This is a genomic window from Rhodococcus sp. NPDC056506 (assembly GCF_042794945.1).
Classification (GTDB): domain Bacteria; phylum Actinomycetota; class Actinomycetes; order Mycobacteriales; family Mycobacteriaceae; genus Rhodococcus_F.
This window is the reverse complement of record NZ_JBHTSW010000045.1, coordinates 1-49622: the sequence shown is the minus strand read 5'-3', so window position 1 is coordinate 49622 and position 49622 is coordinate 1. Positions and strand designations below refer to the sequence as shown.

Genomic DNA, 49622 nt, shown 5'->3' with positions numbered 1-49622 from the left:
CACCCCTTTAACATGGTTGGGGGCGGGTCTTTTTACCCGCCCCGCCACGCCCCATCTTCGTTTGCGGAGACCTTATCCGGCTGCAGGCTCCGCCGGAACAGCGGTAGCTGTCTTGCCGCCGGTGATCTTCACGATCGGCAGAACCAGCGCGGCCGGAGCCGACGCCGGAACCACGGGCGACTTGGGTGCGATCGGAGTCAAACGCTCGTAGCCGCTGCCCTGAGCGGGACGCAGGTCCGTCTCCCCCTTGTTCGGCCACAGCGAGGCCGAGCGCTCAGCCTGAGCGGCAATGGTGAGCGACGGATTCACACCGAGATTGGCCGAGACCGCTGCTCCGTCGACGACGCTGAGCGTCGGGTAGCCGTAGACGCGGTGGTAGGGATCGATGACCCCGTGATCGGAATCCGACGCGATAGCGCAACCGCCGAGGAAGTGCGCCGTCAGCGGCACGTTGAAGATCTCGCCCCACGTACCGCCTGCGACGCCGTCGATCTTCGCGGCAACTCGACGCGTCGCCTCGTTGCCTTCCGGAATCCACGTCGGGTTCGGCTGACCGTGGCCCTGCTTGCTGGTGACCTTGCGTCGACCGAACAGGCCCTTCTTCGTGTACGTGGTGATCGAGTTGTCGAGGTTCTGCATGACCAGGGCAATGATCGTGCGCTCGCTCCAGTCCTTGACCGTCAGCATGCGCAGCATCTGGTACGGGTTCTTCGCGACCACACCGAGGAACTTGATCCACCGCGGTGTCGAGCCACCGCCATCCGTCATCAAGGTCTGCAGCAGTCCCATCGCGTTGGAACCCTTGCCGTAGCGGACCGGCTCGATGTGGGTGTCACTACTCGGGTGGAACGACGACGTGATCGCCACTCCGCGGGTCAGGTCGAGTGCGGGATCGACCTTGTACTTGCCTGCGCCGACAATGGATTCGGAGTTCGTTCGAGTCAGCTCGCCGAGCTTGTCGGAAAGCTTGGGCAGCGCTCCGGTGTCCTTCATGTCGAAGAGCAGATGCTGAGTGCCCCACGTTCCGGCCGCGAGAATGACGTTCGCAGCCGTGTACGTGCGGCGGTTCTTGCGTCCGAATGCACCGGTTCGCTCGGTGAACACGTCCCACGAACCGTCGCGAGCCTCACGAAGTCCGGACACGGTGGTCATCGGAATGATCTCGGCCCCAGCGGTCTCGGCAAGGCCGAGGTAGTTCTTGAGAAGAGTGTTCTTTGCTCCGTGACGGCAGCCTGTCATGCACTCGCCACACTCGATGCAACCGGTGCGCTCGGGTCCGACACCGCCGAAGTACGGGTCCTTCGCCTTCTTGCCCGGTTCACCGAAGTAGACGCCGACGGGCGTCTGGATGAACGTGTCTCCGACGCCCATGTCGTCGGCGACCGACTTCATGATCTCGTCGGCGGGCGTCATGTGCGGATTGCGGACCACACCGAGCATCTTCTGAGCCTGCTCGTAGTACGGCGTGAGTTCACTGCGCCAGTCGGTGATGTGCGCCCACTGCTTGTCCTGGAAGAACGGCTCCGGCGGCTGGTAGAGCGTGTTGGCGTAGTTCAACGAACCGCCGCCGACACCCGCGCCGGCAAGAATGAGGCAGTCGCGCAACAGATGTACGCGCTGAATGCCGAAGCAACCCAGCTTCGGAGCCCAGAGGAACTTCTTGAGATCCCAGCTGGTCTTCGCGAAGTCTTCGTCGGCATACCGTCGGCCGGCTTCGATGACGCCGACCTTGTAGCCCTTCTCCACGAGACGAAGCGCGCTCACGCTTCCGCCGAACCCGGATCCGACGATCAGTACGTCGTAGTCCGTTGCCCGTTGCTTGCCCATCAGGACACCTCCACCGTGAACCGTAGTTACCCGCCAGTATGCACCTATTCCTTGTGACTACCACCACAAGGGGTCTCATAAGCGTAACCGCAAGTATCAGGAACGGACGAAAGTCCTGCACAACGAACTGTGGCCCCGGTTCACGAGGAACCAGGGCCACAGAGAAGTACAAACTACGCGCGGACCGTCAGCCCGACCTTCTGGAACTCCTTGAGGTCGGAGTACCCAGCCTTGGCCATCGACCGACGAAGACCGCCGACGAAGTTCAGCGAACCGTACGGGTCATCCGACGGACCGCTCAGAACCTGGTCGAGACTCGGACGCTCACCGTAGGAAACCGGGAGAAGCGCTCCTCGAGGAACCGAAGGATGAGCCGCAGCGGACGGCCAGTACCAGCCGCCACCGGGCGCCTCGGCCGACACGGCCAGCGGCGTTCCCAGAACTGCAGCGTCCGCACCGCAGGCGATGGCCTTCGCCAGATCGCCCGAGGTTGCTATGTCACCGTCGGCGATGACGTGGACGTAGCGTCCACCCGTCTCGTCGAGGTAGTCGCGCCTGGCTGCTGCAGCATCGGCAATGGCCGTGGCCATCGGAACACCGATACCCAAGACCTCACCGGTGGTGGTTGCGCCCTCGGTGGAGCCGTACCCGACGATGACGCCGGCAGCGCCGGTACGCATCAGGTGCAGGGCGGTGCGGTGGTCACTGACCCCACCCGCGACAACCGGAACGTCGAGTTCCGAGATGAACGTCTTGAGGTTGAGCGGTTCCTGCTCGGTGTGCACGACGTGCTCGGCCGAGATGATCGTGCCGTGGACGACCAACAGGTCGATTCCGGCCTTGATCAGCTCAGGCGTCAGTGCGCGCGCATTCTGCGGGCTGACGCGAACGGCAGTGGTGACCCCCGAATCACGGACCTGCGCGACCGCGGCGGCCAGAAGACCGGCCTGCAACGGTGCCGCGTGCAACTCCTGCAGATAACGGATGGCCGCGTCGACCCCACCGTCCTTCTCGGCGATCTCGACGAGACGCCGGAGCTTCTCCTCGACATCGGGGTGACGGCCCCACAGGCCTTCACCGTTGATGACACCGAGGCCGCCGCGCTTTCCCAGCTCGATCGCGAAGGTCGGTGAGACCAACGCGTCGGTGGGATGTGCGAGGACTGGAATGTCGAACCTGTAAGCGTCGAGCTGCCAAGCAGTCGACACCTCCTTCGACGAACGGGTTCGCCGGGAGGGAACGATGTTCACATCGTCCAACTCATAGGTACGTCGGGCCGTTCGACCCATGCCGATCTCAACGAGGTCGCGCACGCGCGCCCCTTTCTCGTGTACTGGTTGCTAACGAGCGGTGTAGTTGGGTGCTTCGACAGTCATCGTGATGTCGTGCGGATGGCTTTCCTTCAAACCGGCCGCCGTGATCTGGACGAACTGAGCGTTCTGCAGGTGCTCGATCGTCGCCGACCCCGTGTAACCCATGGCAGCGCGCAGACCACCGGTGAGCTGATGCGTCACCTGGGAGAGCGGGCCACGGAACGGAACACGTCCTTCGATGCCTTCCGGAACCAACTTGTCCTCGGAAAGTACGTCATCCTGGAAGTACCGGTCCTTGGAGTACGACTTGGCCTCACCACGCGACTGCATCGCGCCGAGCGAACCCATGCCGCGGTAGCTCTTGAACTGCTTGCCGCCGACCAGGATCAGTTCTCCGGGCGATTCAGCGGTACCGGCCAGGAGCGAGCCCAGCATGGCCGTCGACGCACCCGCGGCGAGAGCCTTCGCGATGTCACCGGAGAACTGGAGTCCACCGTCAGCGATGACGGGCACACCGAGAGGCTTGCACGCGGCAACAGCTTCCAGGATGGCCGTGACCTGAGGGGCACCGACACCGGCGATGACGCGGGTGGTGCAGATGGAACCAGGGCCGACTCCGACCTTGACGGCGTCGACGCCTGCTTCGACGAGAGCCAAGGCACCCGCGCGCGTGGCGACGTTGCCACCGATGATCTGAACCCGCTCGCCCAGTTCACGCTTCAGCTTGGCGATCATGTCGAGAACGTTGGACGAATGCCCGTGTGCACTGTCCACCACCAGTACGTCCACACCGGCATCGGTGAGCGCCATCGCACGCTGGAAAGCGTCGTCGCCTGCACCCACTGCAGCGCCGACGAGCAGCCGACCGTCGCGGTCCTTGGTGGCGTCGGGATGCTGTTCGGTCTTGACGAAGTCCTTGACCGTGATCAGACCGGTGAGCTTGCCGTTGCCGTCGACGATAGGCAGCTTCTCGATCTTGTGCCGACGGAGGAGGCCCAGTGCTACGTCTGCGGTGACGCCTTCCTGAGCGGTGATCAGCGGCATCTTGGTCATGATCTCGACGACCGGGCGGTTCTGGTCGACCTCGAAACGCATGTCACGGTTCGTGACGATGCCGACCAACTGGCCGGCGTCGTCGGTGACCGGCAGACCCGAGATGCGGAAGCGAGCGCACTTCGCGTCGACCTCGCCCATCGTGTCGGTCGGCTTACACGTGACGGGATCCGTCACCATGCCGGCCTCGGAACGCTTGACGGTCTCGACCTGCCCTGCCTGGACGTCGACCGACGAGTTGCGGTGCAGTACACCCATGCCGCCGGCGCGGGCCATCGCAATTGCCATGCGCGACTCGGTGACGGTGTCCATCGCAGAACTGACCAACGGGATCCGCAGACGGATGTCGCGAGTCAGTTGACTGGACGTGTCGACCTGGCTCGGGATGACGTCGGACGCGGCAGGCAACAGCAACACGTCGTCGTATGTCAGTCCCAGCATCGCGACCTTGTTGGGGTCGTCTCCTCCGGTGTGTACATGTCCTGCAGAACTACTCATGCGGTCAGGACCCTCCATGGACCTAGATTCGCCCAGGGCGACCGCTGTAGCAGCCGCCTCGAAACGGATTACGAAAGCTGGATATCGGATAGAAGGCACCTGCACAGAAAGATATTCCTGGCACCTTTTCCCGGCGTTGCACACCATGGTATCGGCTCACTCAAAGGTCCGAACCATCCCACCCACGCTGCGGGTACGCGTAACAAGTGGCGCTGACCCCCCTGACCTGCGTACCGTGGTGCTGTGCGTGATCAACTGCCCCCCGGTCTGCCGCCAGATCCCTTCGCCGGCGACCCAGCTGACCCCTCCGCGGCTCTCGATGCCATCGAGCCGGGCCAACCACTCGACCCCCACGAACGCCAAGCGGTCGAGGAGGATCTCGCTGACCTCGCCGTTTACGAGGCACTCCTCGCTCACCGCGGCATCCGCGGTCTCGTAGTGTGCTGCGAGGACTGCCAACAAGATCACTACCACGACTGGGACATGCTGCGCGCAAACCTGCTGCAGCTCCTCGTAGACGGAACCGTCCGCCCCCACGAGCCTGCCTACGACCCCATGCCTGAGGCATATGTCACGTGGGACTACTGCCGCGGATACGCCGACGCGTCGATGAACGAGGCGATGCACGGCGACGGTTTCGACAGCTGAGCGAAACCCCACCAAGTTCATACGAAAGTGGCCGACAAGCAATTGCTTGTCGGCCACTTTCGTATGACTCGAATCGCAGCGATGCGATCAGGGCGGGGGTGAAGAAGAATCACCCGACGGCGACGAGGCCGGAGCCAGTGACGTCGTTGTCGTGGTTGTCGTCGTCGTCGTCGTGGTCGTTGCCGTGGGCGACGATGACGGTGTCGACGACGCCGCGCTTGGACCAGGCGCCTGCATGATTCCAGGGTTGGGCGTTGTCGTCGTGGTCACGCCGCCAGGCAGCTGAGGGTTGGCCGGATTGACTGAGATCCCCGGAATCGCCGTGGGAGAGGTGGCAATCGAGGACTGCTGGTCGGTCGTCGACGGCGGCACTGCGGGTGACGTTGTCTCCTGGACCTGCGTCATCAACTTGCCCCAGCGCTCGACGAGATCCGTCTTGTCCTGCGAGTCCTTGACCGCATCGGCACGGTGAGCTGCGTTGTCCAACACCATCTTTGCCGCGGGAATGTCCCCAGCAGCCAACAGACGCTCGGCCTTCTCGAGCTCGGAGGTCGTGTCGATTTTCGCCACCGTCGAGTTTGCCTCGTCCGCGAAGACGACCTGCTTGACGCCCCAGAGAGCATCGCCGGGCTGTGCGTCGTACGCCATCGCCGTGGCGCCACCGAAGACCACTGCTGCCACAGCTGCGGCGGCGGCGATCGGGCGGACCACTCGCAATCGGGAACGTGAACGCTGACGATCGGAGAAGCCGGACGGCGTCGCTGTGATCGCAGCGATGACGTCGTCCAACAACGGACCCTCGGGCATCGGAGTCGCAACGACATCGTCACGCCATTGCGAGAGAATCAACGCAAGTTCGTACTGTTCGGTGCTATCGGTTGCTACCGGCCCACCACTCGAAATGGATTCGATCAGCGCATCGTCACGCCGAACCGCAGCCAAATCCACTGGCGTACCGTCGTCGGCGAGATCACCGAGATTCGAAGCGTCACGCTCCTCGTCTCTAGCCAAAGCTCTCACCTGCTTTCGTTACTTCTTTTTTCAGTTTCGCGATCGCCCTGTGCTGAGCGACTCGTACGGCTCCGGCGGTACTACCGACGGCGACGGCCGTTTCCTCGGCCGACATCCCGACCACCAGGCGAAGTATCAAGATTTCTCGATGCTTCTCCGGAAGTGTGCCGAGCAGTTCGTGCATCTGTCTGCTGGATTCCGAATCGAGTGCTCGCTGTTCGGGACCATCATCCAGTGCTATTACATCCGGTACTTCGGAAACGGGCTCCGACTTGTTACGGGCGGAGCTTCGATGTGCGTCCGCAACCTTGTGTGCCGCAATTCCGTACACAAAGGCCATGAACGGGCGTCCCTGGTCTTGATAACGCGGCAGCGCGGTCATCACGGCCAGACACACTTCCTGTGCGACGTCGTCAGCGGACAGGTGTCCTCGCTCGGCCGCACCCACTCGACCGCGGCAGTAGCGCACCACCATCGGTCGGATGTTCTCCAGAACCAAAGCTAGAGCTGTACGGTCGCCCTGCGCAGCAGCGGCGACCGCGGTGTCCAACTCATCGCTCGTATTTGTCATCGTCAGCGAAAATCCTGGCGTTACAGTGGCACCTCCCGAGCGGGTGTGCTCCCGCTCTCAGCGGAACCCTCTAAGAGTAACCATCCGGACCGGCTGGTCTCCGCATGCCCGCCCAGCAGTCGCGATATCGAATCAGCCCTGTCTGGAATGTTCTCCGGACTCTTTCGGCGAAGCGGCTAAGACAAAGGGAGGAGTGATCCACCTCGCATCGCGATCAGATCGCCGATCTCACGGGCACTCGGTGAGGTCCTCCCACCGCTCACACCCTCGATCAACATCGACGACGCCCAGGCCAGGGGCAGCAGGCCGTACTGCTGACACCGTGCGAGCACATCCACTGCCGACTCCACGGCAGCGCTCGGGTCTGTTCCGGTCAGGGCGGCGCTACGCAAGAGACCCGACTTCACGCGGTGCCGGACAGACTCCGATTCCCCTGACAATTCGACGGCGCGTTCTGCGTGTCTGCCGGCGCGCGTGAAGTCACCTCCCGCCAGCGCCAGTTCCGCCGAGACCCATTCGATCCGAATTTCCTGCCGCCACAGCCAGCCCTCGTTACCTAGACGCGCCCGACATTCCGCCAGCAGGCGCCAGCCGAGCGGGAGCCTGCCACAGCCGAGGGCGTCTGCGGCCAGACCGGTCAGCGCATCACAGGCAGCCTCCGGGTTGACGGGCAGGCCGTCGACTATCGCCAATGCACGCCCGTCCCACGTGGCCGCGAGCGCATGGCGTCCGCTTTGACGAAGAAACGACGCTCTAGTGCTGGCAGACAGAGAGGCAAGGACTCGATCCGAATGCGTCGAGAACCCCGACGTGCGCCGGTCCAGGACATCCAAGGCCGCCCGCGCTCTGGCGTAGTGCCCCTGACCACCCAGAACCACTGCCGTTGTCCACCAATCCCGGGTGGAGCCGGGCTCCGGGAGCCGGTCGAGGTCCGGATCCGCGCCGAATGCGGCGGACTCGAGGGTCCTGGATCGTACAGATGCTTCAGGGCGCGCAGGTGTCGACACAGGTAGATCATTGCAGCAGCCCTTGCAGACAAGCGCCCGACCAATGCCGTGAGTCGCACAAGACGCGAAAAGGCAAGTTTGTCGGAGTTAATCAGATATTCAACTGAGATTTGCCAAATGTACTCGTAATGATATTTAACGGGCATATATCCGTGACGTTAACTGCGCATTACTTATTGGACAGATGTCCTAGTTGAAACTGGGGCACTAAGTCCCGAAATGGAGTGAAACCTCGTTCGCTCAATATCGGACAAATGACGCAAACCGAGCTAAACGACGGAGTGATTTCGCCAGGCGATCAGCAGCAAACATATCCCTGATCTGTGGGTTTCGCATCTCGAGCAGCCAAGTTTCTCGCTCGGCACCTCGATCAACCCGATTCCGACATCGGCGCAGCACAACGCACGGAGGACCCGAAATGTAAATATATACTTCGTTAACTCTCGCATTTCGATATATGCCGATCGCCACTGAACGAGCCTATTGACGCGATTTACTCAGCACCCTTACGGTTAGCAAGCGTGAACGATTCAGAAGGCCCGGATAACCTCCGGGCAACTTGGTCCGCTCGTTGATCAACGCGAGCTTGCAGTAAGGAGTCAACATGCCTGCACCGAATCACCTTCCAGGCCCCAACGCAGACATCTGGGACTGGCAGATGCACGGTCTGTGCCGCGGAGTCGACTCCTCGATGTTCTTCCATCCCGATGGCGAACGCGGTAGAGCACGTGCCCAGCGCGAAACCCGCGCGAAAGAAATGTGCCGTCAGTGCCCGGTACTGATGCAGTGCCGCAGCCACGCGCTGACCGTCGCCGAGCCGTACGGCATCTGGGGAGGAATGTCGGAAACCGAACGTGAACTACACGCGCGCCACCGTCGCACCACTCGCATAGCGTCCTGATACGCGCAGGTCGAGAGCACAAGGCCCCCGAGAGTATTCGGGGGCTTTTGCATGCCCACACCAGTTCGTGAAAAGAATTTCCGACACCGACCCATCCTGTCGACAACCGACTCCGAATGCCTTCTGACAGTGCACCTCAGCACATCCCTTCAGGAAGGCAGACCCATGAACACCTCTACTCGAGTTCTGGCAGTCACCGCAGCAGCTTCTTTCGCCGTCTTCGGCGTCGTCGGTTGCTCCTCCGACGACAACGATTCGTCGACCGACACGTCCAGCGCCGCCATGACGTCTTCTGCCATGGGATCGAGCATGTCTCCCAGCAGCGCGATGGCGGAGCCTGCTTCCGATCTGGTCGGTGCCGGTTGTGCCGACTATGCAGCAGCAGTGCCGAGCGGCGCCGGATCGGTCAGCGGAATGGCCCAGGATCCGGTTGCCACAGCGGCATCCAACAATCCGTTGCTCACCACCTTGACCGCGGCAGTCTCCGGCCAGCTCAACCCGGACGTCAACCTGGTCGACACTCTCAACGGTGGCGAGTTCACCGTCTTCGCACCGATCGACTCGGCATTCGCCAAGATCGACCCCGCCACGATCGACAGCCTCAAGACGGACAGCGCCACGCTGACCAAGATCCTCACCTACCACGTGGTTCCCGGCCAGATCGCCCCTGACGCGATCGACGGAACGCACCCCACCGCCGAGGGCGGAACGGTTACCGTCACCGGATCCGGTGACAACATCAAGGTCAACGACGCAACCGTCGTCTGCGGTGGAGTCAAGACCGCAAACGCCACCGTCTACCTCATCGATTCGGTGCTGATGCCGCAGTAGTCCCCACCTGCTGTGCGCCTTTGTTAACCCCCCGCGGTTAATAAAGGCGCACAGCGGGCAACGGCGGGCCGAGAGAAAAGAACCGGACATGCACGCTACGGTTGTACGCGATGAAGCGAGACAACTCTTCGTGAGCGAGCCAGACCATGCGTCGGATGCGGCCGAGGCATGCCCGACGGACAATTCTGCGGCCCGCACCGCGCGAATCGTGGAATCACGCGAGCTGGCAGTGGTCCTCGCGAAGGTTGCCGGCGGCGACCAGAGCGCCTTTGCCGAGTTCTACGACCGAACCAGCTCCCGCGTCTACGGCATGGTTCTGCGTGTACTCCGTGATCCAGGCTTCTCCGAGGAAGCTGTCCAAGAGGTCTATCTCCAAGCCTGGAAATCGGCCGACAGCTTCGATCCGGCCAAGGGGTCCGCACTCTCCTGGCTCCTGACGCTCGCTCACCGCCGCGCGGTGGACCGCGTCCGCTCCGAACAGTCGAGTTCGGATCGACAGGCTCTCTACGACACCACGAATGCGACTCCCGAGTTCGACGTCGTCAGCGACGAAGTGACACGAAGAGACGAGCATCGTGCTGTCACCGACTGTCTCGAAACGCTGACGGACACTCAGCGCCAATCGGTGACTCTCGCCTACTACGGCGGCCGAACCTACCGCGAGGTGGCCGAAGATCTCGGCGTGGCGATTCCCACGATAAAGTCGCGAATTCGCGACGGACTACTGCGCCTACGTGGATGTTTGGGGGTGATGTGAGATGGACGAAGAGCTGATCGACTACGCGTACGCCTACGCGATCGATGCGTTGGACCTCGACGAGCGCCGTGAGGTCGACAGACGACTTGCCACTTCGGACTCCGCGACCCGAGCCGAATTCGACGCCCAGGTCCGACTCACCGCCGAAACCATGGCTGCGATGACCGTTGTCGATGCCGTCGAGCCCCCTCCGTCACTGCGCAGCAGTGTCCTCGCCTCCATCTCGGAACAGACCGCTGCTGCCGACGCCCCGATCTCGCTGGCCGAGCGTCGTAACCGTCGACGCCCGTGGACCATGGCGCTTGCCGCGGCCGCCGCAGTCGCAATCCTGGTCGGCGGCATCGGAATCGGACGCACGCTGTCCGACAACACACCGCCGCAGAACGCCGCATCCGAGATCATGGCAGCACCCGACGTTCATGCCACCACGCGTGAGATCCCAGGCGGCGGTAGTGCCACGACGCTGTTCTCCCCATCCGAAGACGCGGCAGTTCTCGTGATGAACGATGTGACTCCCCCGAGTCCGGATACCGTGTACCAGATGTGGCTGGTGCCGGGCGATGCCGACAGCACCACGATGATCCCGATGGGGACGATGGCTCCGGGCGACGTCAAACCCACCACCCAGGTGGTGCTCGACGGCATCGGCCCGAACACGAAGTTGGCGTTCACGGTCGAGCCGCCCGGCGGATCGCAGCAGCCGACGAGCGAGCCGTTCGCAACGATCCCGCTCATCTGATCGCCAGACGAAAAGATCCCCCACCGGATTCCGGTGGGGGATCTTTTCTTTGTCGAAACTACGAGCAGCGACTTAGTGGCTGTGACCGTGTCCGGTGTCGGCAACTTCCTCGGTCGGCTTCTCGACGACGGCGCTCTCGGTCGTGAGGATCATGCGCGCGACGGAAGCGGCGTTGACCACTGCCGAGCGAGTGACCTTGACCGGGTCGACGACGCCGTCGGCAAGCAGGTTGCCGTAGGTGAGGGTGGCAGCATTGAAGCCTTCGCCCTTGGTCATCTCGGCGACCTTGCTGACAACGACGGAACCGTCGATGCCTGCGTTGCTGGAGATCCAGAACAACGGAGCGTTGAGGGCTTCACGGACCACGGCAACGCCGGTGGCCTCGTCACCCGACAGTCCGAGGTTCCCGATCAGAGCCGTACCGGCCTGAACGAGAGCCGATCCGCCACCGGGGACGATGCCCTCGGCAACTGCAGCCTTGGCTGCGTTGACCGCATCCTCGACGCGGAACTTGCGTTCCTTCAGATCGGTTTCGGTGGCTGCGCCGACCTTGATGACGGCCACGCCGCCGGACAGCTTCGCCAGACGCTCTTCGAGCTTCTCTCGGTCCCAATCCGAATCGGTGTTCTCGATCTCGCGACGCAGCTGCGCAACGCGGGTCGCGATGTCGTCAGCGGTACCTGCACCGTCGACGATGACCGTCTCGTCCTTGGTGACGACAACGCGGCGAGCGCTACCGAGCAATTCGAGGCCGGCTTCCTTGAGGGAGAGACCGACGTCGGTGTTGATGACGGTGCCTGCCGTGACGACTGCGAGGTCGTCGAGGAATGCCTTGCGACGATCACCGAAGAACGGCGCCTTGACGGCGACGGCCTTGATGGTCTTGCGGATGGAGTTGACCACCAGGGTGGAGAGAACTTCACCCTCGATGTCCTCGGCGATGATCAAGAGCGGCTTGCCGGATTCGGCAACCTTCTCGAGCAGCGGCAGGAAATCGGGAAGTGAGCTGATCTTCTCGCGGAAGAGCAGGATCAGCGCGTCTTCGTAGACGGCCTTCTGCGCATCGATATCGGTGACGAAGTAAGGCGAGAGGTAGCCCTTGTCGAACTGAACACCTTCGGTGACAACGAGTTCGGTTGCAACGGTGGAGGATTCCTCGACCGTCACGACGCCGTCGGTTCCGACACGGGTGAGTGCCTCGCCGACGAGCTTGCCGATCTCTTCGTCACGCGAGGAGACGGTGGCGACCTGAGCGATCGACTTCTCGCCCTCGACGGGGGTGGCTGCGGCGAGCAGTTCCTCGACGACCTTGTCGGCTGCGGCGTTGATGCCGACGCCGAGAGCCATCGGGTTTGCGCCCGCTGCGATGTTCTTGAGTCCGCCGCGGACGATGGCCTGGGCCAGGACGGTCGCGGTGGTGGTGCCGTCGCCGGCAACATCGTTGGTCTTGGTGGCGACGCTCTTGACGAGCTGTGCGCCGAGGTTCTCGAAGGGATCTTCGAGTTCGATCTCACGGGCGATGCTCACACCGTCGTTGGTGACGGTGGGGCCGCCGAATGCCTTGGCGAGCACGACGTGGCGTCCACGCGGGCCCAAGGTCACCTTGACGGCGTCGGCAAGCTTGTCGACTCCGGCTTCGAGAGCGCGGCGTGCGGTCTCGTTGAACGCAATTTGCTTGGACATCTGTTCTGTCAGCTCCTGAATCTTCGGGGCGTGAACGCATTCCGCCCCGGGATCCTGTGTGGACTCCGGGGCGGATCACGTGTGTCTTACTTGGAGACGACAGCCAGCACGTCGCGTGCCGACAGGATCAGGTATTCCTGGCCGGCGTACTTGATCTCGGTTCCGCCGTACTTGGAGTAGATGACCGTGTCACCCTCCTTGACGTCGACCGGGATGCGGTTGCCCTGCTCGTTGACGCGGCCTTCGCCGACTGCAACGACGGTGCCCTCCTGGGGCTTTTCCTTGGCTGTGTCAGGAATGACCAGGCCGGAAGCCGTCGTCGTTTCAGCCTCGTTGGCCTGGACGAGGATCTTGTCCTCGAGCGGCTTGATGTTGACGCTCGCCACGATGAGCCCTCCACTTTGGGGTATGTGCGTCCGAGGCGATCCTCGGACAGCTGTTTGGGTATGCCGTTTACGGCGCGTCACTGCAGTCCCGTCGTCGCGGGTGCCGGAACTCGATCAGCGCCAATTGGCACTCTATACGTGAGAGTGCCAACCCTCAAGGACTGGGCGCATTTTTCTCTTCGTCCAGAGCGAAACAGGACAACCGTCCACCACGTTCACCTATTGTTCACTTCGTGACGAACATCAATCGCCGTAGTTTTCTGACCTTCGCCGGACTCGGCGCCGTCGGCGCGGTCAGCCTTGGCAAGCCGTGGGGCCTGCAATATGCAGGCGCGTCGACCATTCCGACGTCAGGTCCTGGCACCACTCTCGAGTCCGTGTCCACCCCCGTCAGCAGCAGCGGCTACACCAGGCTCACTGCCGGGCCCGGTTGGGCGAACATCGTGCGCAGCGAGTTGGCCGAGCCGAAGTCAGGACGCGAGGATCGCCGCACCGCACTCGCCTCGCTCGTACAGCTGACCGACGTCCACATCGTCGACGCCCAGTCCCCCATGCGATTCGAGTACGTCCACCAGATCACCGGCTCGGCGTTCCGCCCACAGGAGACCCTGACGGCGCACGGGCTGATTTCACTTGTCCGACGAGTCAACTCGATCGGCAGTGGCCCACACACGTCGCGACCCTTCGATGCCGTTGTCACCACCGGCGACAACACGGACAACAAGGAATTCGCCGAACTCGACTGGTTCCTCACCTCCCTCAACGGTGGAACCGTCGTCGCCAACACCGGCGCCAAGGATCGCTACGAGGGTGTGCAGAACTCGGGCGCGGATCTCTACTGGAACCCTGAGTCACCGATGCTCGACATGTACAAGAAGGCCGGTTTCCCCGAGATCCCCGATTTCTTCGGTGCCACTTTCACTCCCGTGTCGAGCCCCGGCCTGAACACGCCTTGGTACTGCGTGTTCGGCAATCACGACGATTCGGTGTCCGGCACGGTGCCCAGCGGCATCCCGCCGCTCGAGGCGATGTACACGGGATCTCTCAAATTCGAGGTGCCCGGTTCACCGGAGCAAGCCAAACAGATCGACATCGCCACCAAATTCGATCCCAGTGCGATTCCCGGAATCCTGTCCGCCTTCACGACGCCGCCGCGCCAGGTCACCCCCGACCCGTCTCGCGCGCCGTTCACACCTCGGCAGTTCATCGCCGCGCACCTTGATCCGGCGCACACCGGCCCCGGCCCCGTCGGGCACGGTTTCGCCCCCGACGCCGGAGAAACGGGTATCGGCTACTACTCGTTCGAAATCGCACCGGGCGTTGTCGGCATCAGCATGGACTCCACCAACCGCGCGGGCTTCGTCGACGGTTCGTTGGGCGCCGCTCAGTTCCAGTGGATCGAGAACACCCTGCGCGCCGGCAGCAGCACTTACTACGACGCAGCGGGCTCTCGCGTCACCGAGTCGCGTAGTGACACCTACTTCGTACTGTTCAGTCACCACACGAGCGACACGATGGACAATCTCATTCCCGACCCCGAGAACATCCTCGAGCCGCGCTTCCGCGGTTCACAGCTTCTCGACTTGCTGCACCGCTTCCCGAACGTGCTCGCCTGGGTCAACGGACACACTCACGAGAACAAGATCACCCCGTGGCCCGGCGCGACCCCCGAACAGGGCTTCTGGGAGATCAACACCGCCTCGCACATCGACTACCCGCAGCTCGGGCGCATCGTCGAGATCGCAGACAACCACGACGGAACGGTGTCGTTGCTCGCGACGCTTTTCGAGGCGGAGAGCCCCAATTCCGCCGACTACAGCGACAAGTCGGCAGCCGGGCTCGCCTCGCTGTATCGGGAACTGTCGTTCAACGACATCCACCGCGACCCGAAGTTGACCGGTACCGGCGTCGATCAGAACGTCGAATTGTTGGTTCACACCGGACGATGATCCCGATTGCCGCAGTGTCCTAGGCGATTTCAGGTCCGCTCGAACTCGAGCGGTGCGCTTTCGCCCACGACACTGCGGCAACCACGAATCGAACACCGAACCCGATCAATACCAGATTGCAGATGATCTGCAGGCTCACAAGTCCCCTGGCCAGATCCGTTTGCGCCGCGATGTCGCCGAAACCGACGGTCGAGAAGACGGACAGCGAGAAATACAGCGCCGCCATCCGTGACAGAGGTTCGGTGAAGCTGCCGGCGCTCGCATGCTCGACCGAAAAATAGGTGATGGACACCAACAACAAGTACGTCGGCATGACCACCGCCACAGCTTCCACCGCCTGCAGGGAAGGCACGTCGGAACGCAGAATTCGCCACACCTGCCAGGTGGTCACGGCAAGCACCGCCACCCCTCCACCGATCAGCAGGAAGATCGCACCCGCCGTGTGAACGTCGATCCACGGCAGGAAGAAATACGCGCATCCGAAGGCGATCACCGTCAGCGTGGGTCGAAGCACCGCGCCACGGATCAGCGCGCGTCGCCGCTCCCCGTCGATGTGGGGAGAATTGCCTTTTTTCTGCATGAATCAATGATCGACAATTTCCCAGGTAAAACCACCCTTTCGGTCCGAAATGAGCATCACGGAGACGAAAAGCACTGAGCAATCCTCACGAACCTTCTGTAACGTTCATATAACGGCGGTCGATTGAACATTGACCGGTATTGACTGCGAGGAGGTGCGCGATGAGTTGTTCACTGGGAATTTCCACTGGATCTTCCGGTGTCTATTCAGCCCTCGTCGACACCGATACCAGCACAAATGCGCCAGGAGCCGTGCCTGCCGAGACCCGATTCGTCTCGGCCGATCAGGCCAATTCCAACGTCGGCGACCTCGTTCGCGCTTCCATCAAGCTGATGACGACGCAGGTAACGGACGGATCTGCGGCGCCGCGCTCCATCGGTGTCAGCTATCGCACGGACGACCAGCTCGCGAGTATCAGGTCTTCGCTCTCCCGCTCGCCGAAGCAGGTCCGTGCCATCCCCGAACCTGCCGCCGTACACGCCTACCTTGCCGAGACCGGGAAGACCGAGCGGTACGACACGACAGCTCAGGTGGATGTCGGAGATCAGGGCCTGACGGTGTCCGTCGTCGACCACACCGGTGAAGTTCTGCATTCCGACCGTATCGACGCCCTCGCGGGGGCCGGGATCGACCGGGCTCTCGTCGAGTTCGTCACGGAGAAGGCCGCAGGGCACCTGCGCCGCTACACCGACGCGGAACTACTTGCCGCCCGGTGCCACGTCGCGAAGGAACAACTGTCCACGGCCGCCAAGGTCACCATCGACCTTCCCGTCGATGCGATGTCGATCTCGCGCGACGAGTTCGAGGCCATCATCGCCCCGGACATCGAGCGCGCCGTCACCTTCATCCGTGAGGTCGTGAACGGCTCGCCGCGGCCCGTCGGTGCCGTCGTACTCATCGGCGGTGGTGCACACATTCCAGCCGTGCGCTCCGCTGTCGCCGCTGCCGTCGATCTCCCCCTGGTCGAGATCGACGAGCCTGAGACTGCGGCAACCAAAGGTGCTGCGCTCCTTGCTGATTCGATCACCGCAATCCGCTTCCCCTTGTTGGGCTCCGGAACTGCACAGCGCTCTGGATCCACGGCCAAGGTCTCCGGCGCTCTGATCGGCGCGCTCGTCGTCGGCGGACTGGTACTCGGTTACGGCGCAAAGGAATTGGTGCCGACCGATGACACCGCAGTATCGCCCGTCGGAACCGGTTCGACCACGACGACGGTGAGCCCCGAAGCGACGCTGAGCACCGGTTCGACGATCATCCCGTCTCATGACCCCCTACCTTCGGTAGCGGGTAGCACGTACCCGCAGTACGGGTATCCCACAACACCGTTCGACTCACAGCCGTACGGCACGCACACGTACACAACGCATCAGTACACGCTTCCGCCGGCGCCGATACCCGACACCTCGACCACAACCGCGCCGCCGACCACGACAACAACGACTCCCAGTTGGCCGACCATCCCCGGAATCACACTGCCCGATCCGCCGGCATGGTGGCCGACGCTCCCGGACACGGAGGCGACGCCTCCGATCGATCCGACCGAGGGAAACCCGGGCGGCGGTATCGGCCCGGGCGAGAGCGGCGGCGAAAACCCGACGACACCGGAAAATCCCGGATCCGGTTCCACCGAAACGGAAATCACGACCCCCGGTGGGAGTAATCCGACGACAAAGCCCGGTGAACCGAACATCGCGACGCCCGAACCGGGTGCCGCGACCACACCGGATCGGGAACCGGCCCCAGTCGGTTGATTCTCAGCGCAGCCTGAATCTCAGCGCATCAACTGGCTGACCGAGACCGACAACCCCGGGTCGGTCGCAACACTCAGTTCCGAAGGGCCTGCGCCGTTCCCGATGAGGTGGGCGGCCAACGAAGCGATCATGACGCCGTTGTCCGTGCAGAGTCGAGGTTTCGGAATTCGCAACGTGATTCCGGCTTCGACGCAGCGCTGCTCGGCGAGCGAGCGGATACGTGAATTGGCCGTGGCACCGCCGCCGAGAACCAACGTGTCGACTCCGACATCCTTGGCTGCACGCACCGCCTTCATCGTCAGTACGTCGGCAACCGCTTCCTGGAACGAGGCAGCGATGTCCGGGATCGAAAAGGACTCGCCTGCGCGCTCTTTCGATTCGACATAGCGAGCGACCGACGTCTTGAGTCCCGAGAACGAGAAGTCGTGCCGCGAATCGCGCGGGCCGGTCATGCCACGAGGAAAGGCGATTGCGTTCCGATCTCCCTCTTGCGCAGCAGCATCGAGTGCCGGTCCGCCGGGAAATCCGAGTCCGAGCAGTCTGGCCACCTTGTCGAAGGCCTCGCCGGCGGCGTCGTCGACAGTCGTGCCCAGTTCGACAATGGGCTTACCCAGATCTTCGACGTGAAGCAGGTGCGTGTGACCACCCGAGACGAGCAATGCGACGCACGAGGGCAACGGACCGTGCTCGAGAGTGTCCACGGAGACGTGACCACCGAGGTGATTGACCGCATAGAACGGGATGTTCCATGCTGCCGCATAAGCTTTCGCGGCGGCAACACCGACCAGCAGCGCGCCGGCCAGGCCAGGTCCGATAGTGACGGCAAGTGCGTCGGGCTTCTCGATACCGGCGACGGCAAGGGCGCGGCGCATCGTCGGCACTATCGCCTCGAGGTGAGCCCGCGAGGCTACTTCTGGAACCACTCCGCCGTACCTGGCGTGCTGATCCACGCTCGACGCCACCTCATCGGCCAACAGGTCGCAGGTTCCGTCGCCGTTCCAGCGAACGATACCGACTCCTGTTTCGTCGCAAGAGCTTTCGACACCCATGACGATCATGCTTGCTGCTCCTCAGTTTCGCGGACACCGAGGACGGCGGGCCGTCGCATCGTGTACGCATCTGCCCCACTGGGCTGGTAGTACTTCTTTCGCGTTCCGACGATCTCGAATCCTTCACGCCGGTACAGCGCGATCGCAGGTTCGTTGTCGGTACGCACTTCCAGGAACACCGGGCACTGCCGTGAATCCGCCAGCGTCAGAAGCGCATCGAGCAACGCGCTGCCGATTCCCACCCGCTGAGCCGAAGGATCCGTGCCGATGGTGTGAACCTCGGCCTCCATGTTCGGCGACGCCCCCAACAGGGCGACTCCGGCGTAGCCGAGGACGTGACCGTCGGGTTCCCTGGCAACGAAGTAATGATTATGTGCGCCCGCAAGTTCCGAGACGAACGCTTGCGCACTCCAGGGTCCGTCGCCCGCGAATAACGCTCGTTCCAACTCCGCGCACCGTTCGGCGTCATCGACGTTCATCGGCTCGATGCTGTACTTCATCTTCTCTGTCACTTGCCACGTTCTGCGAGGGTCTTCGCATCCGGGCGTCGGAGGTACAGCGGCTCGAGCGGGGCAGGAACCGAGCCGGCCAGAATCTCGCGAGCAGCGACTGCCACCAACCCGGCCGGTGACGGTGTCTCAGCCGGTTCGACGGGAAGATCGAAGAAGTCCACATGTGAAGCGGATCCGGCAACCAGCGTCGAAGGCGAAGGATCAACATCGCCTGCGGAATTCACAGCCGGTCCTTCGACACGCGCACCGCCGTCGTAGCGCGCCCAATAGATCTCGCGACGCCTCGCATCGGTCACGACGAGCAAGCTCTCCGTGGTCGGTACCGCAGCCGCGATGGCGTCGAGGCTGCAGACGCCGTACACGGGAACACCGAGAGCATCGCCGAAGGCAGCGCCAGTCGCCATGCCGACCCGCAAGCCGGTGTACGGCCCCGGCCCGACACCCACTACGACGGCATTCAACTCGGCCGGCGTGAGCCCTGCCTCGGCGAGGCATTCGAGGACGTGAGGAGTCAGGACCTCGGCGTGCGCACGAGGATTGACCGTGACACGCACGGCAAGCGTCTCCACTGTGTCCGGTGACGAAGCCGACAGGGAGACGACTCCGGCAGTGACTGCCGGAGTGGAGGTGTCAATTGCGAGAACAAGCACGATTTCTCAGGGTACCCGCACGTGAAGAACTACTTCCGGCCTGGGAGGGTCACGACGGCTGTGACACCAAACTCCGTTTCACGACGTCCAGGCCCAGCTGGCCGTCCGCACATCTGATTCAGGTTCCCGATGAAGCTGCACTCGCAGGTGCCGTTCGACGAGCCTTTCCACAACGTCGCCACCCCATTCGACAACCACCACTGCGTCGGTGAGGTCGGTGTCGAGGTCGAGAGCATCGAGTTCGTCGAGTGCGTGCGGTCCGCTGTCGCCCAGTCGGTATGCATCGACGTGAATCATGCTGACGGGATCGCCGCCGCCGGGACGGGTGCCCGGTCGATGCTCACGGGCGATGACAAACGTGGGGGACGTCACCCGGCCCTGCACGCCGAGGCCCGCTCCGATACCGCGAGTCAACGCCGTCTTGCCTGCCCCGAGCGGTCCGTCGAGCACCACCAGGTCGCCGGCAACAAGCCCCGCCGCCAATCGTCGGCCGAAAGCCTCGGTGTCCTCGGTCGTTTCCAACGTGATCTGTCCGGATTCGGGAAGTCCGGTGAAGTTCTCAGCCGACATCGGACCGCTCTTCGACCTGCGCTCGCTGCACCAACTTGTCGATTGCGTCCGTCACGATCGCCGGGAACTCGAGCTGCACCAGATGGCCGGCCCCGTGAACTCGCACGAGTTCGGATTCGGGTAGATCGGCAGCGAGACGCTTGGAGCTGATGAACGGAATCATCATGTCTTGATCGCCGCAGATCACCACTGCTGGTGTGTGCGCGAGGACCTCGAGAGAAGCGGACTCGTCGTGCAGTTCCAACGTCCGCAGGAAATTCACGATGGTCACTACCGAGGTCCGATCGAGCATGCCGTCCGAGAGTTCATGCAGCCGCGGGCTGACATCGGTGCCGTACGACGCCGCGCGCAGGATCGGAGTAATCAGGACTCGCGCAGCGCCCCGGGCGTGCTGAACCACTCCCGGTGAGGTGCGCACTGCCAACCGAAAACCGTCGATGATCGGGTTCTGCAGATTGCGGGTCAGACCGGTCTCGGCCAGGCCTGCCGCCGTCGTCGCGACCAGCCCGACGCCGATGACGCGGCCCTCGAACCATTCGGGTCGCTGACCGGCGAGCGCGAGTACCGTCATACCGCCCATCGAGTGACCGACGAGAACTATCGGGCCCTTGGGTACCTTGGCCTCGACGACGGTCGCGAGGTCGCGGCCGAGCTGCGAAACCGTACAACTCTTCGAGCGCGGCATACCCGAATCCCCGTGTCCGCGCTGGTCGTAGAACACCATGCGAACCTTGTTGCCCCATCGCTCTTCGAGCTGGCGGCGCTGGAAGTGCCAGGACAGCGAGCTCAGGCAATATCCGTGCACGAAAACGACTGTCAGCGGAGCGTCGTCCGGTCCCACTTCGCGAACTGCCAGCTCGACGCCGTCCTCGGTGCGCACAGTGCTCTTGCGGTCGCGCGTCATGAGGTCGAAGTCCTCGTCGGCGTAGATTTCCCGGCCCGGACGCGTCGCGGTCTTGAATGCGTTCACGCCGGCCATCGACCCGAGCGCCACAGCGCTGAGCAGGCCACCGAGAATGCTCATCTTTCCTGCAGTCTTCATGACGTCTCTCCCCCGATGTACGTACGCACAGTGCGTCCACGTATTCCGGTCACGACCTCGTAGTGAATGGTGTCGAGTACGTCGGCCCAGGCCTGCGCGTTGGGTTCGCCGTGATCGCCATTGCCGAAGAAGATCGCGGTGTCGCCTTCGCGAACTCCGTCGCCGTCCGGCCCCAGGTCCACCAACACCTGGTCCATGCAGATACGCCCGACTGCCTGGCGACGCTTACCGCCCAACTGCACTTCGAACTTGCCGCTCAGCGAACGAGACAAACCGTCGGCATAGCCGACGGGCAGCAGCGCAAGAGTGGTGTCGTGCGGTGCGACCCACTGATGCCCGTAGGAGACGCCCTCTCCGGCGGCCACCTTCTTCACCAGAATCACCTTCGCTCGCAGCGTCATCGCCGGACGTAAACCGAAATCTCCGAGTTCGGGCACCGGAGACAATCCATATATCGCTATTCCGGGTCGAACCATGTCAAATCGCAGGTCAGGGCGGGTAACCGTCGCCGCCGAGTTGGAAAGATGAACAACTTCTGGGTCGAATCCGTGGGCACGGACGTCGGCAACCGCGTCGATCAGGCGTTGCTTCTGCATGTCGATGACGTCGTGATGTGGCTCGTCGGAGTGCGCGAGGTGCGAGAACACTCCGCGTAGCCGGATCGTGCCCTCGTCCCGGGCAGCGGCGAGGTCGTCGAGCATCTGCGGCCACTCGGTTCTCGATACGCCGTTGCGATTGAGACCGGTGTCCACCTTGAGCGTCACCGTCGCCGTTAGTCCCAGAACTCGTGCCGCGTCGACCACCGCAGCCAGGTGTCGCGGCGAGGAGACCCCGATCTCGACGTCCGAGCGGATCGCCGACGCGAAATCGGCGTCGACGCCGTGCAACCAGGCCAGGACGGGAGCGGTGATGCCTGCCTCGCGAAGAACCAATGCCTCGGCGATGGTGGTGACGCCCAGTTCCCGGGCTCCGGCTGAGAGTGCCGTCCGTGCCACCGCAACTGCGCCGTGGTTGTATCCGTCCGCCTTGATGACCGCCATCAACGCAGCATCCCCGGCAAATTCACGCAGGACTCGCACGTTGTGCGCGATAGCGTCCAGATCGACGACTGCCTCCGTCTGCGGCCCTACTGCGATGCCGAGTTGGCTCGACTTCCCCTCCGCAGGCTCCTTCGGTGCTCTTCCCTGGGCAAGCGTCATGGCGACAATCCTGCCACCCACACAGGATCGGACACGTGTTCGGGTTTGAACACACTCAGTTCTGGGCAAAAGAGCGGAGCACACGCACCGACTCGCGCAGTCCTCCCAGCAGGGGTGACGCCGAAATCGGTGCTCCGGCGACATCGCTCCGATCGCCCGCGGCGGCGATATTCGCCGCCAACGCGTGGGCCCGCGCGCCGACGGCCCCGGCTTCGAGAGGCCCCAGACCCGCAGCCAGCAACGCGCCGATCACGCCGGAGAGGATGTCACCCGAACCTGCCGTCGACGCCCAGGAGCCGCCGGCGTCGTTGACCAGGACCTCACCGCCCGGATCCGAGATCACCGTCGTATGGCCCTTCAGTAGCACCGTGACTCCGAGTCGTTCGGCAAGAGCACGCGTGGCTGCGATTCTGTCGTCGCCGAGAGGTGTGAATCGTGCGAACTCGCCGGCGTGGGGAGTCAGAAGTGTCGGCGCGGCCCGTGCTGCGACAAGTTCGGGACGCTGAGCCAGCAAGGTCAATCCGTCCGCATCGACGACAACAGGCACATCGGAAGCGAGTACCGACGCGAGAAGTCGCACAGCGGCATCGTCGGTACCCATACCGGGGCCGACCACCCACGCCTGAACTCGCCCCGCAGCCTCGAACGTCTCACTGGCGATCACCTCCGGGAACCTGGACAGCACCTCTGCGGCTCCGTGCCCGGCGTAGCGGACCAGACCGGAGGTCGCGGTCACCGCGGCGCCGGTACAGAGCACGCCCGCGCCCGGATACTGCTCGCTTCCCGCAACGATGCCCACCACACCCTGCGAATACTTGTCGTCGTCTGGACCAGGTACCGGCCACAGCGCGCCGACCTCGGCCGGATCGAGTGAACCGAACTCCGGTTCGCCGACGCTCAATCCGATGTCCACGAGTTCGACACGACCACACAGCGGAGCCGCGAGTACGTGTACCGGTTTGAGCGCACCGAAGGTGACCGTCACATCAGCGCGTACCGACGGACCGTCCACTGCGCCGGTGTTCGCGTCGACGCCGCTCGGCAGATCGACCGCCACGATCGGCGCATCCACCTGGCCGACAAGTTCAGCCGCATTCGGCCGCAGACCGCCGTGCCCGGAAATCCCGACGATGCCGTCGATCACCAGATCCGGCGACCCGACTTCGGCGGCGACTCGGCCACCGGCCTTCAGAAGAGCGTCGAGGCCCGCCCGATGAGCGCGGGCCGGGTCGAGCAGCACGGCACGGACACTCACACCTCGTTTGCGGAGCAACGCACCGGCCCACAGGGCGTCACCGCCGTTGTCGCCGGTACCGACCAGAAGCGTCACGGACCGATGTGCGACCGATCCTGTGCGCGAACGTAATTCGTCCGCGACGACTCGCGCGAGACTGTAGGCCGCTCGACGCATCAGTACCCCGTCCGGCAGCTTGTCGAGCAGTGGCGCCTCCGCTGCTCGCACCTGATCGGCTGTGTAGAACCCACGCATGTCGGAACCCTTCAGTTGCCGTCGCTACCCTCGGAACCATGAAATCACGTCTTCGCCCGGCAATCGCGGGACTCGTGCTCGCTCTCGGCTTGGTCGGGTGCAGTTCCACCACCGACTCCACACCACCGACTCCGGAAACGACGGCCAGCGGACCCGTGGTCACAATCTCCGGGATGGCGTACTCCCCCGCTTCCATCACCGTGAACGTCGGCGAGACGGTCACATGGGTGTTCGACGACAACGGAATGGCCCACGATGTCAGCGGTCTCGGTGACGCCAAGGGCAAACTCCGCAGCCCACTCAAGAAGTCGGGAACCTACACCTACACGTTCACCGAACCCGGAACCTACGACTACACCTGCACACCTCATCCCGAGATGCGCGGAACCGTCGTCGTTGCGGCGCAGTAACGCACTCGGGCCCCACAGTCTTTCGACTGCGGGGCCCGAGTTTTGGGCGAAAGCTATTCGACCGTAACCGATTTCGCCAGGTTACGCGGCTTGTCGACGTCGTATCCGCGCGCCGCGGCAACCTCGGCTGCAAAGATCTGCAACGGAACCGTGGACAGCAACGGCTGCAGCAGAGTCGGTGACGCCGGAATCTCGATCAGGTGATCCGCATGCGCCGCGGCGACGGTGTCGCCTTCCTCCGCGATGACGATCGTCGTCGCGCCGCGCGCCTTGATCTCCTGGATGTTCGACACCAACTTCGAGTGAAGCACAGCGCGACCCTGCGGCGACGGCATGACGATGATGACCGGCAGGCCCTCCTCGATCAGCGCGATCGGGCCGTGCTTGAGCTCACCGGCGGCAAAGCCCTCGGCGTGCATGTAGGCAAGCTCTTTGAGCTTGAGTGCACCCTCGAGCGCCACCGGGTAGCCGACATGGCGACCGAGGAACAGCACGGTCGACGCGTGCGCGAACTGGCGTGCCAACGCGCGCACCGGTTCTGCCGTCTCGAGTACCTTGCTGACCAATGCGGGCATCGCTTCGAGGTCGGCGTACTCGCGGGCGACCTCGTCCGGGTACTTGGTGCCGCGCGCCTGGGCCAATGCCAATCCGACGAGGTAATTCGCGGTCACCTGCGCAAGGAACGCCTTGGTGGACGCGACCGCGATTTCCGGTCCTGCCCGGGTGTAGAGGACGGCGTCGGCCTCACGCGGGATCTGCGCACCGTTGGTGTTGCAGATCGCGAGAACCCGTGCCTTCTGATCCTTGGCATGCTTGACAGCTTCGAGCGTGTCGGCCGTCTCCCCCGACTGCGAGATCGCGACAACAAGCGTCGAACGATCGAGAACCGGGTCGCGGTAACGGAATTCGCTGGCGAGTTCGACCTCGACAGGTAGACGCGTCCAGTGCTCGATCGCGTACTTCGCCAACAGACCGGAGTGGTAGGCACTACCACAGGCGACAACGAACACCTTGTCGACGTCGCGCAGTTCCTGATCGGACAACCGCTGCTCGTCGAGGACGATCTTCCCGTTTTCGAAGTGGCCGAGGAGCGTGTCGGCGACAGCAGTCGGCTGCTCTTCGATCTCCTTGAGCATGAAGTAATCGTGACCACCCTTTTCGGCGGCCGCGAGATCCCAGTCGATGCGGAACGGGCGTCCTTCTGCCTCGTTACCCGCGAAGTCGGAGATCCGGTAGCTGTCGGCAGTGATCACCACTGCCTGATCCTGTCCGAGTTCAACCGCATCGCGTGTGTGCTCGATGAATGCAGCGACGTCGGAGCCGAGGAACATCTCGCCCTCACCGACACCGACTACGAGCGGTGTCGAGCGGCGCGCGGCGACAATCGTGTCCGCGTGATCAGCGTGCGTGAAGACGAGCGTGAACGCACCTTCCAACCGACGAACCACCGACAGCGCACTCTCGATGAAATCACCTGCCGTCGGCCCCTGGGCGTACGCCCGGGCCACGAGGTGGACTGCGACCTCGGAATCCGTGTCGCTCTGCAGTTCGACGCCTGCAGCCTCGAGCTCCGCACGCAGCGGGGCAAAATTCTCGATGATTCCGTTGTGAACGACAGCCAGCTTGCCCGAGGCATCACGATGCGGGTGCGCATTGCGGTCCGTCGGACGCCCATGCGTCGCCCAACGGGTATGGCCCATACCGGACGTACCGACGAAGTGATCCGCACCGTACTCGCCGAGCTCCGCCTCGAGGTTGGCCAACTTACCGGCCTTACGCTCGATCTCGACCCCACCGGTTCCGTCGAGAATCGCGATTCCCGACGAGTCGTACCCGCGATACTCCATTCGTCGCAAAGCCTCCACCACAACGCCCAGAGCTGGGCGGTGGCCGACGTATCCCACGATTCCGCACATGGTGACTCAGGGTACTTGGACATCGGCGGTGGGCGCATTTTGCGGTTCCCGCACCTGGTTGCAGCGTCCGCTCCGCATACACGAGGCGGCTCATCGGATAACGTCTTCAACCGTGGCACCGAAACTGAAGACACTGACCCGTGAGCTGTCCAAGCGCGGCCCGCACCGAGTTCTCCGCGGCAATCTCGCCCTGGCCGGACAGCCGGGTGTCGTGTACACGCCGGAAACCGGTTTCAATCTCCCCGCCGTTGCCTTCGCGCACGGGTGGATGGTCGGGTCACACAAGTACGAGCAGACACTCCAGCACCTCGCTTCCTGGGGAATCGTCGCAGCGGCGCCCGACAGCGAACGCGGTCCGGTCCCGTCACATCTCGGATTGGCTGCAGATCTTCGGGCGACGCTCGACATCTGCGTCGGCGTCCGACTCGGCCCCGGCCAGATCAGCGTCCAACCCGATCGGGTCGCCTTTGCCGGTCACGGCATGGGCGCGGGCGCGGCGGTACTGGCCGCAGCGCAGCGCGGGGATGTCGGTGCGGTAGCCGCACTGTTCCCGGCCCCGACAGCACCCAAGGCAGAGAACTACGCGTCGAAGATCACAGCGCCCGGATTGATCCTCGCCGGCGAAGACGACGTCGATTCCTTGACCAGCAATGCCCGCCCGCTGAGCGTGGAGTGGGGCGGTCCCGTCGTCGCACGCACCGTGAACGACGGCCAAGACGCCGGACTGATCGAAGGCCGACGACTCCTCGGCGCCCTGGGTCTCGGTGGATCCGAGCGCAAGACACAGTCCGCCACACGGTGCCTGCTCACGGGCTTCCTGTTGTTCCATCTGACCGGCGACAAGAAGTACAAGGACTTCGCTGATCCCGACGTCGAGATTCCGCACACGGCGCCGTTGCTCCCGGTCGACCCTCACTCCGACGCGCGGGCCAGCCAACTGTTGCGTAAGTAGGGGTCTGTGCTCGCCACCGGCGGGCTCGGCTTCGTCGGCGTCGGCTCGGAGGCGGATCGCAGATACGGGCCGGCTCTCGCGGTCCCATCCGTGCCGTTCTCGGCAGATGTCGTTTCATACCGAGGCGACGGCGGCTCGTGGCGCGATTCCTCGCTCGCCGCGGCCGCTCTGCGCTCACGGAAGTCGTCGAGTTGAGAATCGAGGGTTCGACGGATCACTTCGAACGGCGCGTGCACGGACCTCACAGCGGACCAGCTCCGGCCAACTCCGCACCTGTCTCTCCGTCGGGGACCGCGATCGACTCGTCAGAGACTGTGACAGGCGGCTCCGGGTCCGGCGCGGGCGGGACTTCGGCGGTGGTTTCAACCGGCACCTCGGGCTGGGGAATATCACGCTGGGGTGTCGCGGGCTGGGACGCTTCTTGCGGGTGTGTCTCCTGCATGGCTGCCTCCTGACCGCCATCGAAAACTATTCTTGGCCAACCATTTTCGTCCAACTCCACGGTGACCGACACAGAGTTCCCGTCGGCGCCGGCGACATCGAGACTCACCCCACGACCGTCGGGCGCAATCGAGAAGCCCCACGTGTTGCCGCCGATCGAGAAAGAGATCGGCGCAGCCGCGGTGACGGATTCGTTCGTCTCGGCGACCGGCAAGGTCGACGGGAACGCGTCTGTCACCCACGCAGTCGCGGCATCGAAAGCATCACCTACCGCGCTCGCGCACTGCGCACACGCTCTGTCGAATTCGTCGCGAGCCTCCAGGTACGCCGAACGAAAAACTATGTCCAGCCAGGGCGTCGAGGCACCACCGCGGGAAGCGACGCGGACCAACTGGTCGATCTCCCCCGCACCCAGACCGCCGATGATCGCCCGGTCCAGGCTGGCCACCTTGAAAGCCTTGTCTGCCAGAGCCCTTCGAACAGTCTGTGCGAGTTCGTCGGCCAGCACGATCAACAATGGCGCCGAATCCGCATCGGACCGAGCTTCTTGCCGCGCCGCGAAGACCTGATCTACGACCGCGTCGACGTCGGAAACATTCCACACCGCAGGAAGACTCTCCACCAGAACCGTCAGCATCGCGATCTCCGCGACCGAACCATCCACCGCCCCAGCCATGTCCGAAACATCTCGCGCCAGGGGCTCGAAATCGATGCCGGCCTCTGCGCGGTACGAATACTCGTAAGACGTGAGAACTCGTTCTTCGAACCCCAACCGAGTGGCCAGGTCGTGAAATCGGTCGAAAAACTGCAGTCCGCGGGCGCCGGCGTCCAGAATCTCGTCGGAACGCACGAGTGAATCACGCAGTCCAAGAATGTCTTCGAAAGCGTAGTAGCCGTTCGGTACTGCCTGGGCTGTATGGCTGTTCGCTATCACGAGGCCGACCCGCCGGAGTCCCGCAACCGCTGCGCACCCTCACTGTCCACCTCGGCGATCACCTGAGCCGAGGAGGAAAGCCGGCGTCCCAGCGTATCGAGAAGGTCGGCACGCCCAGCCAATCGAGAATTCAGGGCCGCCAATGCCGACGCCAAAGCGGCTCCGTGCTCGACGTAGTCACGGCCCGAAACGGCACCGCTCCATCGCAAACGCCTGAGCGGTGCCGCAGAATCGCGCAGACCCTGAGCCACAGACACTGCGTGGCGTGCCAATTCGTCTGTTCCAGCACGGTCGACGTCCACGAGCGCCCCCAAGTGTCACCGGAACCACTCGCACGTCGAGCGGCCTTTGACTCCTTGGACGCAGCCGGGCGCAATTACGTTCCCTCAAATACGCGAACGTGTAGAGACTTTCTAAGAAAAGCGAACGCGTCACGAAGAACTACACCGAACCGACGATCTCAGCCAACTCGTCGGCCAACTTCTGCGCGAGCGGAAGTTCGGTGGCCTCGACCATGACGCGGACCAGTTGCTCTGTCCCGGACGGGCGCAGGAGCACTCGACCACCGTCACCGAGAACGCGCTCGGCGTCCGCGACAGCTGCGAGTACCGACTGCGATGCTGCCACCGTCGCCTTGTCCCCGACCTTTACGTTGATCAGTACCTGCGGGAGGGTGGTCATCGTTGCGGCCAGTGCGGATGCCGACTTACGCGTACGAGCCATGCGTCCGAGCAGCCGGAGACCGGTGAGAATCCCATCGCCCGTGGTGCCGAACGCCGGCAACACAACATGGCCTGACTGTTCGCCGCCGAGACTGTAGCCACCCGCGCGCAGCTCTTCCAAGACGTAGCGGTCACCTACGGCAGCCGTCACGATGTTGATACCGGCCTCGCGCATCGCGATGTGCAAACCGAGATTGCTCATGACGGTCGCGACGAGAGTGTTCTCGACCAACTCTCCGGCCTCGTTCATCGCGATCGCCAGAACTGCCATGATCGCGTCACCGTCGACCACCGCGCCGGTCTCGTCGACGGCCAGGCAGCGGTCGGCGTCGCCGTCGTGCGCGAGCCCTAGGTCAGCCCCGTGATCGACCACGGCTTTCTGAAGATTCTCCAGGTGTGTCGATCCGCAACCGTCGTTGATGTTGAGGCCGTCGGGATCGGCGCTGATCGCGATGACGCGAGCGCCCGCTGCGGCGTAGGCAACCGGTGCGAGCGCGGAAGCAGCGCCGTTTGCGCAGTCGACGACAACGGTGAGTCCGGCGAGTGGCTCGCTCGCCGCGCTCGCCAGATGCTCCAGGTACAACTGAGCGGCGTCGTCGACCGAACGAACTCGGCCGATTCCGGCACCTGTCGGAAGGACCGGCGACACGGTGCCGTCGAGTGCATCCTCGATCGCTACCTCGACCGAGTCGTCCAGCTTGTGTCCACCGGCTGCAAAGATCTTGATTCCGTTGTCCGGCATGGGATTATGTGATGCCGAAATCATGACACCGAGACTGGCGTCGAGCTTTGCCGTCAAGTATGCGACTGCGGGAGTCGGAAGAATACCCACGTCGAGCACGTCGACGCCTGCCGAACTCAACCCGGCCGTCACCGCGGCTTGAAGCATCTCACCGCTGGCGCGGGGGTCGCGACCGACCACGGCGGTCGGACGTGCATCCGAGGTGTCGGCTGTCAGTACGCTCGCTGCGGCAACTGCCAATCTCAATGCAAGATCTGCAGTCAGATCCGAATTGGCAAGTCCACGAACACCATCGGTACCGAACAACCGACCCATAGAACGACTCCTGAATCCTGAGAACCTCGAAAGTGGAACTTCGAGCATGGAATTTCTTCGAGAAACACAAGAGCGGGCGTCCGGTAACGATGGACGCCCGCTCTTGTGGTGAACAGGTGCCGAAGCAGACCCGTTGGGTCAACCTCGGCAAAGCATCAGCGCTTGGAGTACTGCGATGCCTTACGGGCCTTCTTCAGGCCGTACTTCTTACGCTCGACAGCGCGGGCGTCACGCGTCAGGAAGCCTGCACGCTTGAGGGCCGGACGATCATCAGGGGTTACCTCGATGAGTGCGCGCGCGATAGCCAGACGCAGAGCGCCTGCCTGACCGGACGGGCCGCCACCGTGCAGCAGTGCAATGATGTCGAAAGACTCGGGACGCTCGACGAGCACCAGCGGAGCCTTGATCAGCTGCTGGTGAACCTTGTTGGGGAAGTAATCCTCCAACGTACGGCCGTTGAGCTTGAACTGACCGGTGCCGGGAGCCATCCGGACGCGAACGACAGCCTCCTTGCGGCGACCGACGGTCTGGACCGGGCGATCGAGGACGATCGGTGCGAGCGTAGCTGCAGCAACCTCTTCGACGACCTCGACTGCGTCAGCGGAAACAAGCTCTTCCACTGCTTCGATGTTCTCTTCGGACACGTTCTGCTCTTCCGGCGATGTCACTGTGCGACCTGCTTGATCTCGAACGGCACCGGCTGCTGCGCGGTGTGGGGGTGATTCGGGCCCGCGTAGACCTTGAGCTTGCTGCTCATTGCGCGGCCGAGCTTCGTCTTGGGGAGCATGCCGACAATGGCCTTCTCGACGAGACGATCGGGAGTCCTGTCGAGGACCTCACCGACAGTGCGGGACTTCAGGCCACCCGGGAATCCGGAGTGGTGGTAAACGTTCTTGCCCTGGAGCTTGTTGCCGCTGATGGCAACCTTCTCAGCGTTGATGATGACAACGAAGTCACCACCGTCGATGTGCGGCGCGTAGGTGGGCTTGTGCTTGCCACGCAGCAAGTTCGCTGCCTGAACGGCAAGACGGCCGAGCACCACGTCAGTGGCGTCGATGACGTGCCACGAGTGGGTCACATCTCCGGCCTTCGGGGTGTACGTAGACACAGATCTTCCTCGTCTTAATTCATTCCACTGCTGACCATGTGCGTATCGCGTAAACGATCCTCGGCGGCCAGTTGAGACCCGAGAACCGCCGGTCTCCACGCATTTCTGCCGGAGCCCTACGGCACGCCACCGATAGACGATACCGGTCTACCCACCGCCAGGTCAAAGCGCGGCCAGGTCAAAGCGCGGCCCTCCCTGCCAACAGCATCCTCGTCCAGCACGACTGCCCCGGCACCTGTCAGTACCGGGGCAGTCGGGTGTCATCACGACATGATTGCTGTCAGCGACCGAACCCGTTTGCGGCGATCCGATCAGCTTCCTGCATCTTCTCGGAACCGCTTGCCGTCGCTCCGGCGATCTGCGCGAGAACCATGTTCAGTTCTTCGGAGGCCTGGGCCCAGCGGCGCTGTGCGTCGTTCCACGCTTCGGAACCTGCGCCTTCCCAACCTGCTTGCAGCTTGTCCACGACAACTTTGATGTCGCCCTGCTTGTCGTTGATCGCTTTGGCCTGCTGTTTCATCTGATCGGACAGCATTGCGAGGCCGCCGAAGTCGTACTTGATCCTGTCGGACATAACTGCTCCCGGTTCGGTGTGACTGAAGAGATCTTGTGAGAACTACTGGCTGAGAACTGCTCGATCGAACTGTGAAGAGCTGACGGTCAGGACATGTTCACCGTCGCGCCGCGAAGCGAGCTGACGTTGTCGTCTTCGGTCGAGTCGAAGGTTCCCGCAGCCTGCTTGATCTGCTCGCAGATATCGGTCAGAGCAGTGTCCAACTTCAGGGCCGCGCTGTTGTATCGCTCCATGATCCCTGCGTATTCGACCTGCGCCGCGCCGTTCCACGAATTGTGCGAAGCGTCGGCCTCCGACCGAACAGCGTTGACCAGTCCCCTGATGTCACCGAGATGTCCGTCGATGGTCCCCGCCGAATCGATCAATTCAGCGGTAGTTGCGGTAAAGCCCATGTCGTCCCCCTGGATTCGGTGAGTACCGTTCGGTATCGGCGATCACACACGACGGCTTGTCCGTCGGACGTGCACCGGGGTCGAGCGGAACTCCCTGATGTGCGCTACACATACTTTGACGCGACCTCAGTGCCAACGGTTCCGGCCCGACCGAAGAATATTTTCAGAACCAACCGATCCGAGGTCACGGCGTGAATTCGAGTGACTGCCACGTCCGCAGGCAGTCCGCTTCGAGACTGTCCCACTCGCCGAGAAGATACTGGCAGCCGATACTCACTTGCCATCCGTTGTCGACGTACACGTGCCAACGCACCTCGGAGAAATCGTCCGGAAACTCGAGATACACCACTGCCTGTTTTCCTGCACCATCGTCGAGCACGGAAAACTCCCCGAACCTCAAAGGGTCCTCGAACGTCGAAAACTGCTGACGCAAAGCAGCTTCGACGGAATCGAATCCCGCACCTTCGGCCAAGCGTTTCTCGACGACCACGATCTTGCGATCCGCGCCGGAGCTGGGCAACAAATCGGTACGCCCGCTCGAGGCCCCTCGCGGCACAAGTTTCCAATCGGAAGGTAGTTCTGCTGCAACGCTTCCCAGGTCCACACGCACGAGTTCCGGCCTGGCACCGGCTTCGATCGACGGAAGCGAATTCTTCGGGACAGGCTTTCCCTGCTCTTTCGACGCTTGTACGTTCTCAACATTGTCTTCCGCCGTAGCTGCGACCGACTCCGCCGACGGAGAATCGCCTCGATCGCGAATGGACACCACGATCGTCGCCGCGGCCGCAGCGGCGACGGCTCCCACTACAAGCGCCACAGCGAACCGTCGACGGCCTCCGAAGTTCCCATCGACACGACGCGGCAGAGGGGCATTCGAGTCCGCGCGAGGAACCGACATCGCAATGTCCGGAGTGCCTACCCACCCGGCACCAAAAGCCGAATTGTCGACGATTCGCCCGGAACTGTCCCGCACGGTTGTCTGGCGAACGAGCGCTCGAGGATCCACCAGAGACGAAGCCATACGGCTCTCGTCCAGAATTCGAATGCTCGCGTGACCGTGAACATTCGTCGGCCCACGTTCGAGCGAAGCCGCAACCGCGTGGGAGCGCGGCCCGACCAACACCACAGCGTCCCGAACCGACAAGTCCCCGATCGCGGAAAACAAACCCGCAACGTCTGCGATCTCCGAACTTTGTGCCCCGTCGATTCGTAGTTCACCGTCAACCTCACCGACAACGGAAGCGACCACCATTCCGCCGCGCAGTTCGAGGACGACACACCGCGATCGCCAGGCCGTATGCGCCGACCTCGCCGCCGCGATCGCGGTCGGCACGAGGACGACGTCGTGCGCCACTCGCCGTGCGGCATCCAGCAATCGGCGCCTGCGCGGGACGCCCCAATCCGAGGGATGACTGAGATAAAGAATGTCTGCGTCGACGATTCCGCACCCGTCCATCGCGCTGGAGATCAGCCTGGCCAACTCCAATACGGTCGGGACAATCCGACCGTCCACGTCGACATAATCGTCGTCGACAAAATCGATCGCATTGACAACGGTCGTACCGGGCCCCGACGCCGGTTCGCGTCTGAGGTCTGCACTACAACAGAATTCGCGTTGACCCGATACGACCCAGATGTTGGATGCGCCCCAATGTACCGAGACCGACACCGCGGACGGAACGGTCACAGCGGTGGCATCCACGGAACTTGGACAAGTTGGGTTTGCGAGCGAGAAACGTAAACCCCACGACCTTCCGGCATTGCCGACGCGCGGACAGTGCCGACGAGATTTCCCTCGTCACGACTTCCGCTCATGATCAATCCAGCCGGCGCCATGTCGCGGATTCTCGCAATCACCGGTTCGTACAGAGCTCTGGCTGCGCCACCGGAACGGCGGGCAATCACCAGATGCAAACCGATGTCCTTGGAATGTGGGATGTATTCGAGCAACGGCGCCACAGGGTTGCCACTCGATGTGGCCACAAGGTCGTAGTCGTCGATCAATACGTAAATCTCCGGCCCACTCCACCACGACCGTTCCCGTAGTTGCTGCTGTGTCGTCTCCGCGTTCGGCATTCTGGCGGCCACGATCCGAGCCAGGTCGACCATCAACTCACCGAACGTCGTCGACGACGCCGAGTACCCGCCGAGGTGATTCCCTTCGACCACCCCCAGTAGGGAATGCCGATAGTCACCGATGATCAGCTTGGCCTGAGCCGGCGTATTCGACGCGATGATCCCTTCGGCTATTCCGCGCAAGAGAGATGTCTTCCCACACGCGGTGTCGCCGAATATCAAGAAGTGCGGGTGTTCCCGGAAGTCCATGTACACCGGGGCGAGGTCGGTCTCACCGAGCCCGATCGGTACGGTGAGGCACCGACCGTCGGCCGCACTCGGTGAGGGCCACCGAGTCCCGACAGTTTCGAGTAGTTCTGCCCGCGAGTACGAATCCGGAAGCATCCGCACGGTCGGCGCCGGACGCGAATTCGAGATGGCTGCAATACGTTCGACGGTCGATGCCACAGCCGCACTCGAGTTCTCACTACTCGGCGTGTCGTCGATTCGAGGTAGTCCGGTGAGAAGGTGAAGTCCGTCGCGAGTGATGCCACGACCCGGTCGACGTTCCGGTACCAGGCTCGCTTTCTGGCGACCCGCATCCGAATCGCCCGGATCACCCAATCGAAGTTCGATACGAGTACCCAGTTGATCCTTGAGTGCCGGCCGGATCTCGGCCCACCTCGACGTCGTGACGATCACGTGCACACCGAAGGACAAACCTTGACCGGCGAGCATGTTTATCTGAGGCTCGAGTGATTCGAAATCCGAACGCACGCTGGGCCAACCGTCGACGACGAGGAAGACGTCACCGTACGGGTCCTCTCGGAGTCCCGCAGCCGCTCCTTCTCCGGTGGGATCAGCTGTTCGCAATCTACGGAAATCGGCCATGGATTCGATGCCGAGGTCACGAAACAGTCGCTCGCGTTTGGCGACCACACCGAGTACCTCGGCAACTGTGCGCCGGACGCGGTCGGAATCCAATCGGTTTGCCACCGATCCGACGTGCGGCAGATCTTTCAATCCGAGGAGCGTTCCACCACCGAAGTCGAGGCAGTAGAACTGAATCTGTTCTGACGTGTGCGTCATGCTCAGAGACAAGATCAACGTGCGCAATGCCGTCGACTTTCCCGACTGCGGGCCACCGACGATCGCGAGGTTGCCTGTCGATCCGTTGAGATCGGCGACGAGTAGATCGCGGCGCTGATCGAATGGCCTGTCGACTATGCCGAAGGGTGCGCTCAGATTTCCGCGAGGTTGATCACCGGCCGCCCACCGCGGCAACAACTGGTCGAGCGTCGGAGATGACTCGAGCGGTGGGAGCCACACCTCATGCGCACGTGGACCGTGACCGCGCATGCGGTCGACGAGGACTCCCATGAGAGAACGTGCATCGTCACCGACTTCACCCATGTCGATGACGTCGGGTTCGACGGGAACGACAACAGCCTCCGGGCCGATCACCGGCGTCGCGGTAAAGGGCAGCGGCGCAAGTTCGACGGGAGAATCGACCGAGAATCGAGTGGGCACTATCCGCTCGCCCTCGTACGGGCCTGACACGTAGGCACCTTGGAAGCGGACGATCTCCGCCGAATCGGACTTCAGGTATCCCGCACCGGGTGTGCCCGGTAGGTGATAAGCATCGGGAACGCCGAGGACGGAACGAGACTCGTTCGCCGAGAACGTTTTCAAACCGATCCGATACGAAAGATGGCTGTCGAGACCGCGTAGCTTTCCTTCGTCGAGTCGCTGACTGGCCAACAGCAGGTGAATGTGAAGTGACCTACCCAATCGCCCTATCGCCACGAACAATTCGGCAAATTCCGGCTGTTGACTGAGCAGTTCGGAAAACTCGTCGACAACCACGAAGAGCGCAGGCAACGGATCGAGTGCAGCGCCGGCCAGCCTCGCCTTCTCGTAGTCGGAGACGTTTGCGAAGTTTCCTGACGCACGCAGCAATTCTTGTCGACGGTTCATTTCGCCGGCGAGAGCGTCCCTCATACGATCGACCATCGCCAATTCCTCGGCGAGGTTGGTGATGATCGCAGCAACGTGCGGCGCCTCTTCGAGGCCGAGAAAGGTTGCACCACCTTTGAAGTCGATGAGGACGAGGTTCAGTGCGTTGGGTGAGTGCGTCGCGATCAGGCCGAGCACCAACGTTCGCAGGAACTCCGACTTACCGGAACCGGTGGCTCCGATACACAGCCCGTGCGGGCCCATACCGTTCTCGGCCGACTCCTTCAGATCCAGTTCGACGGGGTTTCCGTCTTGTCCGACTCCGATCGGCACGCGGAGTCGATCGCGCCCCTGACGTGGCAGCCAGCCATGCTCAGGATTGAACCTCGCAATGTTTCCGATCCCCAACATCTGACTCCAGGTCCGAACGGACCGGTCGTCGTCAGCTGCGTCGACGGCGTACTGCGATGCCGCACGGAACGGTGCGATGCGACGTCCGAACGACTGCGCCAGGCTGGTCGACGCCGCGTCGGGCGTCGCAAAGTTCTCGACTCCTGCGCTGCTCACCGCACCGATCTGATCGCTACCGACGACCAGTCGCAAACCGCGCGCCGCCGCCAGTCGCGGGCAGAACCCGCACAGATCGAGGACGGTCACCGAGTCGAGCCCGGATTCGGACAACAGGCCGGTGTCACCTTCGAGCAACCCACCGTCGACGACCAACACGAGATGCGGAACACCCGCACTCGCCGGAGTGTTGCGAGCGAATCGAGCCCGCATCGAAAGCGGTTCCCCGAGGGAACTTTCGAACTCGAGATACGAACCGAACACCATGCGTGAAGCACCCGCGCCGTCCTGAGACTCCGGGTGTTGCACGTGTGGGAGCCACTTGACCCACTCCCACTCGGATTCGGTATCGGGTCCGCACACCACCGCAACTTGGACCGTGTCCGGACCATGGAAAGTGCACAGCTGCATCAACATCGAGCGGACAAGCGCACGAGCTGAATCTCGCTGCCCCTCGATGGACATCGCAGCAAATCCGCGAAGTGAGACGGCGGTCGGCAGGTCCTGTACAACCGAATGCGCACGGACGAAACGCCGAAGGGAGACAGCAGCGACGGGTTCGAGATCCTCGACCGGACCGGTCTCCGGAGATACGAGTCTGGTGGCCAATCGCTGTGTACCCAGACCGACACGAACGTGACAGTAGTCCGAGTCGGTGATCTGACGCTCCCACATCCGCACAGTTCCGGCGAGTGTCCAGAGCAGCGACGGCTCGGGATTGCTCCATTGAAGAGCAGCACGCTGCGCACCGGACGTCGCAGCGACGTCACTGCGCATCTGATCCAGGTACCGCAGGTAGTCCTTGCGGTCCTCGTTCGCTTCGGAAGCTCTTGCTCCACCGCTACGACCGCCCCCGGCAAGCATCCCGAGCATCGACACCATCATCATGACCGGAAACAGCAGGGACATCGGATTGCGCGCCATGCCGGAAGAAAACATCAGCGCCACCATGCCGATCATCGCAACCACCATGATCACCGGAAGTAGTTTGGTCAGTAGGTTTCCCGGCGTGACACGAGGAATCTCCGGTGGGGCCTGCAGCGTCACTTCGCCGCCCGGTGTGCGCGGCGATTCGCGGCGCGCTCGACGCGCAAATCTGACAGTACTCAATTCACCCACCCCATCGGTGCTGCGGCTGATGCCGCCATGCGCCTCGTCCGACTACCACCGGCCCGCCCCCCAAGGCGTGATCGCGCAATTGCAAAAGAGTAGATCACAACACCGACACTCGGGTCGGTACCACCTGTTGTCGGAGCTCTCCTGACACGGGCGCGCACTTCATGTCGTATTGTTCGGGTGAACTGGGGTGACGCGAAGGGGGAATCGCGTCATAGGAGGGGATAGATCTTGACCAGCACCACTACAACCAGCGCTGCGAACACCGGAAACGGACGACGCGCGAGTCATTCTGCCGAGCTGTGCAGGTTGACGGTACTTTCAGCGCATTCGCAGGTGGATCTTGCGGTGCCGCTTCGTGTTCCGCTCGCGGTGGTCATTCCGGGCATTGTGGACACAATTGTCAATCACAGCAATTTCAACGAGTTCGACCAGAGCACCGAACAATTCGAGCCCGTCGACTGGACTCTGTCCAAAGTCGGCAGGGCACCGCTGTCACCGACGCTGTCGTTGCACGAGCACGGAATCCGCGATGGGGAATTGCTCGTACTCGATGCTGCGGACACGGCTGCCCCACCCCCACTTTTCGACGACATCATGTACACCGTCGCGGCCACGGACGCAGACATCTACCGACGCTGGACTCCGATCACCGCGCGCATTGTCGGCTCGAGCGCCGCCCTCGTCGCTGCGCTCATCGCGGCCCTCACCCTGGTCCTCGGCGATACCGGGCTGATCGGCGCCGTCTGCGGCGGAGTCACGTCCTTGGTGTTCACCGTCGCCGCGGTCGTGACAGCGCGCGTGTACGGAGACACAGCAAGTTCCGTCACGCTCGGCTGCGCGTCGGTGCCGCTGGCGTTCGTCTCCGGCGCACTCTGCGTACCCGGCACTGTTATTTCGGCTCATCTGCTTCTCGGTTCGGCATTTGCAGCCGCGGTAACTCTGATCTGCCTCCGCCTGTGCGGTGCCGGATTAGCTGTTTTCACCGCACTTCTCGTCGTCCTTCTCGCGGCCGTGGGCACCTTCGCCGTCACGACGACGCTTCCCGAGGCGCGCACCGCGACCGTCAGCGGCGCGGTGATTGCCACAGCATTACTCGTTCTGACGTTCACCGCTCGACTGTCGATGTTGTTCGCGCGACTACCGCTTCCCCCGGTTCCGACACCGGGTAATCCCCTCGACGACGACCGTGACGGACTGCCCGAGCCCGAACTACCCGGGCTGACCGAGTTGGCTGAAAGGGCAGGGCGGGCCCGTAGCTATCTGACGGGGCTGATCGTGGCCACGTCAGTGGTCGCACTCACCGCTGCCGTCGCACTCGCGTGGTCCTGGCCTGGTCAGGGGATCGTCTGGCCGAACCTTGCTCTCGCTTTCGCGACTTCCGTCGTGTTGATGTTTCGTGGGCGCACCTACGCGGGCGCGCAGCAGGCGATCCCACTCATCACGGCCGGGATCTCGGTGATTCTCGTTCTCCTGGGCGACATGGCATGGGCGCATCGCGACTATGCCATGGTCATCTTCGCCATCACGATGATCGTTCTCCTCCTGGCACTGATTCTGGGAATCCTCGCCCCCCAGAACACATTCAGCCCCGTGATGCGACGAGCAGCAGAACTGTTGGACCTCGCTGCGATTGCAGCAATCGCTCCGTTGATCTGCTGGGTCAGCGGACTCTTCGCGCTCATGCGTGGCCTCTGAGCGATCGGTGATCGATGGTGATTCGACGCGCAACAAACATCTGCGCCAGTCTCGTGATCGTTGCCTTCAGCGTTCTCGCCGGGGCGGGTGGCGCATCGAGCGCGGTTCCTTCCCCCGTCGATCCTGCAATGCTGCCGGAGGACGGTCCGCCTGCACCTCCACAACCCACCGAACAACGAACCCTGTGCGTCCCAGCCGTGGCAGTTGGTGACGGTGCGGACATTCCACGTTCTCAACAAGATCTGGGATTCGATTCGGTGTGGCCGATCACCCGAGGGGCAGGACAGCGAATTGCTGTCATCGATACCGGCGTCAGCAGGCATCCTCGGCTACCGTCGCTCGAAGGCGGCGGTGACTACGTCGGGACCTCCGACGGCACCGACGATTGTGACTCACACGGAACAGTCGTGGCCGGTCTCATTGCCGCCGAACAGGTCGAGGGTTCCGGATTCTCCGGAGCTGCACCGGACGCACAGATCATCTCGATCAGGCAATCCAGTGCAGCCTTCTCGGTGGCCGGCCAACGCGAAGACCCGGCCGTAGCCGAGAACTCATCCGGGTACGGAAACGTCGACACCATGGCATCGGCCGTCCGTCACGCTGCGGACATGGGTGCCAGCGTCATCAACATCTCCGAAGTCGCCTGTAAACCTGCCGGGGACGGGATCAACGACCAACGACTCGGCGCTGCAATCGAATACGCCACGATCGCGAAGAATGTCGTAGTCGTCGCAGCTGCAGGAAACGTCGGATCCGGAGGTTGCAAGAACCAGAATCCACCACCGGATCCCCTCAATCCCCAAGCCGATCCATGGAACTCGGTTGTGACGATTGCCAGTCCGGCTTGGTACGACGACTATGTACTCACAGTGGGGTCGGTAGACCCCAATGGCGCCGCCAGCTCCTTCAGCCTCGGCGGTCCATGGGTCGACGTGGCGGCGCCCGGCACCGGAATCACCTCACTTCACCCGACGTCGCCGGGTCTGACCAACGGAGTCTACGGTTCCGACGGCGCCGTGCAGTCGTTCAACGGGACCAGTTTCGCTGCGCCCTATGTCGCGGCAACCGCTGCGTTGGTCAGGTCAGTTCACCCGGAACTGACTGCACTTCAGGTCATACAACGTATCGAAGCCACCGCCCACGCTCCGGCGCAGGGCTGGAATCCCTACATCGGTCACGGCGTCATCGATCCGCTCGCCGCAGTCACGGGCGAATTGGTCCCAGAAGAACGCGTCAGGGTCAACCATCAGTCGGTACCGATCGATCCCCTACCCACGCCACAGGCCCCCGACAACCGATCTCGCGACGCGGCACTCGTCGGAGCCGGAACCGTCGGTACTCTCGCCTTACTGGCACTGTTGGCGTCGATGCCCATACGTCGAGTAATTCGTCGGCGACTTCCCGAACGACGGGACGTCGATCTCTGAACTGTCGGACGAGATCAGTTCACCGGAGCGGCCGGCGCTGGATCGGGGGCGACTCCGTCGTGAGCTATCAGTGCATTGCTCTTCTCGAGCGCAGGACCTGATGCAAGTAGATCGAGCATCTGCCAAGGCGCGCGATCAGGCGTTCGCGTCAATCCGAGGGCGCGAGCGGAAGTTTCGTCCGGTACTCCGTATTTCACACCGGTATCGGCTACGTAGAATACTCCGTCGTGTCTGGTGCTGTTCGTCTCGATTCCGGTCGCTTGAACGAACCCGCCGAAGCCCTGTTCGACATGGACGCTGTCGAGATTGTCACCCGATCCGTCCGCCTGCGCCAAGGACACCATCTTGCCACCCTCCGGGATCGGAACCTGCAATCCAGCGATGAGTTTCAGAGTTGCAGAACTGCTTTCGCCGCCCTCGACGGCAGGTGACGGACCCCATTCCAGACAGCCGACAGGTGCGTCGTGATCGTCGAGTACCGCTGGAGCCACCAGCGGCAACGAGTCGACGGCCAGCTCACTCACCGAGGGGATACGACTGATGGCATCTGGGGTGACGCTGGTGATCCCGGTAGCGCCCTGCGAATCCGAGAAGTAGATCAGTTGGGCAACTGCCGCGCCGACCTTCTGGATACCGTTCTCGAGTACCACGTAGTACTGCGGGTCCGCACCCACCGAAACCTGGACGACGGAGCCGACAGTCTTGTTCTGCAGAGGAAACCGGGGCGCTGATCCCAGTTCGGGAATTCGCGGAGCCTCGACGCGCGGGACTTCGGGAATCGAATTGAGGAATCCGGTACTGATCGGACGCCCCTGTGCCCCTTCCAGTCCCAAAGCCCGCATGATCGCCGGATTATCCACATCGATTGCCGCTCGCTTCCCGTCGTACACGAGAAAGTGATCGGAACCCGACTTCACCAGAAATCCACTGTCATTCGTCAGATATGTCGTGTTATCACCGACATTGGACGAGCCGACCAGGACCGAAGTCGTCAACGATCTTCTCCCGTCGGATCCGACGGAATCACATACCGTCCACAAGGCGTTGGTCGGGTCGGACGATTCCGGCAGCGCGGACGGTGCGCCGGGAATGCCGACGAGCGCGCCCCGGGGTTTCGCCTCGACCTCGGATGCCTTGACCATTGCCGGTTTTCCTGGCGAACCCAGAATCAGTCGAGCGGAGGCCAAGTTCAGCACAGGACGAAAAGTACCCTCCATGGCGACGAACATTGCGCCCGATTCTTTTGCGACCACAATGTCGGCATCACCGATCTTGTCCTGTGGCCGAAAGAGGGCGAGTACTGCGCATCCCGCCAATCCCACTGCGGCGAGGACTATTCCGACGGTGAAGGCGCGCGACTGAGATCGCATCGGATCATGAAGCATCCGTACGTCTCGTCTTACCAGCGCATGTTCCATCCGCCTGACCAAGAAACGGTATCCGTTGACCTGCCAGCGCGTGGTAGGTGTTGCAGCCATCATTCCCCCCGTGCCTTACATCCCCTTGCGAAGACACAGTACAGTTTCGCTGGGGCGGAAAATTCGGGTAGTAGGCAGGTCAGGTATCGGGGAGGAACCGTGGACCGATCGCGGTTGAAGCATTGGCCGTCGTCGCACAGGATTTCGGCGCGCGAATTCGTGTCGGCACAGATTCTCGGAATCGGTGCGGGCGGAATCGCGATGGTCAGTGGGCTGGATTGGCTCTGGGCGCTGGCAATTGGTTGTGTGGTTGCCGGATCAATGCTGCTCCATGTGGGCGGTTGGTCGGTAATGTCCTGGATTGCCAGGTACTTTCGCTATCTTCGCCACAAGAACGTGAACGGCGGAACGATCGTCAGTTTTCACACCCCCTCCGAGCAGTCGATCGGGCTGCGAGTGGACGGATCTTCACTCGTCGCTGTCGTCGAGATCGCTCCACCGCGCGACTACCTGACCAGGATCGGGCGTCATTCGTTCGACGCGTCCCATCTTCTGCCCACGGCTGCGCTCGTGGATTGTCTTCATCAGCACGACATCTCGCTCACCGGCATCGACATTGTCAGTCACGGATATCGCGCCGCATCCGGAACCCCGGCCACCGAAGTCTACGAACGACTCATCGGACCGCTACCAGCCACCGCCACCAGAAGTGTGTGGCTTGCACTACGTTTCGACGCTCTCGAGGGTTCTGCAGCAGTCGAGCGCCGCGGCGGGGGTGAACAGGGCGCGGGCCGCGCGATCGCTGTTGCCGCCAATCGTGTCATCCGGGTTCTCGATACAGCGGGATGCAAGGCGCGGATCCTGACCGCACCGGAAATTGTCTCGTCCACTGCCCAGGTGACAAGAGGAGTGGACAGCGATGGGGTCACCGAAACGTGGCGAAGTACCCCGTTGCCCGGCGTGTCCAACGTGGGATACGGGATTGAACCCCGCTTCATCACCACCTCGACCCTGACTCGAATATGGGCAGTGGCAACGGTCGGGACATCCGTGACAATTCGTTTGCGCCCCAACGGCGAACGCGGAGAGGCGAATGTCAGCGCGACTTGCCGTTTCACCACGCGCAATCCACCTGAGAACGCACCGTTGGCCGGTTTGCTCTCGTTACGGGGGCGCCAACGCGACGGACTGTTGACCAACCTGCCGACCGCACTGACGGCGCTGGACCCGATCACGCCGCACATCCGCATGGACGCAGACACACTCGACTCGCTCGCTCTACCTCTTGCCGGGTGCGGCCAGCTCATCGGCTCCGACCGAAACGGGAACGGTGTCACAGCAAGAATTTCGGGGCCCGGCGTCAACACGGTCTTTATCGCCGGCGAACTCTATCTAGCTCAGCAATTGATCTTCAGAGCCATCGCGACCGGCGCTCGAGTACTCATCCACACCGATCGACCGGAAGCCTGGACCGCGCTCACCGACTCCATGGGAGTGCCCGACCGACTCCGCGTGTCCGGTCAGGGCGGTGGGCCTGAAGGCGCCTTCAACACTGTCGTGTTCGACGGAGTCGAGGGGCTGCCTCCGCGTGCCGGCGTGACCGCGATCTACGTGTACGGACATCCGCGCCAATGGCCTCGGATCGACCCTGAAATTTCGATAGTCCAGCCATTCGCACTCGGCGACAAGATCACGGTCGAAACCGGCCGTACGCGCGTCGACCTGACTCTGGTGACCATTGCTTCCGAGACCTCGTTCATCGGTCGTCCACGAGCCGGCGACGCTCACCAGATGGCGTGATCGCGTAGGTTCTCGATCAGCCGGGGTATGGGTCACTCGCACGCTGCGTACGCAATCCGCTCCCCCACCAATGCAATTCACGAATCATCTTCTCGGTCGCATCGATCGCAATCGGATCGATGCCGTACGGCTCGTGTCCGAATTGCTTACGTACCCGGTGAATGGTCACGCTTTGACGCACCGAGACCATGTGCAACTCCGCCACTACTTGCCTCAGCTGTTCGACGGCCCGAACACCACCTGAAATCCCGCCGTAGGACACGAAGCCGATCGGCTTGGCCCGCCACTCGTGCTTCACGGAATCGAATGCGGTCTTGAGGGCAGCCGGATATCCGTGGTTGTATTCGGAGGTCACGGCAACAACAGCGTCGGCGCGCCCGATTCGCTTGCGGAAAACCTCCGTGGCAGGTGAATCCGAGAAATCCTGGGGCAACGACAGCTCTCTGAGGTCGATCACCGACACCTTCCACGACGGGTTCGTGGTTGCGCGCTCGACAAACCAATCCGCCACTGCTCGTCCTATTCGCCCTTCGCGGACCGAACCTACGATGACTTCGACGTTCAAAGGTGCCATGAACATCGATGCTAGCGACCTCTCACGCAGTGATCCCGTCCGTGATGAGTGCGGCCAATTCCCGATACGCGCTGGCGTCGTCCAATCCCGTTGCCCGATAAACCGCGCGTTGCTGGATCCGAACCATCGTCGCCGCGGCCGCATCGGCAACAAATGACGCGTGTACCTGCCGGAATGCGCCCGAATCCACCCCCTCCACGATCAGTGCTCGCACGCGATCCGCGGCGATCGACGTGTTCTTCTCGTAAACCTGGCTCGCCGACGCCGATTCAGACAGGTCTTCCATGAATTGACGGGACGCCGGGGACAATTGATCACCGACTGCTTCGAGATAAACCGCCACTCGACGAGTGGGCGTCGCCTCTGCGGCCACGGCACTCTCCACCGCATCGGTCGCCGCACGGAAGAAGTGAACTGTCACCGCCCGCACGAGGTCCTCCTTGCCGGCCGCCACGGTGTACAAGGTGCTCTTGGAGCAGTGCAGACGAGCTGCGATCTCGTCGAGCGTGAGGTGGGCGAAACCCTCGCTCAGGAACAGCTCGACCAATTGATCGAACAGTTCCGCCCTGCGCGCAGTCGTCTTGCGAACCAGCCTTGCCATACGCAAGACAGTACTGCAGTATCGTTCTCAGTACTACTGCCTAGCTAGGAGCCGACCGTGCCCGTCGAACGCCTGATGCCCAGCCAAGAAGCTCGCGATCTCATCGAACTGACGCGTGATGTCGCAGACAAGGTACTCGCGCCCAAGGTCAACGAATACGAGAAGGCCGAGAAGTATCCCGACGGAGTGTTTCCTGCACTCGGCCAGGCAGGCCTACTGAGCCTTCCGTATCCCGAGGAGTTCGGTGGCGGCGATCAGCCGTACGAGGTGTACCTCCAAGTCCTCGAAGAGATCGCCTCTCGCTGGGCCGCGGTCGCGGTGGCGGTCAGCGTGCACAGCCTGTCATGCTTCCCGCTGTTCACCTTCGGCACCGACGAACAGAAGAACCGTTGGCTTCCGGACATGCTGGGCGGCAACACCATCGGCGCATACAGCCTCTCCGAAGCGCAGGCCGGATCCGACGCCGCCGCGTTGTCGTGCAAGGCGACGCCCACCGAAGGCGGTTACCGCGTCAACGGCTCGAAAGCCTGGATCACCAACGGCGGCAAGGCGGACTTCTACAACCTCTTCGCCCGCACCAGCGACGACGGCTCACGCGGGGTCTCCTGCCTCCTGGTGGACAAGGACACCGAGGGCCTCAGCTTCGGTAAACCAGAAGAGAAGATGGGGCTACGCGCAGTCCCCACTGCCTCCGCGAACTACGACGACGCCTTCATTCCTGACGAGCGATTGATCGGTCAGCGCGGACAGGGGCTCCCGATCGCCTTCAGCGCGCTCGACTCCGGTCGACTCGGAATCGCTGCTGTTGCCGTCGGAATCGCCCAGGGCGCGCTCGACGACGCGGTCGCTTACGCGAAGGAGCGCAAGGCATTCGGCAAACGGATCATCGATCACCAGGGACTCGGATTCGTGCTCGCCGATATGGCTGCCGCAGTTGACTCCGCTCGTGCCACCTACCTCGATGCTGCCCGCCGCCGCGACGCCGGAGTGCCGTATTCGCGCAATGCCAGCGTCGCAAAGCTTGTTGCCACCGACGCGGCAATGAAGGTCACCACCGACGCCGTTCAAGTATTCGGTGGGTACGGATACACCCAGGACTTCCCCGTCGAGCGCTACATGCGCGAGGCCAAGATCACGCAGATCTTCGAGGGCACCAACCAGATTCAGCGGCTGGTCATCGCGCGCCAACTGGCGGGATAGCCGCCCGATACGAATGCCCTCCCACACCAGAGTGGGAGGGCATTTTGTATGCAGTCGATCAGTCGCCGCAGCATCCACCCGAAGGCGGAATCTCGCGGGTCTCACGGGTAATCGCGTTGCGGGCAGCCAGTTCGGAGTAGTCGGGGTAGTCCACGCGGACCAACGAAAGTCCGTGCGCCGGCGCAACGAGGATGGAACTGGACCGCGAAGTTTCGTCGAGCAAACCTGCCAGCCAGTCGGCGGTGCGCCGTCCCTCACCGACGGAGAGGACTGCGCCGACGAGACTGCGAACCATCGACCAGCAGAATGCGTCCGCATTCACGTAAGCCGTGAATACCGTGCCCTCTTGTGCCCAGTCGAATCGTTGCAGCTCTCGCACCGTTGTGGCACCTTCTCGACGCTTGCAGAATGCCGCGAAGTTGTGAAGGCCGAGAAGCCGATTCGACGCTTCCTGCATCGCGCCGAGATCGAGTGGTTTGGGGTACGACACGGTATCGCGTGCGCGCAGGGGCTCCACGCCGAATGCCGCGTTGGTCACCCGGTACTCGTAATAGCGTCGCATCGCCGAGAATCGCGCGTCGAACTCACCGGGAACCACCGAGATCTGTTTGACCCGAACGTCCTTGGGCAAGAATCGTGCGAGCCTGCGCACAAGTCGCGAAGGGTCGTCCGGGAGCAACTCGCCCGGGACGTCGACGTGCGCTACCTGCCCGGTTGCGTGGACACCGGCGTCCGTTCGACCGGCAACAGTGAGCTGAACCGGTTGCCGTAGCACCGTTCCCAACTTGTCTTCGATCTCGCCGCACACGGTGCGCAGGTCGGTCTGACGGGCCCAACCCGAGAAATCGGTGCCGTCATAGGAGATGTCGAGCCGCAATCGAACGAGCCCGCCGTCCCCGGTGGGGGCGGCGGGCTCGTTCGATTCAGCGTGTGCCGAAACCAAGGGAGACTAGTCCTTCTTGGCCTCTTCGGCCTCGGGAGCGTCGGCCGCAGTTGCGGTCTCGTCCTCGATGGCCTCGACGACTGCGTCAGCGTTCTCGACCTCAGCCTCGGTCGCGTCGGCCTCTACGGCCTCGACGACGTTCTCTGCGGCGGGAGCTTCCTGCGAGGACTTGACGCGACGAGCGCGATCAGCCTCGGAGGTGACGGTCTTTTCCTTGACGAGCTCGATGATTGCCATCGGAGCGTTATCACCCTTGCGGGGGATCGTCTTGATGATGCGGGTGTATCCACCGTTACGGTCCGCGTAGAACGGGCCGATCTCGGCGAACAGGGTGTGAACGACATCCTTGTTACGGATGACCTTCAGCACCTCACGACGGTGAGCCAGCGTGCCGGCCTTTGCGTGCGTGACGAGCTTCTCGGCGTAGGGGCGCAGTGCCTTGGCCTTGGACTCGGTGGTGGTGATGCGACCGTGCTCGAAGAGCGCGGTAGCCAGATTGGCGAAAATCGCCTTCTGGTGGGAAGCCGACCCGCCGAAGCGGGCACCCTTCTTGGGCTTGGGCATGATGATCTCCTAGTAAAGGACCTGAGCTGCTACAGCTGTTCGGTCTCGGCGTAGTCCTCGGTACCCTCGGCATCGCCGAAGGAACCGGCATCAGTGTCACTCCACGTTCCGGTGGCGGCGTCGTAGCCGGCAACGGTGGTGGGATCGAAGGATGCGGGGCTGTCCTTGAGGGACAGGCCGAGCGAATGCAGCTTGACCTTGACCTCGTCGATGGACTTCTGTCCGAAGTTGCGGATGTCGAGCAGATCGGACTCGGTACGGCCGACAAGCTCACCGACGGTGTGAACACCTTCGCGCTTGAGGCAGTTGTAGGAGCGGACCGTGAGGTCCAGATCCTCGATGGGGAGTCCGAAGGAAGCGATGTGATCGGCCTCGGCGGGCGAGGGTCCGATCTCGATTCCTTCTGCTTCGACGTTCAGCTCACGGGCCAGGCCGAAGAGCTCAACCAGGGTCTTGCCCGCAGAAGCGAGCGCGTCCCGTGCGGTGATGGAGTTCTTCGTTTCCACGTCGAGAACGAGCCGATCGAAGTCGGTGCGCTGTTCGACGCGAGTGGCCTCCACCTTGTAGGTGACCTTGAGCACCGGCGAGTAGATCGAGTCGACCGGGATACGGCCGATCTCTGCGCCGGACGCCTTGTTCTGGACGGCGGGGACATAGCCGCGACCGCGCTCGACAACGAGCTCGATCTCCAGCTTTCCCTTGTCGTTCAGGGTGGCGATGTGCAGATCAGGGTTGTTCACGGTGACGCCTGCCGGGGGCACGATGTCGCCTGCGGTAACAGCGCCGGGGCCCTGCTTGCGGACGTACATGGTGACCGGCTCGTCCTCTTCGGAGTTCACGACGAGGCCCTTGAGGTTCAGGATGATGTCGGTGACATCTTCCTTCACGCCCGGGACGGTGGTGAACTCGTGGAGAACGCCGTCGATACGGATGCTGGTGACAGCAGCGCCGGGGATCGACGAGAGCAGCGTGCGGCGCAGCGAATTGCCGAGCGTGTACCCGAAACCTGGCTCCAGGGGCTCGATGACGAACTTCGAGCGGTTATCAGCGATGACCTCTTCGGTCAGCGTGGGTCGCTGAGAAATGAGCATTGGTATTTCCTCCTGTACGGACGTCCACTATTTGACGCCCACGATGGGAAAGGGCCTGCGGCCCCGTGAGTGGTTGAGGAGTCCGGAGAC

The 49622-nt window shown here is 62.9% G+C and carries 46 protein-coding genes; 14 read left to right on the top strand and 32 right to left on the bottom strand.

The window, feature by feature from the left end:
• Positions 1-72 precede the first annotated feature (72 nt).
• The 3 genes from ACFQ6H_RS25550 to guaB all read right to left on the bottom strand — a co-directional run bounded on the left by ACFQ6H_RS25550 (position 73) and on the right by guaB (position 4691).
• Positions 73-1827, bottom strand: a complete 1755-nt coding sequence (locus tag ACFQ6H_RS25550) for a GMC oxidoreductase (protein ID WP_378649359.1) — start codon at positions 1825-1827, stop codon at positions 73-75.
• 173 nt (positions 1828-2000) lie between these two features.
• Positions 2001-3140: a GuaB3 family IMP dehydrogenase-related protein gene (locus ACFQ6H_RS25545; RefSeq protein ID WP_003940976.1), complete on the bottom strand. Its 1140-nt coding sequence runs from the start codon at positions 3138-3140 to the stop codon at positions 2001-2003.
• A gap of 27 nt (positions 3141-3167) precedes the next feature.
• Positions 3168-4691, bottom strand: a complete 1524-nt coding sequence (gene guaB / locus ACFQ6H_RS25540) for an IMP dehydrogenase (RefSeq protein ID WP_283303226.1) — start codon at positions 4689-4691, stop codon at positions 3168-3170.
• A gap of 243 nt (positions 4692-4934) precedes the next feature.
• Here guaB and ACFQ6H_RS25535 point away from each other — a divergent pair, with 243 nt between their 5' ends.
• Positions 4935-5339, top strand: a complete 405-nt coding sequence (locus tag ACFQ6H_RS25535) for a DUF5319 domain-containing protein (RefSeq protein WP_003940777.1) — start codon at positions 4935-4937, stop codon at positions 5337-5339.
• 87 nt (positions 5340-5426) lie between these two features.
• Here ACFQ6H_RS25535 and ACFQ6H_RS25530 read toward each other — a convergent pair whose 3' ends face one another.
• From ACFQ6H_RS25530 to ACFQ6H_RS25520, 3 genes are all read right to left on the bottom strand, one after another.
• Positions 5427-6359: an anti-sigma-D factor RsdA gene (locus tag ACFQ6H_RS25530; protein ID WP_378649357.1), complete on the bottom strand. Its 933-nt coding sequence runs from the start codon at positions 6357-6359 to the stop codon at positions 5427-5429.
• Entirely contained in the window at positions 6343-6921 is a 579-nt protein-coding gene (locus ACFQ6H_RS25525; protein WP_003940953.1) for a sigma-70 family RNA polymerase sigma factor, read from the bottom strand. The genes ACFQ6H_RS25530 and ACFQ6H_RS25525 overlap by 17 nt, the downstream gene beginning before the upstream one ends.
• Before the next feature lie 176 nt (positions 6922-7097).
• On the bottom strand, positions 7098-7928 hold the full coding sequence (locus tag ACFQ6H_RS25520; protein WP_378649355.1) for a hypothetical protein: 831 nt from the start codon (positions 7926-7928) through the stop codon (positions 7098-7100).
• A 604-nt stretch (positions 7929-8532) separates the two neighbouring features.
• Between ACFQ6H_RS25520 and ACFQ6H_RS25515 the strand changes: the two genes are divergently transcribed.
• The 4 genes from ACFQ6H_RS25515 (at position 8533) to ACFQ6H_RS25500 (ending at position 11156) form a co-directional block, all read left to right on the top strand.
• A complete protein-coding gene (locus ACFQ6H_RS25515) occupies positions 8533-8829 on the top strand; it encodes a WhiB family transcriptional regulator (protein WP_003940939.1) in 297 nt (98 codons plus the stop codon).
• A gap of 165 nt (positions 8830-8994) precedes the next feature.
• Positions 8995-9660 (top strand): fasciclin domain-containing protein, encoded by a 666-nt coding sequence (locus ACFQ6H_RS25510; protein WP_007728616.1) that lies wholly within the window; start codon positions 8995-8997, stop codon positions 9658-9660.
• Between the two features lie 88 nt (positions 9661-9748).
• A complete protein-coding gene (locus tag ACFQ6H_RS25505) occupies positions 9749-10417 on the top strand; it encodes a sigma-70 family RNA polymerase sigma factor (RefSeq protein WP_378649354.1) in 669 nt (222 codons plus the stop codon).
• Between the two features lies 1 nt (position 10418).
• Positions 10419-11156, top strand: a complete 738-nt coding sequence (locus tag ACFQ6H_RS25500; protein WP_378534419.1) for an anti-sigma factor domain-containing protein — start codon at positions 10419-10421, stop codon at positions 11154-11156.
• A gap of 72 nt (positions 11157-11228) precedes the next feature.
• Here ACFQ6H_RS25500 and groL read toward each other — a convergent pair whose 3' ends face one another.
• Positions 11229-12839, bottom strand: coding sequence for a chaperonin GroEL (gene groL / locus ACFQ6H_RS25495; protein WP_378447794.1), 1611 nt, complete (start codon positions 12837-12839; stop codon positions 11229-11231).
• An 86-nt stretch (positions 12840-12925) separates the two neighbouring features.
• A complete protein-coding gene (groES, locus tag ACFQ6H_RS25490) occupies positions 12926-13225 on the bottom strand; it encodes a co-chaperone GroES (protein WP_003940763.1) in 300 nt (99 codons plus the stop codon).
• 233 nt (positions 13226-13458) lie between these two features.
• Between groES and ACFQ6H_RS25485 the strand changes: the two genes are divergently transcribed.
• On the top strand, positions 13459-15174 hold the full coding sequence (locus ACFQ6H_RS25485; protein ID WP_378649352.1) for a TIGR03767 family metallophosphoesterase: 1716 nt from the start codon (positions 13459-13461) through the stop codon (positions 15172-15174).
• Positions 15175-15193: 19 nt separating this feature from the next.
• Here ACFQ6H_RS25485 and ACFQ6H_RS25480 read toward each other — a convergent pair whose 3' ends face one another.
• The gene (locus ACFQ6H_RS25480; RefSeq protein WP_378534425.1) at positions 15194-15754 is read right to left on the bottom strand and encodes a potassium channel family protein; all 561 of its coding nucleotides are present in this window, start codon (positions 15752-15754) and stop codon (positions 15194-15196) included.
• A 161-nt stretch (positions 15755-15915) separates the two neighbouring features.
• Here ACFQ6H_RS25480 and ACFQ6H_RS25475 point away from each other — a divergent pair, with 161 nt between their 5' ends.
• A complete protein-coding gene (locus ACFQ6H_RS25475; RefSeq protein WP_378649350.1) occupies positions 15916-17505 on the top strand; it encodes an Hsp70 family protein in 1590 nt (529 codons plus the stop codon).
• A 20-nt stretch (positions 17506-17525) separates the two neighbouring features.
• On the opposite strand, the gene tsaD is transcribed toward ACFQ6H_RS25475, so the two are convergent.
• The 7 genes from tsaD to ACFQ6H_RS25440 form a co-directional block, all read right to left on the bottom strand.
• A complete protein-coding gene (gene tsaD / locus ACFQ6H_RS25470) occupies positions 17526-18563 on the bottom strand; it encodes a tRNA (adenosine(37)-N6)-threonylcarbamoyltransferase complex transferase subunit TsaD (RefSeq protein ID WP_378649348.1) in 1038 nt (345 codons plus the stop codon).
• On the bottom strand, positions 18560-19054 hold the full coding sequence (rimI, locus tag ACFQ6H_RS25465; RefSeq protein WP_378549971.1) for a ribosomal protein S18-alanine N-acetyltransferase: 495 nt from the start codon (positions 19052-19054) through the stop codon (positions 18560-18562). Before rimI ends, tsaD begins: the two co-directional genes overlap by 4 nt.
• Positions 19055-19062: 8 nt before the next feature.
• The gene (tsaB, locus tag ACFQ6H_RS25460) at positions 19063-19716 is read right to left on the bottom strand and encodes a tRNA (adenosine(37)-N6)-threonylcarbamoyltransferase complex dimerization subunit type 1 TsaB (protein ID WP_378549929.1); all 654 of its coding nucleotides are present in this window, start codon (positions 19714-19716) and stop codon (positions 19063-19065) included.
• A 78-nt stretch (positions 19717-19794) separates the two neighbouring features.
• The gene (gene tsaE / locus ACFQ6H_RS25455; protein WP_378649346.1) at positions 19795-20286 is read right to left on the bottom strand and encodes a tRNA (adenosine(37)-N6)-threonylcarbamoyltransferase complex ATPase subunit type 1 TsaE; all 492 of its coding nucleotides are present in this window, start codon (positions 20284-20286) and stop codon (positions 19795-19797) included.
• Positions 20276-21328, bottom strand: coding sequence for an alpha/beta fold hydrolase (locus tag ACFQ6H_RS25450; protein ID WP_378549926.1), 1053 nt, complete (start codon positions 21326-21328; stop codon positions 20276-20278). Before ACFQ6H_RS25450 ends, tsaE begins: the two co-directional genes overlap by 11 nt.
• Entirely contained in the window at positions 21325-22527 is a 1203-nt protein-coding gene (gene alr, locus ACFQ6H_RS25445) for an alanine racemase (protein WP_378649344.1), read from the bottom strand. Before alr ends, ACFQ6H_RS25450 begins: the two co-directional genes overlap by 4 nt.
• A gap of 55 nt (positions 22528-22582) precedes the next feature.
• On the bottom strand, positions 22583-24016 hold the full coding sequence (locus ACFQ6H_RS25440; protein ID WP_378649342.1) for an NAD(P)H-hydrate dehydratase: 1434 nt from the start codon (positions 24014-24016) through the stop codon (positions 22583-22585).
• Positions 24017-24054: 38 nt separating this feature from the next.
• Here ACFQ6H_RS25440 and ACFQ6H_RS25435 point away from each other — a divergent pair, with 38 nt between their 5' ends.
• The gene (locus ACFQ6H_RS25435) at positions 24055-24426 is read left to right on the top strand and encodes a plastocyanin/azurin family copper-binding protein (RefSeq protein WP_378649340.1); all 372 of its coding nucleotides are present in this window, start codon (positions 24055-24057) and stop codon (positions 24424-24426) included.
• Positions 24427-24479: 53 nt separating this feature from the next.
• Here the strand turns inward: ACFQ6H_RS25435 and glmS are convergent, their stop codons facing one another.
• The gene (glmS, locus tag ACFQ6H_RS25430) at positions 24480-26342 is read right to left on the bottom strand and encodes a glutamine--fructose-6-phosphate transaminase (isomerizing) (protein WP_235171742.1); all 1863 of its coding nucleotides are present in this window, start codon (positions 26340-26342) and stop codon (positions 24480-24482) included.
• A gap of 112 nt (positions 26343-26454) precedes the next feature.
• Between glmS and ACFQ6H_RS25425 the strand changes: the two genes are divergently transcribed.
• A complete protein-coding gene (locus tag ACFQ6H_RS25425; protein ID WP_283303192.1) occupies positions 26455-27294 on the top strand; it encodes a dienelactone hydrolase family protein in 840 nt (279 codons plus the stop codon).
• Positions 27295-27300: 6 nt separating this feature from the next.
• The gene (locus ACFQ6H_RS25420; RefSeq protein WP_378649338.1) at positions 27301-27489 is read left to right on the top strand and encodes a hypothetical protein; all 189 of its coding nucleotides are present in this window, start codon (positions 27301-27303) and stop codon (positions 27487-27489) included.
• A 46-nt stretch (positions 27490-27535) separates the two neighbouring features.
• Here ACFQ6H_RS25420 and ACFQ6H_RS25415 read toward each other — a convergent pair whose 3' ends face one another.
• From ACFQ6H_RS25415 to eccCa, 9 genes are all read right to left on the bottom strand, one after another.
• Positions 27536-28669 (bottom strand): hypothetical protein, encoded by a 1134-nt coding sequence (locus tag ACFQ6H_RS25415; RefSeq protein ID WP_378649336.1) that lies wholly within the window; start codon positions 28667-28669, stop codon positions 27536-27538.
• Positions 28666-28971 carry a hypothetical protein gene (locus ACFQ6H_RS25410; RefSeq protein WP_378549907.1) on the bottom strand — a complete coding sequence of 102 codons (306 nt, stop codon included), beginning with the start codon at positions 28969-28971 and terminating at the stop codon, positions 28666-28668. Before ACFQ6H_RS25410 ends, ACFQ6H_RS25415 begins: the two co-directional genes overlap by 4 nt.
• A gap of 139 nt (positions 28972-29110) precedes the next feature.
• Positions 29111-30448 carry a phosphoglucosamine mutase gene (gene glmM / locus ACFQ6H_RS25405; protein WP_378649334.1) on the bottom strand — a complete coding sequence of 446 codons (1338 nt, stop codon included), beginning with the start codon at positions 30446-30448 and terminating at the stop codon, positions 29111-29113.
• A 155-nt stretch (positions 30449-30603) separates the two neighbouring features.
• Entirely contained in the window at positions 30604-31116 is a 513-nt protein-coding gene (gene rpsI / locus ACFQ6H_RS25400) for a 30S ribosomal protein S9 (protein WP_230812265.1), read from the bottom strand.
• Positions 31113-31556, bottom strand: coding sequence for a 50S ribosomal protein L13 (rplM, locus tag ACFQ6H_RS25395; RefSeq protein ID WP_019747566.1), 444 nt, complete (start codon positions 31554-31556; stop codon positions 31113-31115). The genes rpsI and rplM overlap by 4 nt, the downstream gene beginning before the upstream one ends.
• 280 nt (positions 31557-31836) lie before the next feature.
• Complete coding sequence (locus ACFQ6H_RS25390) at positions 31837-32130, bottom strand: WXG100 family type VII secretion target (protein WP_003940975.1); 294 nt, start codon at positions 32128-32130, stop codon at positions 31837-31839.
• 86 nt (positions 32131-32216) lie between these two features.
• Positions 32217-32522, bottom strand: coding sequence for a WXG100 family type VII secretion target (locus ACFQ6H_RS25385; RefSeq protein ID WP_003940986.1), 306 nt, complete (start codon positions 32520-32522; stop codon positions 32217-32219).
• A gap of 184 nt (positions 32523-32706) precedes the next feature.
• Positions 32707-34209 carry a type VII secretion-associated protein gene (locus ACFQ6H_RS25380; protein ID WP_378549901.1) on the bottom strand — a complete coding sequence of 501 codons (1503 nt, stop codon included), beginning with the start codon at positions 34207-34209 and terminating at the stop codon, positions 32707-32709.
• Positions 34206-38210: a type VII secretion protein EccCa gene (eccCa, locus tag ACFQ6H_RS25375; RefSeq protein ID WP_378649332.1), complete on the bottom strand. Its 4005-nt coding sequence runs from the start codon at positions 38208-38210 to the stop codon at positions 34206-34208. The genes ACFQ6H_RS25380 and eccCa overlap by 4 nt, the downstream gene beginning before the upstream one ends.
• A 237-nt stretch (positions 38211-38447) precedes the next feature.
• Here eccCa and eccD point away from each other — a divergent pair, with 237 nt between their 5' ends.
• Both eccD and mycP read left to right on the top strand, forming a co-directional pair.
• Complete coding sequence (gene eccD, locus ACFQ6H_RS25370) at positions 38448-39914, top strand: type VII secretion integral membrane protein EccD (protein ID WP_378649330.1); 1467 nt, start codon at positions 38448-38450, stop codon at positions 39912-39914.
• A 14-nt stretch (positions 39915-39928) separates the two neighbouring features.
• Positions 39929-41341, top strand: coding sequence for a type VII secretion-associated serine protease mycosin (gene mycP, locus ACFQ6H_RS25365; protein ID WP_378649328.1), 1413 nt, complete (start codon positions 39929-39931; stop codon positions 41339-41341).
• 14 nt (positions 41342-41355) lie between these two features.
• Here mycP and eccB read toward each other — a convergent pair whose 3' ends face one another.
• Positions 41356-42822 (bottom strand): type VII secretion protein EccB, encoded by a 1467-nt coding sequence (gene eccB / locus ACFQ6H_RS25360; RefSeq protein WP_378649326.1) that lies wholly within the window; start codon positions 42820-42822, stop codon positions 41356-41358.
• Between the two features lie 96 nt (positions 42823-42918).
• On the opposite strand from eccB, the gene eccE reads away from it, so the two are divergent.
• On the top strand, positions 42919-44559 hold the full coding sequence (eccE, locus tag ACFQ6H_RS25355) for a type VII secretion protein EccE (RefSeq protein WP_378649324.1): 1641 nt from the start codon (positions 42919-42921) through the stop codon (positions 44557-44559).
• A 16-nt stretch (positions 44560-44575) separates the two neighbouring features.
• Here eccE and ACFQ6H_RS25350 read toward each other — a convergent pair whose 3' ends face one another.
• Positions 44576-45133 (bottom strand): NADPH-dependent FMN reductase, encoded by a 558-nt coding sequence (locus tag ACFQ6H_RS25350; protein WP_378447816.1) that lies wholly within the window; start codon positions 45131-45133, stop codon positions 44576-44578.
• Between the two features lie 22 nt (positions 45134-45155).
• Positions 45156-45734 (bottom strand): TetR/AcrR family transcriptional regulator, encoded by a 579-nt coding sequence (locus ACFQ6H_RS25345; protein WP_378503995.1) that lies wholly within the window; start codon positions 45732-45734, stop codon positions 45156-45158.
• A 57-nt stretch (positions 45735-45791) separates the two neighbouring features.
• On the opposite strand from ACFQ6H_RS25345, the gene ACFQ6H_RS25340 reads away from it, so the two are divergent.
• Positions 45792-46934, top strand: a complete 1143-nt coding sequence (locus tag ACFQ6H_RS25340; protein WP_230812255.1) for an acyl-CoA dehydrogenase family protein — start codon at positions 45792-45794, stop codon at positions 46932-46934.
• Between the two features lie 58 nt (positions 46935-46992).
• On the opposite strand, the gene truA is transcribed toward ACFQ6H_RS25340, so the two are convergent.
• The 3 genes from truA to ACFQ6H_RS25325 are packed head-to-tail and all read right to left on the bottom strand — an operon-like array spanning position 46993 to position 49532.
• Positions 46993-47877 (bottom strand): tRNA pseudouridine(38-40) synthase TruA, encoded by an 885-nt coding sequence (truA, locus tag ACFQ6H_RS25335; RefSeq protein WP_378649322.1) that lies wholly within the window; start codon positions 47875-47877, stop codon positions 46993-46995.
• Between the two features lie 6 nt (positions 47878-47883).
• Positions 47884-48441 (bottom strand): 50S ribosomal protein L17, encoded by a 558-nt coding sequence (gene rplQ, locus ACFQ6H_RS25330; RefSeq protein ID WP_020906897.1) that lies wholly within the window; start codon positions 48439-48441, stop codon positions 47884-47886.
• A 29-nt stretch (positions 48442-48470) separates the two neighbouring features.
• The gene (locus tag ACFQ6H_RS25325) at positions 48471-49532 is read right to left on the bottom strand and encodes a DNA-directed RNA polymerase subunit alpha (RefSeq protein ID WP_003941016.1); all 1062 of its coding nucleotides are present in this window, start codon (positions 49530-49532) and stop codon (positions 48471-48473) included.
• Between the last annotated feature and the right edge of the window lie 90 nt (positions 49533-49622).

Excerpts from the sequence above, each read along its gene's own strand:
- ACFQ6H_RS25325 (WP_003941016.1), bottom strand. The coding sequence starts at position 49,532 with ATGCTCATTTCTCAGCGACCCACGCTGACCGAAGAGGTCATCGCTGAT.
- ACFQ6H_RS25345 (WP_378503995.1), bottom strand. The coding sequence starts at position 45,734 with ATGGCAAGGCTGGTTCGCAAGACGACTGCGCGCAGGGCGGAACTGTTC.
- eccB (WP_378649326.1), bottom strand. The coding sequence starts at position 42,822 with ATGATGGCTGCAACACCTACCACGCGCTGGCAGGTCAACGGATACCGT.
- ACFQ6H_RS25515 (WP_003940939.1), top strand. The coding sequence starts at position 8,533 with ATGCCTGCACCGAATCACCTTCCAGGCCCCAACGCAGACATCTGGGAC.
- ACFQ6H_RS25550 (WP_378649359.1), bottom strand. The coding sequence starts at position 1,827 with ATGGGCAAGCAACGGGCAACGGACTACGACGTACTGATCGTCGGATCC.
- ACFQ6H_RS25350 (WP_378447816.1), bottom strand. The coding sequence starts at position 45,133 with ATGGCACCTTTGAACGTCGAAGTCATCGTAGGTTCGGTCCGCGAAGGG.
- ACFQ6H_RS25450 (WP_378549926.1), bottom strand. The coding sequence starts at position 21,328 with ATGAAGACTGCAGGAAAGATGAGCATTCTCGGTGGCCTGCTCAGCGCT.
- ACFQ6H_RS25435 (WP_378649340.1), top strand. The coding sequence starts at position 24,055 with ATGAAATCACGTCTTCGCCCGGCAATCGCGGGACTCGTGCTCGCTCTC.
- glmM (WP_378649334.1), bottom strand. The coding sequence starts at position 30,448 with ATGGGTCGGTTGTTCGGTACCGATGGTGTTCGTGGACTTGCCAATTCG.
- ACFQ6H_RS25440 (WP_378649342.1), bottom strand. The coding sequence starts at position 24,016 with ATGCGTGGGTTCTACACAGCCGATCAGGTGCGAGCAGCGGAGGCGCCA.
- guaB (WP_283303226.1), bottom strand. The coding sequence starts at position 4,691 with ATGAGTAGTTCTGCAGGACATGTACACACCGGAGGAGACGACCCCAAC.
- ACFQ6H_RS25510 (WP_007728616.1), top strand. The coding sequence starts at position 8,995 with ATGAACACCTCTACTCGAGTTCTGGCAGTCACCGCAGCAGCTTCTTTC.
- ACFQ6H_RS25525 (WP_003940953.1), bottom strand. The coding sequence starts at position 6,921 with ATGACAAATACGAGCGATGAGTTGGACACCGCGGTCGCCGCTGCTGCG.
- groL (WP_378447794.1), bottom strand. The coding sequence starts at position 12,839 with ATGTCCAAGCAAATTGCGTTCAACGAGACCGCACGCCGCGCTCTCGAA.
- tsaE (WP_378649346.1), bottom strand. The coding sequence starts at position 20,286 with ATGTCGGCTGAGAACTTCACCGGACTTCCCGAATCCGGACAGATCACG.
- rplQ (WP_020906897.1), bottom strand. The coding sequence starts at position 48,441 with ATGCCCAAGCCCAAGAAGGGTGCCCGCTTCGGCGGGTCGGCTTCCCAC.
- ACFQ6H_RS25385 (WP_003940986.1), bottom strand. The coding sequence starts at position 32,522 with ATGGGCTTTACCGCAACTACCGCTGAATTGATCGATTCGGCGGGGACC.
- tsaD (WP_378649348.1), bottom strand. The coding sequence starts at position 18,563 with ATGATCGTCATGGGTGTCGAAAGCTCTTGCGACGAAACAGGAGTCGGT.
- ACFQ6H_RS25390 (WP_003940975.1), bottom strand. The coding sequence starts at position 32,130 with ATGTCCGACAGGATCAAGTACGACTTCGGCGGCCTCGCAATGCTGTCC.
- ACFQ6H_RS25475 (WP_378649350.1), top strand. The coding sequence starts at position 15,916 with ATGAGTTGTTCACTGGGAATTTCCACTGGATCTTCCGGTGTCTATTCA.
- glmS (WP_235171742.1), bottom strand. The coding sequence starts at position 26,342 with ATGTGCGGAATCGTGGGATACGTCGGCCACCGCCCAGCTCTGGGCGTT.
- ACFQ6H_RS25480 (WP_378534425.1), bottom strand. The coding sequence starts at position 15,754 with ATGCAGAAAAAAGGCAATTCTCCCCACATCGACGGGGAGCGGCGACGC.
- mycP (WP_378649328.1), top strand. The coding sequence starts at position 39,929 with ATGGTGATTCGACGCGCAACAAACATCTGCGCCAGTCTCGTGATCGTT.
- ACFQ6H_RS25500 (WP_378534419.1), top strand. The coding sequence starts at position 10,419 with ATGGACGAAGAGCTGATCGACTACGCGTACGCCTACGCGATCGATGCG.
- ACFQ6H_RS25505 (WP_378649354.1), top strand. The coding sequence starts at position 9,749 with ATGCACGCTACGGTTGTACGCGATGAAGCGAGACAACTCTTCGTGAGC.
- rimI (WP_378549971.1), bottom strand. The coding sequence starts at position 19,054 with ATGAAGTACAGCATCGAGCCGATGAACGTCGATGACGCCGAACGGTGC.
- alr (WP_378649344.1), bottom strand. The coding sequence starts at position 22,527 with ATGACGCTTGCCCAGGGAAGAGCACCGAAGGAGCCTGCGGAGGGGAAG.